The sequence below is a fragment of the Mongoliitalea lutea genome, assembly GCF_014652135.1.
In the GTDB taxonomy this organism is placed as follows: Bacteria; Bacteroidota; Bacteroidia; order Cytophagales; family Cyclobacteriaceae; genus Mongoliitalea; species Mongoliitalea lutea.
The window spans coordinates 115,344-172,764 of sequence record NZ_BMYF01000010.1 but is presented as its reverse complement, the minus strand read 5'-3'; the positions used below and the strand labels follow the sequence as shown (position 1 = coordinate 172,764).

The 57,421-nt window shown below is 40.5% G+C and carries 44 protein-coding genes and 1 other RNA gene (1 of these 45 running past the window's edge); 20 read left to right on the top strand and 25 right to left on the bottom strand.

Annotated features, from left to right (window positions below):
* Nucleotides 1-450: 450 nt before the first annotated feature.
* From IE080_RS09940 to IE080_RS09930, 3 genes are read right to left on the bottom strand one after another with little or no spacing between them, the layout of a single operon-like run.
* Nucleotides 451-684: a (2Fe-2S) ferredoxin domain-containing protein gene (locus IE080_RS09940; protein ID WP_189581503.1), complete on the bottom strand. Its 234-nt coding sequence runs from the start codon at nucleotides 682-684 to the stop codon at nucleotides 451-453.
* Nucleotides 685-695: 11 nt separating this feature from the next.
* A complete protein-coding gene (locus IE080_RS09935) occupies nucleotides 696-3,086 on the bottom strand; it encodes an endonuclease MutS2 (protein ID WP_189581521.1) in 2,391 nt (796 codons plus the stop codon).
* Nucleotides 3,087-3,092: 6 nt separating this feature from the next.
* A complete protein-coding gene (locus tag IE080_RS09930) occupies nucleotides 3,093-3,428 on the bottom strand; it encodes a DUF4296 domain-containing protein (RefSeq protein WP_189581500.1) in 336 nt (111 codons plus the stop codon).
* A gap of 150 nt (nucleotides 3,429-3,578) precedes the next feature.
* Between IE080_RS09930 and ssrA the strand changes: the two genes are divergently transcribed.
* Nucleotides 3,579-3,981: a transfer-messenger RNA gene (ssrA, locus tag IE080_RS09925) on the top strand.
* Between the two features lie 57 nt (nucleotides 3,982-4,038).
* Here the strand turns inward: ssrA and IE080_RS09920 are convergent.
* Nucleotides 4,039-5,763 carry an alpha/beta hydrolase-fold protein gene (locus IE080_RS09920; protein ID WP_189581497.1) on the bottom strand — a complete coding sequence of 575 codons (1,725 nt, stop codon included), beginning with the start codon at nucleotides 5,761-5,763 and terminating at the stop codon, nucleotides 4,039-4,041.
* A 224-nt stretch (nucleotides 5,764-5,987) separates the two neighbouring features.
* Between IE080_RS09920 and IE080_RS09915 the strand changes: the two genes are divergently transcribed.
* Nucleotides 5,988-6,380, top strand: a complete 393-nt coding sequence (locus tag IE080_RS09915) for a DUF302 domain-containing protein (RefSeq protein WP_189581494.1) — start codon at nucleotides 5,988-5,990, stop codon at nucleotides 6,378-6,380.
* A gap of 701 nt (nucleotides 6,381-7,081) precedes the next feature.
* Here the strand turns inward: IE080_RS09915 and IE080_RS09910 are convergent.
* Nucleotides 7,082-8,281 carry an acetate/propionate family kinase gene (locus IE080_RS09910; RefSeq protein ID WP_189581491.1) on the bottom strand — a complete coding sequence of 400 codons (1,200 nt, stop codon included), beginning with the start codon at nucleotides 8,279-8,281 and terminating at the stop codon, nucleotides 7,082-7,084.
* 5 nt (nucleotides 8,282-8,286) lie between these two features.
* Complete coding sequence (gene pta, locus IE080_RS09905) at nucleotides 8,287-10,383, bottom strand: phosphate acetyltransferase (RefSeq protein ID WP_189581488.1); 2,097 nt, start codon at nucleotides 10,381-10,383, stop codon at nucleotides 8,287-8,289.
* Nucleotides 10,384-10,734: 351 nt separating this feature from the next.
* Between pta and IE080_RS09900 the strand changes: the two genes are divergently transcribed.
* Nucleotides 10,735-11,829 carry a glycoside hydrolase family 43 protein gene (locus IE080_RS09900; protein WP_189581484.1) on the top strand — a complete coding sequence of 365 codons (1,095 nt, stop codon included), beginning with the start codon at nucleotides 10,735-10,737 and terminating at the stop codon, nucleotides 11,827-11,829.
* A gap of 201 nt (nucleotides 11,830-12,030) precedes the next feature.
* On the opposite strand, the gene xylA is transcribed toward IE080_RS09900, so the two are convergent.
* The 4 genes from xylA to uxuA are packed head-to-tail and all read right to left on the bottom strand — an operon-like array spanning nucleotide 12,031 to nucleotide 17,758.
* On the bottom strand, nucleotides 12,031-13,344 hold the full coding sequence (gene xylA, locus IE080_RS09895) for a xylose isomerase (RefSeq protein ID WP_189581481.1): 1,314 nt from the start codon (nucleotides 13,342-13,344) through the stop codon (nucleotides 12,031-12,033).
* Between the two features lie 37 nt (nucleotides 13,345-13,381).
* Nucleotides 13,382-14,875, bottom strand: a complete 1,494-nt coding sequence (locus IE080_RS09890) for a xylulokinase (RefSeq protein WP_189581478.1) — start codon at nucleotides 14,873-14,875, stop codon at nucleotides 13,382-13,384.
* Between the two features lie 10 nt (nucleotides 14,876-14,885).
* The gene (locus IE080_RS09885; RefSeq protein WP_189581474.1) at nucleotides 14,886-16,529 is read right to left on the bottom strand and encodes a sodium/sugar symporter; all 1,644 of its coding nucleotides are present in this window, start codon (nucleotides 16,527-16,529) and stop codon (nucleotides 14,886-14,888) included.
* Between the two features lie 44 nt (nucleotides 16,530-16,573).
* Nucleotides 16,574-17,758, bottom strand: a complete 1,185-nt coding sequence (gene uxuA / locus IE080_RS09880) for a mannonate dehydratase (RefSeq protein ID WP_189581471.1) — start codon at nucleotides 17,756-17,758, stop codon at nucleotides 16,574-16,576.
* A gap of 506 nt (nucleotides 17,759-18,264) precedes the next feature.
* On the opposite strand from uxuA, the gene IE080_RS09875 reads away from it, so the two are divergent.
* Complete coding sequence (locus tag IE080_RS09875; RefSeq protein ID WP_189581468.1) at nucleotides 18,265-19,293, top strand: LacI family DNA-binding transcriptional regulator; 1,029 nt, start codon at nucleotides 18,265-18,267, stop codon at nucleotides 19,291-19,293.
* A gap of 73 nt (nucleotides 19,294-19,366) precedes the next feature.
* Nucleotides 19,367-20,032 carry a heme exporter protein CcmB gene (locus IE080_RS09870; RefSeq protein ID WP_189581465.1) on the top strand — a complete coding sequence of 222 codons (666 nt, stop codon included), beginning with the start codon at nucleotides 19,367-19,369 and terminating at the stop codon, nucleotides 20,030-20,032.
* Nucleotides 20,033-20,036: 4 nt separating this feature from the next.
* On the opposite strand, the gene IE080_RS09865 is transcribed toward IE080_RS09870, so the two are convergent.
* Nucleotides 20,037-20,909 carry a geranylgeranylglycerol-phosphate geranylgeranyltransferase gene (locus IE080_RS09865; RefSeq protein ID WP_189581462.1) on the bottom strand — a complete coding sequence of 291 codons (873 nt, stop codon included), beginning with the start codon at nucleotides 20,907-20,909 and terminating at the stop codon, nucleotides 20,037-20,039.
* 149 nt (nucleotides 20,910-21,058) lie between these two features.
* On the opposite strand from IE080_RS09865, the gene IE080_RS09860 reads away from it, so the two are divergent.
* Nucleotides 21,059-22,321 (top strand): replication-associated recombination protein A, encoded by a 1,263-nt coding sequence (locus IE080_RS09860; protein ID WP_189581459.1) that lies wholly within the window; start codon nucleotides 21,059-21,061, stop codon nucleotides 22,319-22,321.
* A gap of 261 nt (nucleotides 22,322-22,582) precedes the next feature.
* Here IE080_RS09860 and IE080_RS09855 read toward each other — a convergent pair whose 3' ends face one another.
* Both IE080_RS09855 and IE080_RS09850 read right to left on the bottom strand, forming a co-directional pair.
* On the bottom strand, nucleotides 22,583-22,993 hold the full coding sequence (locus IE080_RS09855) for a nucleotidyltransferase substrate binding protein (RefSeq protein ID WP_189581456.1): 411 nt from the start codon (nucleotides 22,991-22,993) through the stop codon (nucleotides 22,583-22,585).
* 29 nt (nucleotides 22,994-23,022) lie between these two features.
* The gene (locus tag IE080_RS09850) at nucleotides 23,023-24,462 is read right to left on the bottom strand and encodes a trypsin-like peptidase domain-containing protein (protein ID WP_189581453.1); all 1,440 of its coding nucleotides are present in this window, start codon (nucleotides 24,460-24,462) and stop codon (nucleotides 23,023-23,025) included.
* A 186-nt stretch (nucleotides 24,463-24,648) separates the two neighbouring features.
* On the opposite strand from IE080_RS09850, the gene IE080_RS09845 reads away from it, so the two are divergent.
* The 5 genes from IE080_RS09845 (at nucleotide 24,649) to IE080_RS09825 (ending at nucleotide 31,939) form a co-directional block, all read left to right on the top strand.
* Nucleotides 24,649-25,815, top strand: coding sequence for a 1-deoxy-D-xylulose-5-phosphate reductoisomerase (locus IE080_RS09845; RefSeq protein WP_189581518.1), 1,167 nt, complete (start codon nucleotides 24,649-24,651; stop codon nucleotides 25,813-25,815).
* The gene (gene rseP, locus IE080_RS09840) at nucleotides 25,815-27,128 is read left to right on the top strand and encodes an RIP metalloprotease RseP (protein ID WP_189581450.1); all 1,314 of its coding nucleotides are present in this window, start codon (nucleotides 25,815-25,817) and stop codon (nucleotides 27,126-27,128) included. Before IE080_RS09845 ends, rseP begins: the two co-directional genes overlap by 1 nt.
* Before the next feature lie 175 nt (nucleotides 27,129-27,303).
* Entirely contained in the window at nucleotides 27,304-29,787 is a 2,484-nt protein-coding gene (lon, locus tag IE080_RS09835) for an endopeptidase La (protein WP_189581447.1), read from the top strand.
* 12 nt (nucleotides 29,788-29,799) lie between these two features.
* Nucleotides 29,800-31,203 (top strand): ATP-dependent protease ATPase subunit HslU, encoded by a 1,404-nt coding sequence (hslU, locus tag IE080_RS09830; protein ID WP_189581444.1) that lies wholly within the window; start codon nucleotides 29,800-29,802, stop codon nucleotides 31,201-31,203.
* Between the two features lie 7 nt (nucleotides 31,204-31,210).
* Nucleotides 31,211-31,939 carry an SDR family NAD(P)-dependent oxidoreductase gene (locus tag IE080_RS09825; RefSeq protein WP_189581441.1) on the top strand — a complete coding sequence of 243 codons (729 nt, stop codon included), beginning with the start codon at nucleotides 31,211-31,213 and terminating at the stop codon, nucleotides 31,937-31,939.
* Nucleotides 31,940-32,084: 145 nt separating this feature from the next.
* On the opposite strand, the gene IE080_RS09820 is transcribed toward IE080_RS09825, so the two are convergent.
* The gene (locus tag IE080_RS09820) at nucleotides 32,085-32,573 is read right to left on the bottom strand and encodes a SixA phosphatase family protein (RefSeq protein ID WP_189581438.1); all 489 of its coding nucleotides are present in this window, start codon (nucleotides 32,571-32,573) and stop codon (nucleotides 32,085-32,087) included.
* Between the two features lie 89 nt (nucleotides 32,574-32,662).
* Here IE080_RS09820 and IE080_RS09815 point away from each other — a divergent pair, with 89 nt between their 5' ends.
* The 6 genes from IE080_RS09815 to IE080_RS09790 all read left to right on the top strand — a co-directional run bounded on the left by IE080_RS09815 (nucleotide 32,663) and on the right by IE080_RS09790 (nucleotide 39,961).
* Nucleotides 32,663-32,854, top strand: a complete 192-nt coding sequence (locus IE080_RS09815) for a cold-shock protein (RefSeq protein WP_189581436.1) — start codon at nucleotides 32,663-32,665, stop codon at nucleotides 32,852-32,854.
* A 104-nt stretch (nucleotides 32,855-32,958) separates the two neighbouring features.
* Complete coding sequence (locus tag IE080_RS09810; RefSeq protein WP_189581433.1) at nucleotides 32,959-34,416, top strand: DUF294 nucleotidyltransferase-like domain-containing protein; 1,458 nt, start codon at nucleotides 32,959-32,961, stop codon at nucleotides 34,414-34,416.
* Between the two features lie 113 nt (nucleotides 34,417-34,529).
* On the top strand, nucleotides 34,530-36,857 hold the full coding sequence (locus tag IE080_RS09805) for a PIG-L family deacetylase (RefSeq protein ID WP_189581431.1): 2,328 nt from the start codon (nucleotides 34,530-34,532) through the stop codon (nucleotides 36,855-36,857).
* A 72-nt stretch (nucleotides 36,858-36,929) separates the two neighbouring features.
* Entirely contained in the window at nucleotides 36,930-37,811 is an 882-nt protein-coding gene (locus IE080_RS09800; RefSeq protein ID WP_189581429.1) for an ROK family protein, read from the top strand.
* A gap of 86 nt (nucleotides 37,812-37,897) precedes the next feature.
* Nucleotides 37,898-39,265 carry a pyridoxal-phosphate dependent enzyme gene (locus tag IE080_RS09795; RefSeq protein WP_189581427.1) on the top strand — a complete coding sequence of 456 codons (1,368 nt, stop codon included), beginning with the start codon at nucleotides 37,898-37,900 and terminating at the stop codon, nucleotides 39,263-39,265.
* Between the two features lie 30 nt (nucleotides 39,266-39,295).
* Nucleotides 39,296-39,961 (top strand): hypothetical protein, encoded by a 666-nt coding sequence (locus tag IE080_RS09790; RefSeq protein WP_229800576.1) that lies wholly within the window; start codon nucleotides 39,296-39,298, stop codon nucleotides 39,959-39,961.
* Between the two features lie 4 nt (nucleotides 39,962-39,965).
* Here IE080_RS09790 and IE080_RS09785 read toward each other — a convergent pair whose 3' ends face one another.
* Entirely contained in the window at nucleotides 39,966-40,562 is a 597-nt protein-coding gene (locus IE080_RS09785) for a hypothetical protein (protein WP_189581425.1), read from the bottom strand.
* 111 nt (nucleotides 40,563-40,673) lie between these two features.
* Between IE080_RS09785 and IE080_RS09780 the strand changes: the two genes are divergently transcribed.
* From IE080_RS09780 to hemN, 3 genes are all read left to right on the top strand, one after another.
* A complete protein-coding gene (locus tag IE080_RS09780) occupies nucleotides 40,674-41,390 on the top strand; it encodes an ABC transporter ATP-binding protein (protein WP_189581422.1) in 717 nt (238 codons plus the stop codon).
* Nucleotides 41,383-43,014 carry a putative ABC exporter domain-containing protein gene (locus IE080_RS09775; protein ID WP_189581419.1) on the top strand — a complete coding sequence of 544 codons (1,632 nt, stop codon included), beginning with the start codon at nucleotides 41,383-41,385 and terminating at the stop codon, nucleotides 43,012-43,014. The genes IE080_RS09780 and IE080_RS09775 overlap by 8 nt, the downstream gene beginning before the upstream one ends.
* 107 nt (nucleotides 43,015-43,121) lie before the next feature.
* Complete coding sequence (hemN, locus tag IE080_RS09770; protein WP_189581417.1) at nucleotides 43,122-44,483, top strand: oxygen-independent coproporphyrinogen III oxidase; 1,362 nt, start codon at nucleotides 43,122-43,124, stop codon at nucleotides 44,481-44,483.
* A gap of 52 nt (nucleotides 44,484-44,535) precedes the next feature.
* Here hemN and IE080_RS09765 read toward each other — a convergent pair whose 3' ends face one another.
* The 10 genes from IE080_RS09765 to IE080_RS09720 all read right to left on the bottom strand — a co-directional run.
* Nucleotides 44,536-45,243, bottom strand: a complete 708-nt coding sequence (locus IE080_RS09765; RefSeq protein ID WP_189581415.1) for a sulfite exporter TauE/SafE family protein — start codon at nucleotides 45,241-45,243, stop codon at nucleotides 44,536-44,538.
* The gene (locus IE080_RS09760) at nucleotides 45,243-45,668 is read right to left on the bottom strand and encodes a FixH family protein (RefSeq protein ID WP_189581413.1); all 426 of its coding nucleotides are present in this window, start codon (nucleotides 45,666-45,668) and stop codon (nucleotides 45,243-45,245) included. The genes IE080_RS09765 and IE080_RS09760 overlap by 1 nt, the downstream gene beginning before the upstream one ends.
* Nucleotides 45,669-46,236: 568 nt before the next feature.
* Complete coding sequence (ccoG, locus tag IE080_RS09755; RefSeq protein WP_189581411.1) at nucleotides 46,237-47,649, bottom strand: cytochrome c oxidase accessory protein CcoG; 1,413 nt, start codon at nucleotides 47,647-47,649, stop codon at nucleotides 46,237-46,239.
* Nucleotides 47,636-48,283 (bottom strand): cbb3-type cytochrome c oxidase N-terminal domain-containing protein, encoded by a 648-nt coding sequence (locus tag IE080_RS09750; protein ID WP_444543302.1) that lies wholly within the window; start codon nucleotides 48,281-48,283, stop codon nucleotides 47,636-47,638. The genes ccoG and IE080_RS09750 overlap by 14 nt, the downstream gene beginning before the upstream one ends.
* Nucleotides 48,284-48,596: 313 nt before the next feature.
* A complete protein-coding gene (locus tag IE080_RS09745) occupies nucleotides 48,597-48,788 on the bottom strand; it encodes a cbb3-type cytochrome c oxidase subunit 3 (RefSeq protein WP_189581407.1) in 192 nt (63 codons plus the stop codon).
* An 11-nt stretch (nucleotides 48,789-48,799) separates the two neighbouring features.
* Complete coding sequence (gene ccoN / locus IE080_RS09740) at nucleotides 48,800-50,932, bottom strand: cytochrome-c oxidase, cbb3-type subunit I (protein WP_189581404.1); 2,133 nt, start codon at nucleotides 50,930-50,932, stop codon at nucleotides 48,800-48,802.
* Between the two features lie 3 nt (nucleotides 50,933-50,935).
* On the bottom strand, nucleotides 50,936-51,118 hold the full coding sequence (gene ccoS, locus IE080_RS09735) for a cbb3-type cytochrome oxidase assembly protein CcoS (protein ID WP_189581401.1): 183 nt from the start codon (nucleotides 51,116-51,118) through the stop codon (nucleotides 50,936-50,938).
* Nucleotides 51,119-51,120: 2 nt separating this feature from the next.
* A complete protein-coding gene (locus IE080_RS09730; RefSeq protein ID WP_189581398.1) occupies nucleotides 51,121-53,559 on the bottom strand; it encodes a heavy metal translocating P-type ATPase in 2,439 nt (812 codons plus the stop codon).
* 56 nt (nucleotides 53,560-53,615) lie between these two features.
* A complete protein-coding gene (locus IE080_RS09725) occupies nucleotides 53,616-54,251 on the bottom strand; it encodes a hypothetical protein (RefSeq protein ID WP_189581364.1) in 636 nt (211 codons plus the stop codon).
* Between the two features lie 158 nt (nucleotides 54,252-54,409).
* On the bottom strand, nucleotides 54,410-57,421 hold the 3' portion of the coding sequence (locus IE080_RS09720) for a DUF8818 domain-containing protein (RefSeq protein ID WP_189581362.1). 459 nt of this gene lie beyond the right edge of the window; 3,012 of the gene's 3,471 nt are visible here — the last part of the coding sequence; the start codon falls outside the window, past its right edge; the stop codon is at nucleotides 54,410-54,412.

The following is a 57,421-nucleotide window of genomic DNA, read 5'->3' as shown; positions in this document are numbered from 1 at the left end:
GAGGAATTTAGAATGAGATGAAAACCTACTTTGCGGGCATAGCGCTCAACCGTGGCGCTCGTGGCGAGAAAAAAAATATCGAATGATGAACGTCCAACTCCGAATCCCCATCACCCGAGCCATGCGAGGAAATTAAATGATCAGGCCTGCAATTTTTCTAAACTATCCCCCAAGTTTCTCCCAACACCTTAATCTGTGCAAATCTGTGACATCTGTGGACTTTTTATTTAAGATTTTAGAGGGTAGATTTTAGATTTGTACGTGCAGAAAGGAGCCTTCGTGTAATTCGTGCCATTCGTGGACTTTTTTATTTAAGATTTTAGAGGGTAGAGTTTAGATTTGGGCTTGATCAAGCATTTTTGCGCCTTTGCGCCTTTTGCGTGAAACCTTTGCGTGAAACCTCTGCGTGAAAGCCAATGCGCCTTCATACCATTCGTGGACTCTTTTCACTCAAAGCTTTTCCTTCAACAGCTCCACACTGCCTCTCTTGAGCACCTCGTTATTGAGGACAATCACAGGAGCGGACTTGCAAAAATCCATACATTTGGTTTTAATAATCTTAAACTTCCCTTTGTAGTCTTCTGATCGGATTAACTCTTTAATGTCTTTTTGGAGCTTCTTACAGCCTCCCTTTTTACAATCGGAACCATTGCAAACAAAAATAAATCTTCGATAAGTAGCCATTGAGAATGGGGTTAGACTTTTAAGGTTACTAAAGTGACCCCGGCCCCTCCTCTATCTGCATGTTCGTCCTCTAGTCTACCCACATACGGCATTGTCCGGAGTAAGTTTCGGGTAATTTCTCTCAAGATACCATCCCCTTTCCCATGAACAATCCGCAAATCTTTTACTCCTAACATGTAGCCATCATCCACAAAATTTTGAACCAAAGGCAGTACTTCTTCTCCCCTTTTTCCTCGTAAATCCAGGTTAGGAGAAAATTCCATCATCTTGGTATTCGTATCAAAACCTGTTCTTTTGGCAAAGGATTTTTTCTCCTTTTTCATCTCAGCATTAGAGATTCTCTCAAGGCGGTTGATTTTGACAGTGGACTTTAATTCACCAATCAGAATATCTACCTCCTTCTTTTTAAGAGCCAACACCTCAGCAACCGCACCATTATCTTTTAAACGCACAAAATCACCCACAGCAATTTCCCCTCCGATGACTTTAATTTGCTTTTCTACTACAGGAACTTCTGCCACAGGTTTTACCTCTTGCTTCAGGACTTCCAATTCTTTTCGGATCGTTTTTACAGCTTCTTTCTCCGCCTGGGTTTCTTTAATTGTACGGATGGACTGCTCAATCTTTTGATTTACCTGATCCAATAAGGCTTTAGCTTCCGCTTTGGCCTGTTGGATGTATTGCTTTTTATTGGTGTCAATTGTTTCTTTCAATTGATTGTATTCCTTCATCCGCTGTTCCAATAAGCGTTCCCGCTTTTGGTTGTCGTGGACCAATTGCTCCAATTTGGTTTTTTCGTTTTCCAACTTGGTCAACATGCGGTCGTATTTCACACGGGTTTCTCCTATATGCTCTTTGGCATATGCGATGATATCTTTGGAAATACCAATCTTTGAAGCAATCTCCAAAGCAAACGAACTACCTGGTTTTCCGATTTCCAATTGATACAAGGGTTCCAGCTTATCTACATCGTAGCGCATTGCCCCATTGACTAGGCCTTGGTTTTTGGAAGCCACCTCTTTGAGGTTGCCATAGTGTGTAGTAATGACCCCATAAGCCCCTGACTTATTTAAGGCCAACAAGATGCCCTCCGCTATTGCTCCACCAAAAATAGGCTCCGTACCTGTACCAAATTCATCAATAAACACGATGGTTTTTTTGGTAGCCATTTGGGTGAAGTACTTCATGCTCATCAAATGAGAACTATAGGTACTCAGGTCATTTTCAATATTTTGCTCATCCCCAATATCTATGAAAAAATTATCAAAAATACACATGGTAGAATGCTCGTCCATGGGGACTAATAAACCACATTGAAGCATATACTGCACCATGGCCACCGTTTTCAATGTAACCGATTTCCCCCCGGCATTTGGCCCGGAGATCACCAGCAATCTCCTATTATGATCCAACTCCAACCTCAAAGGGACAATTTTTTTCCCTTGCTGCTTCAAGGCAAATTCCAATAGTGGGTGACGTGCATTGAACCAATCCAGTATTTTGGCTTTTTCGATGGTGGGTTTACATGAGCCTGTTTTGACGGCAAATTTAGCTTTGGCCCGAATAAAGTCTATCAGGCCCAAAAAAGTCAAGCCTTTACGCAAATCAGGAATCGTTGGACGGAGCTGATCGGTCAGTTTGGTGAGGATTTTTTGGATTTCCCTACGCTCCATATACTCTAGATCCTTCAATTCATTATTGATATCCAGCACTTCAGCGGGCTCCAAATAGACTGTTTGGCCTGTGGCAGATTCATCGTGAATAAAACCACTGATTTTTCGCTTGTATTCTGCCAAAACAGGGATTACCATTCTCCCTCCTCTGATAGTGATGGAGGAATCCTCCGGGGTCAATCCCTTGGATCTAGCATCTCGAAAGATTCTTTCCAATACTTTTCGAAGCCTATTTTCCTCATACAAAATCTGCGAGCGAATCATGGAAAGTTCCTTCGAAGCATTGCTACGGATTTTTCCCTTTTCATCAATTACGCGCTCGATCGCTTTGAGCAGGTCTGAGTTCATATGCACCAAACCCAAAAGCTCAAACAGTTGCGGATATTGCTCAGATCGATCTAAAATAAATGAAACACAAGAAAATAATGTTTGTAGGGAGAGTTTCAGTTCATGGAATTCTTCTTCATACAAAAAAGTCCCTTCGATTTTAGCCTTATCCAAAAATGGGTGGATATTGGTAAAGTTTGAAGCTGGAAAAAAATCTCCCGACTCTAAGATTTGCTTAAATTCAGCCGTTTGTTCCAATAATCGGGTAAGCAGTTTGGGGTCCTTGGTAAAGGACATCTTATCTACAAACTCAATTCCAAGTGGTCCTGCACACTCTTCTTTGAGCAATTCCCGGATTTTGGTAAAATTTATTTTTTCCTCCAGATTTTTGGGGTAAATCATCATCAGTTATTGGTCTCCTACTTTTTCTTTGATGCTTAATGAGTCGATGATACGTGCGTAGATTTTATCCATATGCTTGGCATCCCGCATGTAAAACTCCAGACTGCTTTTAAAAACTGAATCCTCCACCTGATGTTTAGCAAAAACCTCTTTTTCTAATAGGGGGTACAGCATGCGTGAGGAATCGTAGTGAATCGGGAAAGTAGTAACATAGCCCTCTGCCAAATGTATATCAATCAATACATTGATCAATTGATCTTCGGAGAGTAGGCCGGCAGGAGGAGAATTTCTCCCACAACTGCAGAAGAAAACAAAAACTAGAATAACAAATAGGTGTTTCACGCTGTAAAATTAACCGAAAATGCGGGTTGATGGAATTTTTAATGGGATAAGTTGACAGGGAACCTTCATAGCAAAGGAAGATTTATGTCAAATAGGAACTTATTTCTAGAAGGGAACGGTTTTTGAGCTATATTTGCCATCCCAAAACATGGGGCTGACCGGTTTTGACAGTAGGTGTAAGGACTGGGCTCGCATGCAGGCTGGAGTATGTACGGCCTTGAATCATTCATACGAACATAATTGGCGAAACTCGTTACGCCATGGCTGCCTAATCTAACCCTCAGGGGATAGATACTGCTTAAAGGGTTGAGTCTCGATAGAGATTCCCCAGCCACATCCCGCCTTCTGTTGTTTTGTCCAGGAGGATTTGGGGTGTCGATCAGACAGAGCTGCTTTCCGTGAGGCTACTAAGCGGAATTAAGACTAGTGGCTAAGCTGTTGTCCGGTGTGTCACCCAGCAAACAACAGTCGAAAACCCAATAGGTGACTAAGCATGTAGACGGTACGGTGTTTCCCTATCTGGACGCGAGTTCGAATCTCGCCAGCTCCACTTTAAACAATCCCACTCTCCCAAAACTCATAGGGTTTTATCCAAGAGTGGGATTTTTTATTAGTATCTCCAACTGCTTAAATCTGCCCCTTGAGGAGCATCTCTTTTTATAATTTCAAGGATTTTTGGCAAATAGAAAGTATTGTATCGCAACCTTGAAATGTAAATGGGGTTATCATGGTCTCCATTCCAACAATGTTCTGCACGGTCACCGTAATCGACTTCACCTGCATAGTATGGATTGGTAGTGCTCTCCAAAAACTCTTCCACCAAGTACACAGCATTGTTAAGATAATAGTTGTCCATGTCGCCGCAATAAATATGAATTTTGCCCTTGAGTTTTTCACCCAAGCCTTTTTCCCAATCTCTTCTCAAAATATGGCCTAGATCATAATTTTCCTTCCAAAAAGCGGCAACTTCTGGATTAATCTCACCAGTAACCTTATCCCAAAGCCTGGCAGGATAACCATCAGGTCCAACAGGAGAATAGGTCGCTTCCCAGATATCCCATTGCTGACCGCTTCTTCCTTTGGTACCCAAAACCAATTCCCTGTGATTCATTTCCTCCAAGGTAGCACTGACATGCCCTAAGTAATCCCTTTTACCGGGACGCGGAGTTTTCTTCCATGGACTATCCAGAAAATAAGCGTTTTTATCTTTGTAGATATCTACCACGGTGTAGGCTTGAAAATCGATTGGATCAGGACAAGCTGCAAAACAGGCACCGTACTCATCAGGATACTTGATCATTACGGCTAAAGACTCCCAGCCGCCAGTGGATCCACCATAAAGGAATCGGCTCCACCCCTCTCCTATTCCTCGAAACATTTCCTCAATGTATGGGATCAACTCATAGGTTATCGCATCCCCATAAGGACCTTGGTTAGCAGAGTTGACAGCATAGCTATCATCATAATAAGGTGTGGGATGCTGGATTTCAATTACCAAGTATCGTGGGAAATTAGGACTAACCCACTGTTTGTATTGATCATAGGCTTCTTGCTGCTGAAGAATATTGTATCCACTAATCCCAAAGCGGGCAGCATAATCCGGCTCTAAATCTGGATCTGGCGGTGTCTCTCTCCAACCTCCAAAGGTATATGGGAAATGCCCATGAAAAATCATCAAAGGATAGCGTGCTTCTGGATGTTCATCAAATCCATGCGGCAAAAGTACATTTGCCCCTAAATAGACATCACTCCCCCACCAGTCACTCAGCATCTCACTTTTCATTTTCACATGCTTGATGTATTTGGTATCCTCTGGAGCCGGTATTGGAGGTATTTCCTGGTCTAAAACAATCGCTACTTTCCCTGACTTTTCAAGATCCACAGTTATAGGCAGGTTATAAAAGTTACCTGGTTTGCGATTCCATTGCTGACCTTCTCCTTTGTCAGGTGGTAATTTAAGGATTCTACCATCTTTTAAGTTGAAGGTTTCATAGCGATTAAGCAATGCCTGCACTTGATAAGTCCCCTTCGGAATATCTTTCAAACTTCTTATCGGGTAACCAAATGCATCAGAATCTATTACCATTGGTTTACCCGGCTCCCAATCTTCCACATCTATCCCAAAAGCAAGTTGTGACTCTGGTCCATCAGAAATCTGAAACCGAGGTTCTGAACCTTCTTTTGTAGACAGCATCAAGATCAATCTACCGTCTTGAGCTTGCTCAATCAAAGATTCCGCAATGGTAATTTCAAATACAGGTCCTTCGCCTTCCTTGGATTGACAGGAACATAAAATAAGAACTGATAAAATAATCGAATTAAGTGCTTGCTTCATAGCGTCTATATTGGGTGATTACGTTTATGGACTATTTCTATTTTTTACTTTATGCAAACTATTAATAATCAAACAGAACCATAAGTTGAGCAAAAAGAATGATAAGTAAAAACCAAAGTCATATTTATTATCTATCTTTAGAGTTGGCTCCCTTGGTATCGTAAGTCACAAAACTGGGAGAATAAAACTCCTATTTTAGTGGTTGTTAAACTAAGCTCTTTTCTATGAAATACTTTATTTCCAAAACCATCCCAACCAACGATTTTGAAACAACTAAAACAAAAGTGGAAGCTGCACTGACATCAGAAGGCTTTGGAGTGCTTACCGAAATCGATATTCAGGCAACCATGAAAAAGAAACTAGACAAGGACTATCGCCCTTTTTTGATACTAGGCGCATGCAATCCTGTCTATGCTGATAAGGTGCTGAGTTTAGATCCTCGTATGAGTGTGATGCTTCCCTGCAATGTAGTCCTCAGATCGATTGATGAGCAAACCATAGAAGTTGCTGCCATTGACCCCTTAGCAGCCATGGGCGGACTCGGAAATTCCGATATTGAGCCACTTGCCGCTGATGTGAAAGAAAAACTAGCCCGGGTGATTGAGAAGATTTTTTAACACAGATAAATAGCAGATCAACACGGATTTCCACAGATTTTTTACTGTAGAAAAATTGGTTTTAACACCCCTCAACCATTATTTGAATTTATTTCCACAATATTTCAACCTTATTTCATCTCTCTACCTCAAAAAATCTCTCCACCCCAAATATCTAAATATCCAGTATCCACCAATATCCTTCCTGTCCACAGATGACTCAAATTCGCACAGATTTTCTGCTGTAGAAAAATTGTTTTCAGCACCTCTCAACCATTATTTCCACCATATTTCAACCTTGTTTCCTCTCTCTATCCCAAAAAATCTCTCCACCCAAAATATCCCAATATCCAGTATCCACCAATATCCTTCCTGTCCACAGATGACTCAGATTCGCACAGATTTTCTGCTGTAGAAAAATTGTTTTCAGCACCCCTCAACAATTATTTCCACTTTATTTCTACCATATTTCAACCTTATTTCCTCTCTCTATCCCAAAAAATCTCTCCAACCCAAATATCCCAATATCCAGTATCCACTAATATCCTTCCGGTCCACAGATGCCTCAGATTTCCACAGATTTTTTGTTGTAGAAAAATTGCTTTTAGCACCCCTGAACCATTATTTCAATTTATTTCCACCATATTTCAACCTTATTTCCTCTTACTACACCAATAAATCTCTCCACCCCAAATATCCCAATATCCAGTATCTACCAATATCTATGTATTCACCAACTCATAAGTTTGCTGCCCAATCTCCAACTCTTCATTGGTAGGAATAACCAATATTTTCACGGGGCTATCGGCTGCTTGCACCTCTCGAATGGCATTGCTACGAAGCTTATTTTTATCACTATCCAATGTAATTCCCAGGTAAGACAAATCCTTACAGGCTGCTTCGCGCATCTCTGCATCATTTTCACCAATGCCTGCCGTAAAAATTAAGGCATCCAGGCCATTTAAGACAGCAACATAACTGCCTATATACTTTTTGATACGGTAAGCATAGATCTCGTATGCTAAGGTTGCGTCGCTATCGCCACTTTCTATAGCTTGCTTGACATCTCGCATATCACTGTAGCCGCATAAGCCTAATAATCCACTTTTTTTATTTAGCAGGTCATTGACTTCTTTGGCTGAATATCCCCGTTCATTGATCAAATGAAAAATAATTGATGGATCAATATCCCCAGCACGTGTACCCATCACCAAACCACCCATAGGGCCCAAGCCCATACTGTGGTCTATAGATTTCCCATCTTTGATCGCCGTAATGCTACTGCCATTACCAAGGTGAACAACGATTAATTTAGATGACTTTTCTTTTAAATACTCCGAAGCTTTTTTGCTTACATATTGATGGCTACTGCCATGAAATCCATAAGCCCGGACACCTTTTTCTTCGTATAATTCCTTAGGTATCGCATAGCGATAGGCCACAGGAGGCATGGATTGGTGAAATGCTGTATCAAAAACAGCTACTTGGGTGGCATTTGGAAAAACTTTCTCCGCCACCTCAATCCCTGTATAGTTTGGCGGATTGTGCAAGGGCGCCAATGCAAATAGCTCCTTGATTTTATCTTTGACCTGTGCATCGATAACGGTGGTGGAAGCAAACTCTTCACCTCCATGGACCACTCGATGACCGATTGCTTTTACTTCATCCAAAGTTTCCAAAACGCCTTTCTCCACATCTACTAAAAGTGAGGTAACTTGTTGCAGTCCCACCTCATGGTCAGGAATCGGCATTTGGATGGAGAATGTTTGTTGCGCTCCATCTTTGAAAACTTTGTGCGAAACACTGCCTGTATCTAAACCAATTCTATCCACCAAACCCGTACAAATTGGATTTTCATTAGGCATATCAAATACTTGATACTTTAAGGAACTGCTTCCCGAGTTAATAACTAATATTTTCATAAAAACTACTCTTGTGCTTGTATGGATGTGATTACTACGGTATTGAAGATATCATCTACCGTGCAGCCTCGACTCAAATCATTCACAGGTTTATTCAACCCCTGAAGCATAGGACCAATGGCCATAGCACCTGTTTCTCGCTGAACAGCCTTATAGGTATTATTACCAGTATTCAAGTCAGGGAAAATTAAAACCGTCGCTTTACCCGCTACCGGTGAGCCTGGCATTTTTTGTTGGCCCGTTTGTGGATCTACTGCGGCATCGTACTGAATGGGCCCTTCCACCAAAATATCGGGTCTTTTTTCTTTTACCAACTCGGTTGCTTTCCTAACTTTTTCCACATCCTCCCCTGTACCCGATGCTCCAGATGAATACGAAAGCATAGCTACTTTCGGTTCGATTCCGAAACTTTTGGCAGTATCTGCGGAAGAAATGGCAATCTCAGCCAACTCTTCTGAATTCGGGTTGATGTTAATCGCGCAATCCCCAAAAACCAATACACGCTCCGGTAAACTCATAAAGAAAATGGAGGATACTAAGGATATTCCAGGCTTGGTTTTGACAAATTGTAAAGCAGGCCGGATTGTATGTGCTGTAGTATGTGCAGCACCTGAGACCATTCCATCAGCATGTCCTTTGTACACCATCATCGTACCGTAATAGGCCACATCGGACATTAAGTCTCTTGCTACACCCAAAGGCATATTCTTCCCTTTTCTCAACTCAAACAGAGTATTGGCATAATCATCAAAGTAAATAGACTCAACGGGGTTGATTAATTGGCAGTTTTCCTCACTCAAATTCAAACCTAAACGGTTGATCGCTGCCTTCATTTCTTTCACCTCACCTAGAATACTGACTTTCACAATATCTTGCTTCACTAACCTGTCAGCAGCCAATAAAATACGATCGTCTTTTCCCTCCGGGAGAACAATATGTTTTTTTGTACTTCTGGCCTTGCTTACCAATTGGTATTGAAACATACGCGGAGTCATGCCTACATGGACAAAATTTGCCATGGCAGTCTCCAAACTTTCTACATCAATATACTTTCTAAATATATTCACTGCTGACTCAATCTTCGCCTGATTGTCAGGCGATATTTTAGAATGAATCCCAGCCACTTTGGTTGCCGCATAAAAAGAAGGTTCTTTGACGGACAGTATGGGCAAATTCACCTCAGAACCTTCAATGAGTTTGATCACCGACTCGGCGAGTTCAAAGCCACCTGTAAGCACAATCCCAGCTATCTTTGGATAGTTTTGAGACAAGCTAGCCTGCAAAGAAGCCAAAACGATATCAGCTCGATCCCCTGGGGCTACTATGAGCACATTTTTCTTGATATGATTCAAGAAATTTGAAATCTGCATGGCTCCAAAAATGAAATGATCAACCCTGTTATGGAGAAATTGCCCCCCAAACAAGACCTCTGCATCCAAGTATTTTTTCACCTCGTTCATGGTAGGGCTTTTGAGCTCTACAATCTGCGGGATTATTGTAATTTTTATAGCAGCCTGAATATGGTTTCCAATTGCCTTGGTTAATTCCTCTACATCTTCTTCTTTTACTTTATTGACTACCAAAGCCAATACATCCACTTTTCTCGAAGTAAAGTTCTGCACGGTCACCGCTGCTGAATTAAGAATCTGAGCAACCGTCTTATTTTCACCCGAAACAACTGCAATCACAGGAGTTCCGAGATTTTTAGCTATGGTGATATTCGCATCAAACTCAAAGGCTGTACCCTCCCCTAAAAAATCACTGCCTTCAATGATGGTGAAGTCATAGTCAGATTCCAGATTTTTATATTTATCGATAATAGTATCTATGATTTCTCCCTGCATACCATTTTCAATGAGCGTATTTGCCTGCTCTCTTGTAAATGCGTAACATTTAGCATAATCTAAGGGGAGTTTGAAATACTCCATTAAAGTTTCTATATGTGCATCCTTTTTCACTTCAGGACTATTATTGATAATAGGTTTGAAGTAACCTATCTTTTGGCCTTTGGCCAACAACATATCTACGAGGCCCAAAGCAATGATTGATTTTCCACTGAAGGGCTGGGCTGTAGCGATAAAAACACTCTTATTATATCTCATGAATTAATCATTTAATAGGTCAAAATTAGGAAGTCATAACTTAGGAATGTTTGATCAAAAACCGTCCAAAACATGACATTTGTCATAGTAAATTCAAAATAGATTTGATAAGAAGCAAGAAATCACTTTAATTTAACCGCTAACGACGAATGAAAAGACAAATTCATAAGAGGAAATTTGATTCTTTTGAGATAAAAAACCCACCTGATCTGATATCTTCCAAACGAATTAGAAATGAACTGCCGATCAGAAATTATGAATCTGACAAATTTTAGTGTAAAAATTACATTTTATAATTTTGAAACCGATTTCATTTCTTCTATTTTTGATAGCAACAAAATTCAATGACCTATGAACCTAAAATATGCTAGAGGGATAGCCTTCCTCTTAACAGCTCCATTGATGGTGTTTTCATGCAATCAAAGCAGTACTACGGAAGACACTGAAACTGCTGCTGACACACAATTTCTAAGTGCTCCATTAATTTCACACATGTACACTGCAGATCCTTCTGCACATGTATTTGATGGTAAAATTTACATTTACCCATCTCATGATGTCATGTCAGAGGTAGAGGAGGATGATTCAGGAGCACACTTTAACATGCGAGATTATCATGTTTTCAGCATGGATGATATCAATTCAGTTCCTGTAGATCATGGAAGAGTATTGGATGTAGATGACATTCCTTGGGCAAAGAGACAACTATGGGCTCCTGATGCAGCACATAAAGATGGAAAATATTACCTCTATTTCCCTGCTAAGGACTATGACAATATCTTCCGTTTGGGAGTCGCTGTAAGTGATAGCCCAACTGGACCATTTACTCCACAGCCTGAACCGATGAAAGGTTCTTACAGCATTGATCCAGCTGTTTTCCAAGATGGTAATGACTATTACATTTATTGGGGTGGAATCTGGGGAGGTCAGTTACAAAAGTGGAGAACAGGAGAGTATCTTTCTACAGGAGATTCTCCATACGATGACGAACCTGCGGATGACGAACCGGCTATTAGTCCTATGGTAGCAAAGTTAAGTGCCGATATGTTAGAGTTTGGAGAAAACCCACGACCTATTTTGATCAAAGATAAAAATGGTGATCCTATCAAGGCTGGAGACCATGAAAGAAGGTTTTTTGAAGCAGCTTGGGTTCATAAATACAATAACACCTACTATTTTTCTTACTCTACGGGGGACACTCATAAAATCGTCTATGCCACAGGAGACTCTCCTTATGGTCCATTTACCTATCAAGGCGTAATTTTAAATCCGGTACAAGGATGGACCAATCATCATTCAATTGTAGAAGTTGATGGCAAGTGGTATATCTTCTATCATGACACGGAGCTTTCAGGTCAAACCTATTTAAGAAATGTGAAAATGACCGAATTAACCCATAATCCTGATGGCACGATTCAAACAATTGACCCCATCCTTTCGAACTAGTACCGATGATTAATTGATTTCAAAAAGTTGCGATTTCACCCAAATCAAAATCGATTACCATCATCCCTGTAAGCTCCTTACAGGGATTTTTTTATCCAATTATCCCTAAGTTAAGAAGTGTAAATCATGTAAGGGGCATAAAAAAAAGCCGCCCCAATTAAATGAGACGGCCTTAAAATAGAAAAAACCAAGATTTTTACATTAAATAAACTGATTTAATATATTCTCATACAACTCCTGCTTACCGCTGGTTTTCTTTGGCTCACCAACTGTTAAAGCATGGGCTCTCAAATCTTCCAAAGTCAATTTACCTTCTTCAAATTCTTTCCCTTTACCAGTATCAAAAGATGCATAACGCTCTTTCCTCATATTTTTATAAGCGGATTTTTGAAGAATCTCATCGGCAATGATTAAAGACCTCGCAAATGCATCCATACTTCCTATATGTGCGTGAAACAGATCATCCATATCTGTGGAGTTACGTCTGATTTTTGCATCAAAGTTAACTCCTCCTCCATCTATTCCTCCACCTTCTAAAATGACAAGCATTGACTCTGTTAATTCCTGTAGATTAATCGCAAACTGATCTGTATCCCAACCATTTTGATAATCTCCTCTATTGGCATCGATACTCCCCAACATTCCTGCATCAACAGCCATTTGTAATTCATGCTGGAACGTATGCCCTGCAAGAGTAGCGTGGTTTACCTCCAAGTTTAATTTAAAATCTTTATCCAATCCATGATGTCTCAAGAAGCCAACAACCGTAGCAGCATCATAATCATATTGATGCTTAGTAGGCTCCATTGGCTTCGGTTCGATCAAGAAATTACCTTTAAATCCTTTGGAGCGGGCATAATCTCTTGCCATCGTAAGGAATTTTGCCAGGTGGTTTATTTCACGATTCATGTCGGTATTCAACAAAGACATGTACCCTTCACGACCACCCCAAAACACATAATTCTCACCACCCAATTTGATAGTAGCATCAATTGAGTTTTTCACTTGAGTACCAGCCCAAGCCACCACATCAAAATCAGGATTGGTGGAAGCACCGTTCATATAACGGGGATTAGAGAAGACATTGGCAGTTCCCCACAATAGTTTTACACCTGTCTCCTGCTGTTTTTGTAAAGCGTAGTCAGTAATGATTCGCATACGCTCCTCATACTCCTCAATGGAAGCCCCCTCATCTACTAAGTCTATATCATGAAAGCAATAGTATGGAGCTCCAATTTTTACAAAAAACTCGAATGCAGCATCCATTTTATCTTTGGCACGTTGCACTGCATCTTCGCTTGAATCCCAAGGATGAGTCATCGTTCCAGGTCCGAATGGATCAGCACCAGTCGCACAGAAAGTATGCCAATAGGCAATGGCAAACTTAAAGTGCTCTTTCATAGTTTTTCCGGCTATAACCCGGTTTTCATCATAAAATTTAAAAGCCAAAGGGTTTTGTGAGTCCCTTCCTTCAAATTTAATTTTTTCGATCGTAGGAAAATAGGTTTTCGACATATGCGTAATAGATTTATTTTATTTTAATTATTCAATTTCAAACTGTTAACTGAGCTAGACGGGATTTCCAGACTTCATATGCCTCAGCATAAGCTTCTATCAAGATCTGTTTTGGCTCAAGAGAAGCAATTTTCTCCAAACTTTCAAATGCCTCATCAGTCGAAGCATACAAGCCGAGTCCGATTCCTGCACCTCTTGCAGCCCCCTGAGAGCCATCTGTATCATAAAGCTCTAAAGACACCTCATTCATATTCACAAAAGCCTCCCGGAACAATGGACTTAAAAACATATTGGCATGTCCTGCTTTTACCGTATTCAGATTAAGCCCCATCCCCTTCATGATATTAAACCCATAAGTCAAGGCTGATACAATCCCTTCCTGTGTTGCTCGCAAAACATGTGCACGCTCATGCTTGAGTAAATTTAGCCCCACCAAACTTGCCCCAACAGGCTTATTTTCCATGATTCTCTCCACACCATTACCAAATGGAATAAAACTCAATCCATCAGAACCAATTGCTGCCTTTGCTGCCAATTCATTAATTTCTGGATAAGAAAGAGAATCTCCTCCAAGTAAGCGTCTTGTCCATGAATTCAGAATACCTGTCCCGTTGACGCACAGAAGAACACCATAGCTAGGATTTTTTTCTTGGTGATTGACGTGAATAAAGGTATTTACCCTAGATTTTGGATCAAATAACGGCTGTGTCGTCACTCCATAGACAGTTCCAGAGGTCCCTGCGGTAGTAGCTAACTCCCCTTCTTTCAATACATTCAATGAAAAAGCATTATTTGGCTGATCTCCTGCCCTATAGCAAATAGGAATTCCTGCCTCGATTCCTAAAAGAGCAGAAGCATCAGCAGAAACTTTTCCTTGATGTGCAAATGATGCAGTATAGTCAGGTACTAATGCCTTATCGATACCATACACATCTAATAACCTTTGAGAGACTTTACCCTCCTGATAATCCCAGAAAATACCTTCTGACAAGCCAGTTTCGGTAGTCAATATCTCTCCAGTCAGCTTCATGGCAATAAAATCCCCAGGAAGCATGAATTTATGGATTTGCTCATAAATGGACGGCTCATTATCCTTGACCCACTTAAGTTTAGATGCTGTAAAGTTCCCTGGAGAATTGAGCAAATGCGGAAGGCAATAGGCAGGCCCCAATTTTTCAAATGCTTGATTGCCAAGCTCCACTGCACGACTATCGCACCAAATAATAGCAGGCCTTAATACCTCTTGATTTTTATCAACCAAAACCAGTCCGTGCATCTGATATGAAATACCAATCGCTTTCAGTTCTCCCTTCTGTATAGTAGCTTGGGAAACCAAGGCTTTGGTACAACCTACCACATATTCCCACCACATGGAAGGATCTTGTTCTGCCCAGTCAGTTTGCGGAGAATGAATAGGCATCTCCACTTTTGGCAAAGTTTCGGAAGCGACCAATTTGCCAGTATCGGCATCCAACAAACTTGCCTTTACCGAAGAACTCCCCAAATCGTATCCTAGAAGTAAATTTCTCATATCGCTATAATTACCAGAATAAAATATAGAGCGCTGTCGTAATTAATATTATGAATAGTGCTCCAATCTTAAAACCTGGACTTGTTGTAAATAAACTCTTGTCAATTTGTATGCTTTTTGGATGATCTTTGCCTTTTCCTTCGATTAAGCTTACAACTACCATTAACGCAACCAACGTAAGGAACACAACTCCCATTCTATCCAAAAAAGGTAAATCAGGCCAATAAACTTTTAACACCACAGAAAGTGGAATACTCAAAGCAGCACCCGTTAGAGCAGCATTTGATGTGGTTTTTTTCCAAAACACACCCAACAAGAAAATCGCAAAAACCCCTGGACTTATAAAACCTGTGTATTCTTGAATAAACTGGAAAGCCTGGTCTAATTGTCCTAAAGCTGGCGCAACGATAGCTGCAATAATAAAGGCTACTGCTGCGGTAACTCTACCAATCAATACTTGCTTAGATTCAGCTGCATTTTTATTAATGTACTTATTGTAGATATCCATGGTGAATATCGTGGATGTACTATTGGCCATGGAGGCTAAGGAGGAAACGATAGCAGCCGTCAATGCCGCAAATGCTAGGCCTTTAAGTCCCGTTGGTAATAATTGAAGTAAGGTTGGATATGCTCTATCTGATTTTATCAGTCCAGAAACAGGATCTTTCATCGACTCAACAAAAGATGCGTCTATTCCATTGTTGACAATTACCAAAGCAGCTATGCCAGGAATAACCACTATCAAAGGCATCAAAAGTTTCAAAAATCCAGCAAAAATCATCCCTTTTTGTGCTTCATCCAAACTCTTTGCTGCTAGCGCACGCTGGGTAATATATTGATTAAATCCCCAATAATTGAGGTTTACAATCCACATACCTCCCACCAAGACACTCAATCCAGGGAGATCCAAATAGGCATCTTTCAATCCACCTTTTCCATCTGAAATCATCATTTCTCCTTTGGAAAGAATCATAGAAAAATGCCCAGGCACTTCTTTTCTTAGTAAACCAAGGCCTTCCCAAGCACTTCCCTCACCAACCATGGTCAAAGCAATGTAGGTGGTTGCTAGACCACCAGCTGCTAAGAAGAAGACTTGGACTACATCTGTCCAAGCGACTGCTTTCAAGCCGCCATAAATAGAGTAAATCATCGCAAAAAGTGCCAACCCAACAATCCCATAAGTCATCGGTACATTCATGATGGTATTCAAACTCAATGCTCCTAAATAGAGCACAGAAGTAAGGTTTACAAAAACATACAATGCCAACCAGAAAATAGCCATGGTCGTACGTACCCTTGCATCATACCTGTCAAAAAGAAACCCGGGCATGGTATAAATCCCCTTTTTCATAAATACAGGTAGAAAGAAAATAGCCACCACTAAAAGTGTAATTGCGGCCATCCATTCATACGTGGATATCGCAAGCCCCAGTGCAAAGCCAGAACCTGACATCCCAATAAATTGTTCTGCAGAAATATTGGATGCGATCAAAGAAGCTCCAACAGCCCACCATGGCAATGCTTTGGATGCTAAGAAATAATCTTTGGAATCCTTGACATGACCTTTTTTCTCCCTCGAGACAAAAAGACCCATGCCCACTATCAGACAACAATATCCGATAAAAACAATAAGATCAATAGGTTCTAATAACATGTATGTGTTTGGTTTAATAGGTTTATTTCTAGGTTTGGATTATACTATTCATCAGACAGCACAGAAAACATTCTGGCTATCCCTAACTCTAAGCCGCGTAATTCTGCAAGGCCTTTTAATCTACCAATAGCAGAGTATCCAGGATTGGTTGTTTTTTGAAGATCATCAAGCATTTGATGTCCGTGGTCTGGCCGAAATGGGATAGGTTTTTCTCTTAAATTATTTAATTGTACCAACTCTTTCATCACTTCAAACATATCTACATCTCCATCCAAATGATCTGATTCAAAGAAGTTTCCAAATTGATCTCTCTTAACGTTTCTTAAATGCACAAAATGAATTCGATCCCCAAAAGACTGAACCATTTTGGGAATATCATTGAATGGACCTGCCCCTAATGAGCCTGTACAGAAACAGAGTCCATTAAATTTTTTGGGTTGATTGGAGAAAATCCATTCTAAATCTTCGCTACATGATGCGATTCTGGGAAGACCTAAAATAGGGTACGGTGGATCATCGGGATGAAGAGTCATTTGAATACCAAAAGACTCACATGTATCAGCAATAGCATCTAAAAAAAGCTTTAAATTTTGTCTTAATCCATCCTTACCAATGGATGTGTATATTTCTAGACTCGATCTCAATTCAGGAATACTGATCGCAGCCTCTGTTGGAACCCCCATACAAATGATTTCCTCCAATGCTTTGAGCTTTTCTACTGTATAATCATTGAATCTACTTTGGAGCATTGATAAGACAGCCTTTGAATAACTCTTTTCGGCTCCTTCCCTCTTCAAAACAAAACAGTCAAAATATGCCAAATCTGTCCAATCAAAGTATAAAGCTTTGGATCCAGTAGTTAAGGTAAACGAAAGATCGGTTCGGGTCCAATCTAATACTGGCATAAAATTATAACACACAGTCGTCAAGCCTGCCTTAGCCAAGTTTTTTAAACTTTCAATATAATTTGATAGGTAAAAAGTTGCGTTGACATCATTCGTCTTGATAGATTCATGTACCGGTAAAGACTCTACAACTTCCCAGCTTAACCCAAACTTAGCAATCTCTTGCTTTCTTTGAATGATATCTTCATATTTCCAGACTTCTCCATGGGGAATATGATGTAATGCAGAAACTATACCCGTTACACCTGCTTGTTTGATCTCACTAAGGCTTACAGGATCATTGGGACCAAACCACCTCCAAGACTGAATTAGGTTATTTTTCATTACTCACATTTTTGGGTTTATCTTACCGTAAGTTAACCTTGTTTCTAAAACGACACTCTGATTTCATATCTCTGATCGCGAAAGAAAACAACTACTTATTTTCACAATTTTATAGTTGAAAATTGAAAAATTGAGGAACTTATAAATCATGCATGTAGCCGATAATCAAACACCTGATCTCTCATTTTCGACCTAAACTTGGAGATTTTTTTAGAAAAATGCAACCGATTTCATTTTATTTCAAAATATTGATCATTTTTTATTGGCGAAGACCAAGTTTGGATTAAAAAAAATGACAAATGAACTCGTCTAAATTTACAATATTTTTATAAAAATTAGTGTATTTGACTTCGCGCAAGGATAAATTACAAGAAATCGATTTCATCTTTAAAAGTTTGATGAGAGAAAAAAAACAAATACATTTGATTAGGTCTTTAAATTTTTTTGAAAAAAAAACCTTAATTAGTACCTAATACGATATCTACGTTTTCTCATCAGTTTTAATTATGGATAAAGAAGTTACAATCTATGATATAGCTAAAAATATTGGTGTCTCACCTACCACCGTAAGTAGGGCTCTAAATAACCATCCAGCAGTTAAAGAAAAAACTAAAAAGAAAATTTTTCAAGCTGCTGCGGAAATGGGTTATCAATCAAATGTTTTTGCCGCCAATCTCAGAAGCAAAAAAACTAATAATATTGGAGTTATTGTACCAAGTCTTAACAGCAGTTTCCAAGCTTCTGTATTAGCAGGTATGGAAAAAGTAGCTAATGAGGCCGGATACAATCTTGTCATTACACAATCACTTGAATCAAGCGAAAAAGAAATTGCCAATACTAGATCTATGTTTAAAAGTAGAGTGGATGGACTGATTGTATCCTTAGCAAGTGAAGCCGAGCAACTAGAGCATTTTGAGCCCTTTCATAAAAAAGGGATTCCAGTACTCTTCTATGATAGAATCGCCAATAGCAGAGATAGTGTAGGAGTAACTATTGATAATATCCAATCTGCGCAATTAGCAACTAACCACTTAATTGATCAAGGTTGTAAGAAAATAGTACATGTATTGGGAAGCACTAAAATAAGTGTCTATGCGGAAAGATTAAAAGGATTTAAATACGCCTTGATTGATAAAGGAATAGAATTTAATGAAGATCAAATCATTGTTCTTAATGAAATTAATGAGAATGCAGCGGAATTTGTTATTGATAAAGTACTTCAAATGAACCCATTACCTGATGGGCTTTTTGTCTCAAACGATGCTTGTGCAGCAAGCTGCATGAACCAGCTTATACAAAAGGGGATACGTGTGCCTGAGGACATCGCCATTGTAGGGTTCAATAATGAGGTGATTTCAAGACTTGTGCAGCCAAAAATTACAACTATCAACTATCCTGGTTTTGAAATGGGTGAAGTTGCCATGAAAAATTTAATCAATTATTTAGACGAATCAGAAACTACGCTTCTTCAGAACACAAACAAAATTACCCTCCGGTCAGATTTAATTATTAGAGAATCTTCCATTAGACGGTAATAAAAATAATTGCTCAATTTAATTACAGCTATGGATAAATGCAACAAATTAATTTAAGACCTATCTTTGCCCCATGTTGCAACAGATCCAAACGCTTATCATCAAAGAATTCACACTTGAGTGGAGACAGAAATATGCCCTTAATGGTATTTTGCTTTACGTAGTGTCGGCTGTCTTTATTGTATATCTGAGTGTTGGGGCAAAGCAAGGAAATATCGGCGTACCCACTTGGAATGCACTTTACTGGATCATTATACTTTTTTCCGCAGTGAATGCTGTTGCCAAGAGTTTCATACAGGAACATCAAGGCCGGCAATTATACTATTACATGATTGCCTCACCTGAAGCCATCATTATTTCAAAAATGCTGTATAATACCCTGCTAACATTGGTTTTGGCCTTGCTAGGGTACTTGGTTTTCAGTGTCATATTAGGAAATCCAGTTGAAGATCAAGGCTTATTTGTACTCAACCTATTCTTGGGGTCTATAGGCTTTTCTGCATGTTTGACCATGGTTTCGGGCATTGCTTCCAAGGCAAGTAATAACGCAACCTTGATGGCTATTTTGAGTTTCCCCGTGATTATCCCCATTCTCTTAATGGCCATCAGGGTATCCAAAAATGCAATCGACGGTTTGGATTTTTCTGTGAGCGTAGACAAATTGATCACGCTTGCCGCCATCAATGCCATCATTGCAGCAGCTGCTTATATTTTGTTCCCTTATTTGTGGAGAAGTTGACAGTTTAGATGAGTCCCATGCTCAGTATCCCCGCCAACATCAAAAGCTTGGATAGCAAACTCAGTTGTGTAAAATGAGCTTTGCGATCGGCCTGGTAGATTTTGTACATAAACAAAAAGAACAAGAAACTCAGCCCTCCAAAGTAGTAGAAGAGTGATAACTTGTTGATTTTAAAAGTTACCACCAAAATGGCAATCACAAACACAAAGGCAATCAAAAATATAATATACTTGGTGTTGCGGAAGCCAAAGACTATTGGCAGGGTCTGACATCCGTGTTTTCTATCCCCATGTCGGTCTTCTATATCCTTAAGGATCTCTCTGATCAAATTTAGGAAAAAAGCAAAAATAGCATAAGTAAGCACTAACAATTCTGCATTTTGATAATAATAACCAATGATCCAAATCGATGCTCCCGTCAATAGAGCTACTGTCAGATTGCCTACAAATGGCAAACGTTTTAATGCATTGCTATACCACCAAAGTAAAAAAGCTGCAAAGAAATTAATTACCGCTACCCGAGGACTCACGAGATAACCAATTCCAATCCCAGAAAAATTGAGTATGGTATGCAAAAAAATCACTACCCTGCGCTTCATGCCTTTGCCAATGATCACCTCTGCAGGTTTATTGACATAATCAATCTTCACATCGTAATAATCATTGATCATATATCCAGCAGCGGCAATGATAACTGTGGATAAAATGATCAAATACAAATTGATATCCTGCAACACAGGCACTCCCTGACGGGTGGTCTCCACCAAAAAATGCGCAGTCATCAGCTGTGCAAATACCACAATCAGCAAATTGGAAGGTCTACTAATTTTCAGCAGGCCTTTAATCGTAAATGTGGGAGTGGCTGTCATGGAATTCATCGTACAAAATTAAACAAAAAACCTTGCCTAATAAGCGAATTTAACGGGCTGAAAAATTTAATGTTGGCAGCTCATCAATACTTACCAAAAATATACCCTAGAAAACCTTGAGCTTTTTTATCTTTGAGATTCCTTCAAGCAAAAAACCAATGAACCCCACTCCTCTAGCCGAACGCATGCGACCCATTCGCTTGCAAGAATTGATTGGACAGGAACACTTGAGCGCACCTAACACCTTCCTATATAGAGCTATTCAATCTGGGAATGTCCCTTCTTTGATTCTGTGGGGACCTCCAGGGGTGGGGAAAACAACGATTGCCAATATCATCGCCAACGAAATCAAAGTTCCTTTTTACACGCTTTCCGCCATCAGCAGTGGGGTCAAAGACATCCGGGAAGTCATCGAAAAAGCTAAATTTCAACAAGGAGTTGTTTTATTCATTGATGAAATTCATCGCTTCAACAAGTCCCAACAGGATGCCTTACTGGCTGCCGTAGAAAAAGGGACCATCCGACTCATCGGCGCTACTACTGAAAACCCTTCTTTTGAAATCAATGCTGCACTACTTTCCAGATGTCAGGTGTTTACTCTCAATGCTTTGGGCAAAGAGGAATTACTTGCTATGCTGAAGCAGGCTATGGAAAAAGATCTTGATTTGAAAAAAAGAACTATTGACCTCCAAGAAACGGAAGCTTTACTGCGATTATCGGGAGGGGATGGACGCAAACTCCTCAACTTATTTGAAATCGTCGTTAATGCCATTGAGGAAAACCCATGTGTGATCACCGATGCCCAAGTGAGTACGATTGCCCAACAAAAAGTGGCTTTATATGATAAAAGCGGTGAGCAGCATTACGATATCATCTCAGCCTTTATCAAATCTATCCGAGGCTCTGACCCCAATGCAGCTGTATATTGGTTAGCCCGAATGATTGAAGGTGGAGAAGATGTAAAATTTATTGCGAGAAGGTTGGTCATTTTGGCATCAGAGGATATCGGCAATGCCAACCCAAATGCCTTACTGTTGGCAACCAACTGTTTTGAAGCGGTAAAAATCATCGGTTATCCAGAAGCAAGAATTATTCTCTCCCAATGTGTCACCTACCTTGCCAGCTGCCCCAAAAGCAATGCTGCTTATATGGCTATAAATGAAGCACAGCAAGCCGTCCGCCAAACGGGTGATTTACCCGTTCCCTTCCACCTTCGTAATGCCCCAACCAAACTGATGAAGGACTTGAACTATGGCAAAAACTATCACTACGCCCATGATTATGAGGGCAATTTTATCAACCAAGAATACCTTCCCGACGAACTCAAAAACACTCCCTTCTACCGACCCGGCAACAATGCCCGAGAACAAGAACTCAAACGTTATCTAAAAGATAAGTGGAAAGGAAAGTATGGGTATTAGGAGTAAACAGTGGGCAGTGAACAGTGAGCAGTTAGTTGATTAAGTGATTAGTCACGTGAGATCAACTGTCCACTGTCGACAGTCCACGGTTTCGTTAGTGGTAGACTTACTTTTCATTTTTTTTCCTAAATCCCTACTTGGTTCGTGGTATCCCGAGGGTCGGGACAGGCTGCTGTACTTCGTATGTTTACACTTACTGTTGGCTAAGCGAAGTCGAAGCCAACGAACTGTTGGCTGTTAGTAGGGAGCTGTAAACAGTATTCAAATCTTAGTAAACTTCCGGTCAAAATTATCCATCAGCTTGATGTATTGCTGAATGATTTTTTCAGCGAGCTCTGCATCATGATCTTCGGGATAGACAGGGTTGAATTTGATCCGATCGATTACCATGTCTAACCAACCCTTTCCATCATCAATCAAGTCTGCGTGAAAAGCCTCCACTGTTAGATCTCTGGAACCTGAAAAAGGCCCTTTCCCCTGTTTACGGAAAAATTCCTCCATGGTAAGCAAAGCTTGTTCATGAGTGATTTCAAACAAACGAATAACCTGTTTGCGATACTTTTTGACATCGCTCTTTTTGGCTTCGGATGTGCGAACGTATTCATTCAGTTCAGCCAATGCTTCCTGAAATTTTGCATGGGGCGTATATGTAGTGGAGCTAGTTAATTTCATGATACTCTTATATTGGGTTTATGGATTCATTAGCGAACATTATAGGATTGCATAAATGGCTGACCATTGGCAGTGAATCCTTCCAATCGTAGGCGACCACTGAATTTCTCCAAGAATTGACCAGTTTGCTCAGGGTTTTTTACAGGCTCCCCATTGATTTGTGTGATGATAAAACCATTATTCAAGCCTAAATCCCTCAAATAGCCACGGGTCAATCCTGTTATTTTTATTCCGTAAGCAATATTAAAGCGATCTTTCTCCAAAGTATTGATAGTCTCTAGTCTGGCACCTAAGATATTGGAAGTAAAGAACTCTCGACGTAAAACACCGGTACCACCTTCCAGATTTTGAAGCGTCAATTGGGCTGTACGGGAATCTTTTCCTCTTCTGTAGTGAACGGTGATTTTATCTCCAGGATAATAGTAGGAAAGCACCTCTTCAAAACTCCCTTTACCTGTTACTTCAAACCCTTCAATTCTGGTGATCACATCATTTCGTTGTAAACCGGCCTTTTCTGCTGCCCCATTACGAATCACATGAGTAACAATCACTCCATCCAGTGAATTCAAAGCCATTTCTTCCGCTAGTTCTGGCGTTACCTCCACGACATCTACCCCTGGGATTGCTTTTTGTACTTCCCCAAACTTAATCAGGTCATTGGCAATTTTCACCGCAATGTCCACAGGTACTGCAAAACCATAACCTGTGTAGGAACCTGTGCGTGATAGAATAGCGGTATTGATTCCCACCAATTCCCCCTTCACATTTACCAAAGCACCACCGGAATTCCCTGGGTTAATTGGGGCATCTGTTTGAATAAAAGACTCCAAAGGAAATTCCCCACCAAGTATATTGATTTGACGCTCCTTGGCTGATACAATTCCCGCAGTCACCGTAGATGTAAGATTGAAAGGATTACCGACAGCAATCACCCATTCCCCAATTCTCAAATCTCTGCTACTCCCCTGTTTGATCGCAGGAAGATTCGCCGCCTCTACTTTAAGCACAGCTATATCAGTATTTTTATCTGTCCCAATCAATCGGGCAGGATAGGTTCTTTTTTGATGGACTACTTCGATCGTCTCCGCTCGTTCTATTACATGGTTATTGGTAATGATGTAACCGTCAGAACTAATAATCACACCCGATCCCGTGCTTACGCGCTGAGTAGGACCTGTGCCAAAGAAATAATCAAAAATACTGTATCTGCGCTGGTCTGTCCCTGAGAAGTTTTTGATAAATACAACAGAGGGAGTACTTCTTTCGGATGCCTCCACAAAAGACATTGGAGCATTGACTGACACAGGGGCACTGTCTTCCCTATCAAAACTTACTTGAAAAGGTGCTTGCATCGAAACAGCTTCTTCTGAGGTGGAAAATTGTTCAGAAACAAACAGCTGCTGATAGGTCCAAGCTCCCGCTAAACCAGCGAGAAAAGCCAATGCTATAAATTTTAGGTTCTTTGCCATAAACTTGTTAACGAAAATGCGATTCACACAGTTATTAATATGTCAATTTACAAATACTTTTCCCATTTACATGCCAAATCCTGTATTCGGCAAAAACAAAAGAAATAATAGCAGGAAAAGTAAGATAACCTTGTAATTTTGTCAGATTATTTAAGTAACCCAAATAATTTCTTCAGGGATTCGTTGATGTCAGAAAAAAAACACGTCGCCATCTTAGGGTCGACAGGAAGCATAGGAACACAGACTTTGGATGTCATACAGGCACATCTTGACAAGTTTGTAGTAGAAGTTTTGACTGCCCAAAACAATGCAGATTTATTGATTTCCCAGGCCAAGCAATTTCAACCCAATGCGGTGGTCATTGTCAATGAGGAGCTTTACATGCATGTAAAAGAAGCTTTGGACCCGCTGGATATAAAAGTCTATGCAGGAGAAAAAGCTTTGGCGCAAGTGGTAGAAATGGAGAGCATTGATATTGTTTTGACAGCTTTGGTTGGATATTCCGGACTCTTGCCAACCATCCACGCAATCAATGCAGGGAAACACATCGCTTTGGCCAATAAAGAAACATTGGTGGTAGCTGGAGAAATGATCACTGAATTGGCGAAAAACAAAGGAGTCAATATTTACCCTGTTGATTCCGAGCACTCAGCAATCTTCCAATGCCTCGTAGGAGAATTCCATAACCCAATTGAAAAACTGATTCTAACAGCCTCCGGAGGCCCATTCAGAGGAAAAGATAGGGCCTTTTTGGCAAATGTAACCAAGGAACAAGCCTTGAAACATCCTAATTGGGATATGGGAGCCAAAATCACCATTGACTCGGCTTCCTTGATGAATAAAGGGTTGGAGGTAATAGAAGCAAAATGGCTTTTTGGTGTTACGAGAGAGCAAATAGAAGTCATCGTGCACCCTCAGAGCATCATTCACTCATTGGTTCAATTTGAAGATGGAAGCATCAAAGCACAACTCGGGTTACCGGATATGCGTATCCCTATTCAATTTGCTTTGAGTTACCCTGATAGATTTCCATCAGATTTTCCTAGATTTGACTTTATTAATTACCCAAACCTGACCTTCGAGCAACCTGACACAAAGACATTCCGAAATCTCCAATTGGCATATGATGCCTTGGAAAAAGGCGGAAATACAGCCTGTATTCTCAATGCAGCGAACGAAATTGTTGTGGCAGCATTCTTGCAGGATAAAGTAGGCTTCTTGGAGATGTCAGACATCATCGAAGAAACCTTAGTAAAAATGAATTATATTCAACACCCAAGCTTAGAAGATTACGTAGAAACAGATAAGCTTTCGCGGTTGATGGCAACAGAACTAATAACGAGTAAAATATAATGGATACTTTGATTATGATAGCCCAGCTTTTGCTTGGGTTGTCAATCTTGGTGGGCTTGCATGAACTTGGCCACCTCCTTACCGCCAAAATGTTTGGCATGCGTGTAGAAAAATTCTCTATCGGTTTTCCACCTAAGATTATTGGATTTCAGTGGGGAGAGACAGAATATTCCATTGGAGCGATCCCTTTGGGAGGATTTGTGAAAATCTCCGGAATGGTAGACGAGTCCTTGGATACGGAGCAAATGTCTTCAGAACCTCAACCTTGGGAATTTAGAGCCAAACCAGCCTGGCAACGCTTGATTGTTATGCTTGGAGGTATCATAGTCAACGTGGTAACAGGTATTATCATTTTTGTGGTTTTGGTATATCAAAATGGTGAAACCTTCTTTTCACGAGATCAAGTATTGGAGCACGGAATCGTAGCCTATGAAATCGGTCAACAAATCGGTTTCCAAGATGGAGATAGAATACTGGACATCAATGGAGAGACCTACACTAGTTTTGCAGAGCTGAGCAGCGGTGAGGCATTATTGAGCAGTGGATACTACACAGTCAATAGAAATGGAGAAATCATCCAAATCCAAATCCCGAGAGGTTTTATCAATTCGTTCAGTAATGAACAGGCTATGGCAAGCTTTATCAATATCCGCTTCCCATTTGAAATACGGGATGTTGCTGCAGGATCTGTGGCCGAACAGATTGGCCTGCAAGCGGACGATAAAATTGTAGCTGTGAACGGTCAACCGATTATTTATTTTGATGAGTTGCAAAAAGCACTCGCAGAAGTAAAAGAACAAGAAGTTGACCTGTCCGTGCAGCGTAATGGTACAACAATTGAAAAAACAGCTACGGTAAGTGCAGAGGGCACCATTGGCATTGCGGTCAACTCTCTCCTTGAACCTGTCGTAAGAAAATATGGTATTGCTGAATCCATAACCAAAGGAACCGAACGTGCATTTGGGGTGGTCATTATCAATGCAAAAGCGCTTGGCCGAATGTTTACAGGAGAGGTTTCTGCTAAAAATGTAAGCGGTCCAATCGGAATGGCCAAAATATATGGTAATCAATGGGATTGGGTGAAATTTTGGAGTATCACAGGCTTGATCTCAATGATTCTAGCTTTTATGAACTTACTTCCGATTCCGGCTTTGGATGGAGGTCACGTAATGTTCCTATTATATGAAATGATATCAGGGCAAGCACCTTCAGATAAGTTCTTGGAAAATGCCCAAAAAGTCGGAATGGTGGTTTTATTGGCATTGATGGTATTTGCCATTGGTAATGATATTCTTAAATTATTTACCAGTTAATTATAAATACCTGTAAATAGTAACAGGCAACGGTTTCCGTTGCTTTTTTTTCTGCCAAAATGTACTTTGATAAACATTGGCATATTCATTGAAATATTTAAAAGAACCTTCTTAACTTGAAGGTTCTTTCTATTTATACGATTAACATGGCAGTAAACCTGTCATCTTGTCCTTTATGAACAAACACAACGACAATCCATATCAATCATTATTCTTGGGAGATTTTGCGGGAGAAGGAGACTTGATCCATTTGATTACAGAGGAAGAAGGTGAAACTTCCAATCAGATTGATTCCTATCCAGATGCTATTCCCATTTTATCGGTCAGAAATACAGTTCTTTTTCCTGGAGTCGTCATACCAATTACAGTAGGTCGACAGCGCAGCATCAAATTGGTGAAAAAAGCCCAAAAGGGTGATAAACTCATCGGTGTTTGTGCGCAGGTAAACCCAAATAATGATGACCCCTCTTGGGATGATATCTACCATGTGGGTACGATTGCCAAGATCATCAAAATGATTGTCCTACCGGATGGCAATACCACTATCATTATTCAAGGAAAAAAACGATTTAAAATAAGCGAGCCTATTTCAGAAGACCCTTATTTCACGGCAAGAGTTGAGTTTTTGGAGGAAAATTTCCCCAAAAACAGTAAGAAAATTCAAGCCTTGGAAGAGTCTATCAAAGAAGCCGCCGCTAAAATCCTTCACTTAAATCCTGAGATTCCAAGGGAGGCACAAGTAGCTCTGGATAATATTGACAATACTGCTTTTCTTACACATTTTCTTTCGTCCAATATCAATGCTCCTGTCGAAGCCAAACAAAAGCTATTAGAAATCAACGATGGCCTGGAGCGAGCGACGCTGCTGCTAGAATTGATGATGAAGGATATTCAGATGTTGGAACTCAAGAGTGAAATTCACAGAAAAGTTCACACCGACATCGACCAACAGCAACGAGATTACTTTTTGCGGCAGCAAATGAAAGTACTTCAAACTGAGTTGGGTGAAGAGGGACCTGAAAAAGAGGTCGAAGAATTACGTGCCAAAGCAGCTAAGAAAAAATGGCCTAAAACCGTCGCCGAGCACTTCGAAAAAGAAGTTAATAAAATTCTGCGTATCAATCCATCAGCGGCAGAGTATCCTATTGCGCTAAATTATGCGGAGACCATGGTTGAGTTACCTTGGAATGAATTCACAGAGGATAACTTTGATCTTAAAAATGCCAAAGCCATTTTGGACAAAGATCATACTGGTCTAGAGAAAGTCAAAGAGCGGATCATTGAATACTTGGCAGTATTGAAGCTGAAAAATGATCTGAAAGGCCCAATATTATGCTTGTATGGCCCTCCGGGAGTAGGTAAAACCTCCTTAGGTAAATCCATTGCAGCTGCTTTAGGTAGAAAATACATTCGAATGTCTTTGGGTGGTGTTCATGATGAAGCTGAAATCCGCGGTCATAGAAAAACCTATGTAGGAGCTATGCCAGGAAAGATCATCCAAAATATGAAAAAGGTCAAAACTTCCAATCCTGTGTATGTATTGGATGAAATTGATAAGTTAAAAGCCGATTTCAGAGGAGATCCTTCTTCAGCTTTCTTGGAAGTATTAGATCCTGAGCAAAACAGCACCTTTGTAGACAACTACTTGGAAGTGGAGTACGACTTATCAAAAGTCCTATTTATTGCTACAGCCAACTCCTTGGACAGCATTCAGCCTGCTTTGCGCGATCGAATGGAAATCATCGAAGTGACAGGCTATACCATGGAGGAAAAAGTTGAAATCGCCAAAAATCACTTGATCCCTAAGCAACGTAAGGAGCACGGGCTGAAGAGTAAAGATATCACGTTTGATAAGACTGCCATCGTAAAAGTCATTGAAGACTACACGAGAGAATCGGGCGTAAGGAGTTTGGAGAGAGCAATTGGAAAAATTATCCGTAACGTTGCCAAATCCATAGCTATGGAGGAGGAATACAATAAAAAAATCACGCCTGCTGCCGTAAGGAAAATTCTTGGTGGTGAGATTTTTGATAAAGAATCTTATCAAGACAATTCCGTTGCAGGAGTAGTTACTGGTCTTGCTTGGACGTCTTTTGGTGGGGAAATTTTACATATTGAAACTTCCCTAAGCAGAGGAAAAGGCAAACTTACATTATCCGGCCAATTAGGAGATGTCATGAAAGAATCTGCCATGACAGCCCTCTCCTACTTGAAATCCAAAGCAGATAAGCTAGGAATAGATTATCGGATTTTTGACACTTATGACCTGCATATACACGTACCAGCTGGAGCAGTGCCTAAAGATGGTCCTTCTGCAGGTATTACCATGCTTACGGCTATGGCATCCATTTTCACCCAACGTAAGGTTAAAGCTAAAATTGCCATGACAGGTGAAATCACCTTGAGAGGTAAAGTTATGCCTGTAGGGGGTATCAAAGAAAAAATTCTTGCCGCTAGAAGAGCTGGTCTAAAAGAAATCATTCTTTGTCAGAAGAATGCACGCGATATTGAGGAGATCGATGAAGAATACTTAAAGGGAATTCAATTCCACTTCGTCGATAAGGTTGAGGAAGTATTAAACATTGCTCTGCTCAAAACTAAAGTGGAAGACCCAATGCATTTTGTTTTCCCGGCAGAGTCAACTAAAAAGGAGGGGTAAGCCCACAAACGTATGAGACAAGATTTTCAAGACTTAACTCCTAAACAGATTGTTGCGGAGTTGGACAAATACATTATTGGGCAGCACGATGCCAAAAGAAACGTTGCAATAGCCTTGCGGAACAGAATCCGTAGAATGCATGTCAAGGGAGATATCCAGAAGGATATTGTCCCAAACAACATCCTAATGATCGGTTCCACAGGTGTGGGTAAAACTGAAATTGCTAGGAGACTTGCCAAAATCGCCAATGCACCATTTACCAAAGTAGAAGCATCCAAATTTACGGAGGTTGGATATGTGGGTCGTGATGTGGAGAGCATGGTCCGCGACCTAGTGGAGCAATCTGTGCACCTGGTTCGTGAAAAAAAGAATGAGGAAGTGAAGGAAAAAGCAGCACTTGCCGTAGAAGAACAATTGCTGGATATTCTCATTCCACCGGTAAAAAGCCCCGGATTTGTACGAACAGGTTATGCTCAGGAAAATGATTTTGACCCTGCACAAGCCGGAGACGATGAACTGAACGAACGTACAAGAGAGCGTTTCAGAGAAAAGTTAAAAAATGGTGAGCTAGAAGATCGAAAAATTGAGATCCAAGTAAAGCAATCTCCTCCGGTAGGCATTGGCATGATCGGTAACGGCATGATGGATGATGCCAGCATGCAGGGATTGCAGGACATGATCTCTGGAATGATGCCTAAGAAAACCAAGAAACGCAAGGTTAGCATTGCAGAAGCGCGGAAGACCTTATTGGAAGATGAAACTTCCAAATTGATTGACTTTGATGAATTGAAAGAAGAGGCTTTGCGATTGGCAGAAAATAACGGAATCATCTTTATCGATGAAATCGATAAAATTGCTTCCAAAAGCAGCAAAGGTGGAGGTGGCCCTGATGTCAGCCGCGAAGGAGTTCAAAGAGACTTACTTCCAATAGTAGAAGGCTCAGCAGTGAATACCAAGTATGGGGTGATCAATACAGACCACGTATTATTTATAGCAGCAGGAGCATTCCATGTTGCAAAACCATCAGATTTGATTCCGGAATTGCAAGGAAGGTTCCCTATCCGCGTAGAACTTCAAAGTTTGACCGAAAAAGATTTCTACAAAATCCTGAAGGAACCTAAAAATGCCCTTACCAAGCAGTATCAGGCATTGTTTGAATCAGAAGAGGTGTATTTGGACTTCAATGATGAATCCATAGAAGAAATTGCTCACTTGGCTTTCAAAATCAATGAAGAAGTGGAAAACATCGGAGCGAGAAGACTTCATACGGTCATGAGCCATTTGCTAAACGACTTCTTATTTGATGTACCGGATAGCATTGAGCCAAATTCTAAGATTATGATCACTCGGGATATGGTTCAAGAACGTTTGAGTTCATTAGTGAAAAATCGCGATTTATCGCAATACATTTTATAATTCCAGCATGGATTCTCTTTTCATCATTACCGGCAGTAGCAAGGGAATAGGTCTTGCATTGGTGAAGCAATTGTTAGAGCATCCATCTAATCACATCATTGGTATCGCTCGTTCGGAGAGCCCTTTGGCACACGAGCGATACCAACATTTTCAATCAGACTTATCTGATATCCAATTCCTTATAAAGCAAGTTGAGGACTTTTTCCCTTCTAATTCATTTGAAAGAATTGTGCTCGTCAACAATGCAGGCTGGATTGGCGAAATTGCGCATGTAGGACATCTCCAACCTGAAAACATCCTTAGCCTTTATAACCTAAACGTTATTGCACCTGCCATCCTAAGCAACGCCTTTGCAAAAGCTTATGAACAGGTTAATGCTATAAAAATTGTCATCAATATCAGCTCAGGAGCTGCCAAAAAAGGCTTAGATGGTTGGTCTGGCTATTCTTCATCCAAGGCAGCCATTAACTTATTCACTGAAGCTGCTCAAAACGAATCAAACCTAAATAAAAATGGTATTCGATATTTTGCTGTGGCACCTGGGGTAGTTGATACCGCCATGCAAACGGATATACGCTCAGCCAAATCGGAGTCATTTTCATCCTTGGCCAAATTCCAAGGGCTGTATCAAAATAATCAGCTCAGTAGTCCCTCTCACGCTGCTCAGAAAATCATTTATCTGATTGAACACTTCAGGGAGTTTGAAGGAGTCTTGCAGGATGTTAGGGAATTTTAATTTTAGATTTTAGAAGGCAGATTTTTGATTTAGTTGCTTCATCTCTTCCTAACAATAAAGCCTTTTTTGATAGGCATCTTTTAGCACCCAAAGATTGGAAAAAGCGTCTTCTCGGATAGGGCTTCTTTCACATAAATTAATTAAATCACCCCTTCTTCGGATAATCCTCAAACCAAAACGCTGCATTCCTTTCATTAAAATCCTTCCAGTCAGCAATAGCCGCTTTCACTGCGAAAATCCCTGTGGTAGGTAAATTGTCCAAAGTGCCGTTTAGTTTCCACATCAGATCGTTCATCCCCGGGTTATGCCCAAATAAAAATACGGTATTTATTTCTTGGTCTACCTGTCTAATTACGGCTAACATTTCATCTGCTGATGCATGATACAATGCTCTTGTCAAAACCACTGTTTGTTTGGGATAATTCAAGACCTTGCTAATCAAAAAAGCAGTTTCCTTCGCTCGCGTTGCATCTGAAGAAATCACTAAATCAGGGCGGATATTTTTATCTTTCAATCGCAAGCCCATAAGGGGAGCATCTCTTAATCCACGGGATGCTAATGGTCTTGCATGGTCACTTAAGAAGGGATTTTCCCATGAGGATTTGGCATGTCTGATTAGCAGAAGTTTTTTCATTTCACTAATTTAGCGAAATAATTGTTTGAATTATAAATTTCTCTTTTTACATTTATAATGCATTTAACCACATATTTATCCAATTTATCATGCTTACCGGTATAGTAAAATTCTACAATGAAGCAAAAGGATTCGGATTCATTGTAGATGATGAATCACAATCCGATGTATTTGTCCATGCCACAGGCTTAGTTGACAAAGTAGCGCAAAACGACAAAGTAACCTACGATGTGAAAGATGGCAAAAAAGGCCCCAATGCAATAAACGTTAAAAAAGTTTAGAAGTAAGTTACCCAGCCTAGAAGAGAGTAAAGAGACCAAATATGTATTTGGTCTCTTTATTTTTAAGCAAATTTGAGACCAACGAGAACAATTAACGGGGTTTTATGACGACACTCAACGCTTCCTTTTCCGAACAATTTTTCTCCCGCAGATTGAGTGATCTGCATTACCATGGACTGACCATAATTGACAGTCATAGAAGTATACAATCCGCTGCTTCTCTTATGAGGACTGAAAAGATCTCCATTCTTTTTGTCTCAGATACCTCACAAAACCTAATTGGTTACCTCACAGATATCACGCTTCGAGATAAAGTCTTGGCACAAGGCGTTCCTTATGATCAACCCGTATCCTTGATAATGGAAGAAAACATTATCTCCATCAATCAAGATGATTTTCTTTATGAAGCATTGTTACTCATGTTCCAAACCAAAACCAGATACCTCTTGGTGAAAAAAAAGGAAGCTTACATTGGTTGGATCAGCAGAACAAAGATATTGATGGAGCAATCAAATAGCCCTTTTATTTTTATACAATCAGTAAGACAGGCATTGGACACCTTTGAACTCGCTAAAAAATGGAGACAGGTACCGGACTTGGTCAACCGTCTGATTCAACAGGGACTCAAAGCCTCCATCATCAATCAGATCATTACGAGTATTGCTGACACCATTACCCTTCGAGTAATTGAAAATGTCATGCATGTGCTTGGTCCTGCCCCCGCAGCGTTTGTCTTCTTTGTACTAGGCTCTGAGGGACGAGAGGAACAAACACTTAAAACCGATCAAGACAATGCCATCATCTATGAGGACAAAGCCAACGAACACCGAGAAGAAGTGCGTGCTTACTTTTTGGAATTTGCTGACAAGGTATCTACACAATTAGATACTATTGGTATAGACTTTTGTAAAGGCGGATTTATGGCTAAAAACCCTAAATGGACCCATTCACTGAGCCACTGGAAGCGAAACTATCTCACATGGATCCAAGAATCTTCGGAAGACACCATCATGAAGTATGCTACATTTTTTGATTGCAGAGCGATTTATGGAGATTTCGCACTATTAGAAGAACTCAAGACATACACCGACGAACAATTGATGCATACCACTGAGCGCTTTTGGGTCCACATGGGTGAAAATGCATTAAAATATGAACCCCCTTTAACCATCTTTAAAGGCATCAAATCAGTAAAAATTGATGGAGATAAAAAAATCAACAGTAAAGAAATGATGAACCCTATTGTTGATTTAGTTCGGGTTTTTGCCTTGAAAAATGGTATTCATCCAACCAATACAGGTAAAAGGATTGCACAACTTAGGGCAAATGGTATATTCTCAGAGAAAGAAGCACAAGAATTGGATCATGCTTACTACTACCTCATGTCCCTAAGACTTGAAAAACAAGCTGTTCAATTAATGAAAAACGGCACCATAGTCGATAATTTCATAAGTCTTCAAGAATTGACCAAAGTGCAGCTAGTCACCTTGGTTGAAATTTTTAAAGTGATCAAAAGCTTTCAACTTAAGGTAAAAATCAACTTCACAAACACTATATTTTAGCAAATAGGAAAATATCTTTTTTAATTTTTTTATTAAAGTTTGTGTTTTTAAAGAAAAGTTTTTTTATTTTGTGGAAGAATCAACGCTCACTAACACCAATAATCACATAGTTTATGCTAGGCAACTATCCACTCTCTGCAGTAGAAAAAGCATTTCAAAAAGAATCAGGCATTGAAAAAATCAGTACTAAAATACCATATTTAGTAGTAGACAACTTTCCAAAATTAGGATTGATCACCGCTTGTAGATTCCTTGAATGGGTTTCTTCCAATCCATCTGGAGTAATCAGCCTACCAACGGGTAAAACCCCTGAGTACTTTATCAAATGGACGAAATACCTGCTTGAACACTGGGATAGCCACAAAGGAAAAGAAATCAGGAAGCAGTATGGACTGGAAAAAACCTCAAAGCCTGAATTGAAAGATCTCACCTTCGTGCAAATCGATGAGTTTTACCCCATTTCTTCCAAGCAAAAAAACAGTTTTTTTGATTATGTGAATAAGTTTTATCTAGAAGGATTTGGATTAAGTAAAGAGAAAGCAATCCTTATCAATTCAGATGAAATCCCTTTGGCTGAAGGGAAGCACTTTAAAGAAGTTTTCCCTGACTTAAAAGTAGACCTTTCTTTGCGATTTAGGGAAGCACAGACCCCTCTGGAAAAGCTTCAGCAGGATTCAATTTACCTAATTGATAAGTGGTGCGGAGATTACGAGCAACGCATTCGGGACAAAGGAGGAATTGGGTTCTTTCTAGGGGGAATTGGTCCTGATGGTCATATTGCTTTTAATACCCGAGGCTCCCATCTTTTTTCTACAACCAGACTGACCGAAACGAACTTTGAAACCCAAGCAGTAGCTGCGGGAGACCTAGGAGGTATAGAAGTATCTGCCAATAGACTAGTAATCACTATCGGCTTGGATACAATAGTGTATAATAAAGATGCAGTGGGAATCATCATCGCAGCGGGGGAAGCAAAAGCTCAAATCGTGAAAGATTCTTTAGAGCAGGAAATGACTAATATCTATCCTGCTACTGTGTTACAAAAACTAAAAAATGGTCGCTTTTATCTGACCAAAGGAGCGGCTGTTCGCTTATCTGACTCAGTGGATTCCTATTTTTTCAATGGAGAATGGACTTGGGAAAAAACCGAACGTGCTGTCATCGAGCTATGTAAAAAATTAAAGAAATACGGCCAACGACTAAAGTTAGAAGATTTGAAGAATGATCGCTATGCGTCTAAAATTCCAGACTTATCCGAAGATACCGTGTCTCAAGTCATGGAAAGCATGATTGCAAAAATCAATCGTGGCATTAGCAAAGAGAAAAATGAGGTACTTCTTCACACAGGACCGCATCACGATGACATCTCTTTAGGAATACTTCCTCATATCACCAATCAACTCAATGAAAACAGCAATGAGGCACATTTTTCAGTCTTAACCTCAGGATTCACCGCTGTGACCAACACATTTGTCATAGAAACGCTCTTACATACCAAAAAACTTCTGGATAATGGAGAAATTCAAATGGTCCATTATGAGGACTTTTTCCGTATAGGATATAAGCTAAAGACAGATAAGGATGTTTACCACTACCTAACAAAAGTGGCTGCAGAAGATAGCTTGGGAAGGGCTCGTGGACTGAGTCACCGAGTGGTAAGAGCCTTGGTGGATATATTTGAAGTAAAAAACAAACAACAACTGAGAGAAACCATCAATGATGTCATCAGCATTCTCAGAAATAGCTATGATGGAGAAAAAAATCCCGCTAAAATCCAAAAATTAAAAGGAATGATCCGTGAGTTTGAGGAAGAATTGGTATGGGCACATTTTGGAGTTCAGGTAAAAAATGTACATCACTTGCGACTAGGCTTCTATACAGGAGACATCTTTACGGAGCAGCCTGACAAAAAGCGAGATGTGGAGCCCATTGTCAATTTATTCAGGCAAGTCAATCCTACCAAAATAAGTCTAACCTTAGACCCAGAAGGTTCTGGACCAGACACACATTATAAAGTATTACAAGCGACAGCTGAAGCTGTCAGACAATGGGGGGAAGAAAAAGATTTAAGCGATCTAAGAATTATAGGATACAGAAATGTTTGGTTTAAGTTTGAGCCGCATGAGGCCAATGTCATCGTTCCAGTATCACTTGGGGACATGTCTGTAATGGAGGATTCATTCGCTAACTGCTACCTCTCTCAGGTCAATGCTTCTTTTCCAAGTTATTCTCACAATGGAAAATTTTCCACGGTTGCCAAAAAAGTGTGGGTAAATCAATTAAGTGATATCCAGCTACTATTGGGAAAAAACTACTTCTATTTACATGAAACTGCAAAAGTTCGATCTAGTCATGGCTTAATCTTCTTTAAGGACATGAATGTGGAAGAATTTTTAGCCCATGCAAGGGAACTAGAAAAGTCAATTGAGGGTATGTTATAATAATCATCCTCAAACCTATACAAAAAGACGGATATTGATTCCGTCTTTTATAAATTTTGTTAAAATCGCTTTATGTTCAAAACTGAAAGACCTATATTAGGAATTGATATTGGAGGTACAAACATCAAGACAGGAGTTTTGGTAGGTAGCCAGCTAATTGATATCCGTAGTATTCCTACACCTTCCATGGAGACTCAGGAGTTTATCTTGGAAACCATTTCGGATGTCATTCAATCCTATATCCATCATGATTTTTTCGCCATAGGTATTGGGATACCAGGATTAATCAATGCAGAAGATGGCATAGTTTTGAATCTTTCCAATATTCCCTCTTTCCGAAAAGTCCATTTAAGGGACTTTATTCAAGCACGCTTCAACAGACCTGTGTTTATCAACAACGACGCTAATTGTTTTGTCCTTGGAGAATACAAATTTGGAAAAGCTCGAATATTCAAAAATGTAGTAGGCGTCACTCTCGGGACAGGTCTAGGTGCAGGTATCATTGCCAATGGCCATTTGTACTGCGGTTTCAACTATGCAGCAGGAGAATGGTGCTCCGTTCCTTACTTAGATAAAGACTTTGAACATTATTGCAGCAGCAAGTTTTTTATTTCAGAATATGGCATAAAAGCCAAGTCTATGGCAAAAAAAGCGTTAGAAGGTGATAGACATGCTATTAAAGCATACCAAGAATACGGCCATCATTTAGGGGAATTGATTAAATATATTCTTTACACCTTGGCTCCTCAGGCAATTATTCTAGGAGGATCTATACGCAAAGCATATCCACTTTTCAAAGACAGTATGGTAAATTCTATCGCCTCATTCCGATACCCTTCTGTAAGTCAAAATTTAAAAATTCTTATTTCTGATTTAGATGAAACAGGCATCCATGGAGCAGTGGCCTTGATAGATGAATTTGCTATCCCAATGAAAGCAATCTCCGAAAGATAAACCAAATATTCTTCGGATTTACAACATCCTATAAACTAAGGCATGGAAATAATTTGTAACTTGCAGGCTTATAAACTCAACTTGTTATGATTTATAACTCCATCATTGAGACCATTGGCAATACACCATTAATCAGACTCAATAAATTAAATAAGGGGATAAAAGGCGAAATTCTCGTCAAAGTAGAATATTTCAACCCAGGTAACTCTATGAAAGATCGAATGGCGATCAAAATGGTAGAGGATGCCGAAAAGGCCGGAATTTTAAAACCAGGAGGAACCATCATCGAGGGAACAAGCGGTAATACCGGTATGGGACTGGCGCTTGCTGCTATCGCCAAAGGCTACAAGAGTATTTTCACAATGGCCGATAAGCAGTCTAAAGAAAAAATTGATATTTTAAGAGCAGTTGGTGCCGAAGTGGTGGTATGCCCGACTAATGTGGCTCCAGAAGATCCTCGCTCCTATTATTCTGTGGCTAGAAAACTCAATCAGGATATTCCCAATTCCTTTTATCCTAATCAATACGATAACTTGTCCAATGCCTTGGCTCACTATGAGACCACTGGCCCTGAAATCTGGAAAGATACAGAAGGAAAAATTACGCATTATGCTGCAGGGGTGGGTACAGGAGGTTCCATGTGTGGAACTGCAAAATACCTGAAAGAGCAAAACCCTTCCATCGTAACAGTTGGGATCGATACCTATGGCTCTGTATTCAAGAAATACAAAGAGACTGGAATTTTTGATGAAAACGAAATCTATCCTTACCTAACAGAAGGTATTGGGGAGGATATTCTTCCAAAGAATGTAGACTTCGACATGATCGATCATTTCATCAAAGTAACAGACAAAGATGCCGCTGTGATGACCAGAAGACTTTCCAGAGAAGAAGGGCTATTTGTTGGTTGGTCTTGCGGTTCAGCAGTTCATGGAGCATTGGAATACGCCAAGGAAAACCTAAAAGAAGGCGATGTAATGGTCATCATCTTACCGGATCATGGCACGCGTTACCTAGGTAAAATCTATAATGACGACTGGATGCGTAACCATGGCTTTATGGAAAATAAAACCTTCGGTACAGCCAGAGAAATTATTGCAGCAAGAAATGGAAGCTATCAATTGGTTACTGCTCAAAAAGGCGATTCTGTCAAAAATGCGATCAACCTCATGAACACAAAATCCGTATCTCAAATTCCAGTTATGGAAAACGGCCATGTGATTGGTAGCATCACAGACAGCAAACTCCTCAATAAAATTATAGAAAACCCTTCATTGAAAGATGCTGATGTATCAGAAGTGATGGAAGGTTCTATGAAATTTGTAGCCTTGGACAGTACCTTGGATGTATTATCTTCTATGTTGGAGAAAGAAAAAGCTGTACTCGTGCGAGATGAGCATCATGGCATACAAATTGTCACCAAGCATGACATCTTGGAAGCAATGACCAAATAATTCACTGAAAAAAGCTTAAAGAATGAGGCAGTGAATAGTATCACTGCCTCTCTTTGTTTAATTGGTATGTATCAGGAAAAATTAGCAAACATTCGGGAAAGAGGCTACGACTTTGATGTAGTAAACATCTTGGGTCGTGCTTGGGTCATGTATAAAAAGCAGGCGATCAATAGTGCAGCATTTACCATGCTCATTATCTCGCTCGCACTATTGACCAAGCAGTACCTCCCACAAGCACAATTAGCTGTTTCCGTATTGCTTTTACCCGCTTTATTTACCGGGTTTTACATCGTTGCCAATAAATTAAACAATGATCAGCCTGTACACTATGGACATTTCTATGGTGGGTTTTCCTTTTATATCCACGTAGTCGCCATTTGGATGATTGGACAATTACTCACCGGTATAGGCTTATTACTTTTGGTTGTACCAGGTGTTTACCTAATGGTGAGTTACAACTTTTCTGTCCTGATGAGTATTTTCGGAGGAATGAACTTTTGGCAAGCCTTGGAAGAAAGCCGCAAACTGATTACCGTCCGATGGTTTAAGTTCTTTATCTTAACACTGGTATTTATCGGCATCAACATTTTGGGAGCGCTTTTGTATTTCCTAGGCTTGATGATTACCATTCCGATTACCTTCTATGCAACCTACATCTTATTTGAGGATATTACCAAAGATGCATTTGAAGGGTAATCATTTACCATTTACCTCCCCCAACGTAGAATCCAAGCGTAAAACCTAAATAGGAATTCGCAACTACTCCCACTTGCTGATTTTGTAAATTAACCAAGGCTGAACTTGGCAGAATATTATAATCTAAGGACAGCCTAAATTTACGGAACTCAAAACCTCCACGAATCATGGGAGCAATAGCCATTGTTGTATCTAGGATGGTATCATCAGCTATAACACTAGAATCAACTTCGATATTTGCAAAACCATAATAACCTATTCCACCTCCGACAAATGGCACAAACTTGCTTCCCGTCAAAAAGTAATAATCAAAGGTTAGCCCCAAAGTACCTGTCCCCCCTACCTCCGCTCGAACATCAGAAGAAGATTGATTTAATTCAATATTTCGAAAAGTTGCCGCACCTCCATAGCGAATTCCAATATTCATCCGATCATTTAGGTTAAACTTGGGTTCTAAATAAAACCCAAACCCCAGGCCCCCACCTTGTGGAATAGCAGGTCCAAGATCAAGGCCCACTCTAAACTTTCCAGCTTCTTGGGCCAATAATGCGCCTGAGCTCATCATAAAAGCTACAAAGGCAAAAACAAAGATTTTCTTCATAAAAGGATTTGAATAAATTATTTGATAAAAGTAAGAAAATAGTTGAACCATTGATGCTTTTATGTGGTAAAAGATTAATATTGAAGAATGAAATTTTAAACTCCTGTATACATGCTTCAAGTTACAGCATTGGTAAAAAAATACGGCAAGCAAAATGCCGTCAACAATATTACTTTTTCCTTGGAAGGTGGCGAAGTGGTCGGCCTTTTGGGCCCCAATGGTGCGGGTAAAAGTACCACCATGAAATGTATTGTCGGACTCCTTCGGAAAACAGCCGGTGAAATAACGATTGGGGGCCATGACCATTTATCTGTGGAAGCCAAGAAATTATTTTCATATATCCCAGAGACTCCACACGTCTATGATTTGTTGACCACCTGGGAACACTTACAATTTATTGCGCAAGCATACAACGTCCCCAACTGGAAAGAAAAAGCCGAACATTGGATGGAGGTGTATGAATTGACTGATAAAAAAGACAAATTGGGCAGGGACCTTTCTAAAGGGATGAGGCAAAAGGTATCTATCTGTTGTGCATTACTTCCAGAGCCACAAGTGCTGTTCTTTGATGAACCTATGATCGGATTGGACCCTAAGGCTATCAAAAACACCAAAAGAATCTTTAAAGAATTAAAAGAAAGTGGAAAGACAATTCTTGTCAGTACCCACTTGATCGACTCAGTTGAGACTATTGCTGATCGGATTATGATAATGAAAGATGGGAATATCATTGGCAACGATACCTTGGCAAACTTAAAGGCTACCTTTAGTCAAGCAGAAGATTCCAGCTTAGAAGACTTATTTTTAGAACTGACCAAAGATGAATGAGATAAAATTACTTCTTCGGAAGGACTGGTTTATTGTCATCAACAATATCAAGTTGATTTTAAAAAATCCAGTTCGTTTACTCCCCTATGCATTGATCTTAGGGTACTTCAGCTTTTTTTACCTCAATCGGGGAAGTAGAAAAGCTTCTATGAACTCCAACGATCTGGATCAAGTAACTGATCAACTTTCTGAAGTAAACTATGAACTACTGAACATCAAAGGAGGTGTAACGCTGATTGCCTTGCTTTTCTTAATGTTCCAATTGTACAATGCAACTAAAAAGAACATCAGCTTTTTCAGTATGGCAGATGTCAATCTTTTATTTACCGGCCCGGTTGTACCTTCTAATATTCTTTTGTATTACATGGTCAGGTCAATCATTCCTGCCCTTGGTGGATCCATCTTTTTTGTCATCTACAGTACTGCACAGGCCAATGAATTCTTTGACCTGACTGTGGGAAATATTCTGATTACGGCTTCAGGGTTTACTTTATTTTTCTTCATGCTATCCCCCATTAAGTTTCTAATATACACCCTGAATACCAAGTACCATATTCTCCCTGCTATCAAAGGCGTGATTTTTAGCTTGGGATTAATTTTGGCTCTGATGATCGTAATTCCAGGATTGATGGCAGAGAAATTTTGGCAAGGAATGTTTATGTGGATCGGTTCTCCCTGGTTTGATTTCTTCCCCTTAGTAGGATGGAGCAGAGCTATCTCCACATACATAGGACATGAGAATTTATGGATTGTAGGAGGATTTGTGTCGGCGTATATCCTGCTTTTCTTGTTAATTGTCCAACAAGTAATTTATCACTCAGGCTACTATTACGAGGACGTTTTAGAATCCACCAAATCCAACGAGCAAGTAAAAGAGCAGGCACAAAAACAGCAAGCTTCGGAGTCTGCCATGAGTTTGAACGCTAAGAAGAAACTGGATCTTAAAAATTTTGGAACAGGATCAACGGCCTTGTACTGGAGAAATTATGTACATGCCAGCAGACAGGATTTTCATCCTTTATTTGGCCTTTATGCGTTGATTTTTGCTGGAATCGGATCAATTATGGCTATTCTATCCCATTTTGACTGGTTCTCACATAAGGTGATCTACGGCTATATGTTTTTGATGATCGTCATGTATTTCTTTTCTGGTATGGGGAGAACCAATATCGGTGATTTGAAAAAGCCTTACTTCATTTTGATTCCTGCCTCTTGGACTTCCAAGTTTTGGAATATGATCCGACTGGATTTGATCCAAACACTTTTGTTTGCTCTAGGGCTAATTATTCCAACTGTACTCATTGCTCAGCTGAGTTGGGGCTTGGTTATCATCTTCCCACTATTACTAGGCATGTATTACATCACGGGATTTTCCATTGCGCTTGTGACGCATGTAGGTTTTGATGAAGGTTGGGACCGGAAACTTGTCCGCCCCTTGATCATTGGTGGAGTCGTTCTTTTTGGCGTACTACCATCGGTTGGGGTAGGCTTTTTCACTTACTTAATCAGCCAACAGACGGTTTATGGCATGTTAGGAATGGCCATTGGGATGAGCTTGGTCACCGGAATTATGATTCACTTAACCTATGATATCATCTCCAAGGTGGAATTTAAAGAAGCATAAATCGATGAATTGTATGAAAAACTGATTTTTATCAGTTTCTACCGGGATTTTCATCAGGTAATTCATGCTTAATTTCCTTCAAATTTGTAGGAAATACTGATGAACCTATGGCTAGTCCTTCCATTGATTTAATTCAAAAATACAACGTTCCTGCACCTCGCTACACATCCTACCCTACTGTCCCTTTATGGTCAGATGATCTGAACCCCAAAAGTTGGAAGGGATTTGTTCAAAAGGCATACGATAGTTTTGGTGAAGAAGACGGCATTACCTTATACATTCACCTGCCCTACTGCGAAAGTTTATGTACTTACTGTGGTTGTAACAAGCGCATCACCAAAAATCATGCGGTAGAAACTCCATACATCACCTCCATCATGAATGAGTGGGATGCATACCTTCATTTGCTTGGGGAGCAGCCCAAACTGAAAGGAATCCATTTGGGCGGAGGCACACCGACTTTTTTCTCGCCTGAGTCCCTTCAGGAAATGCTTAGCTTTATCATCAATAGCAGCATTCCGATGGAGGATGCGGAATTCAGCTTTGAAGGGCATCCTAACAATACCACACGGGAACACTTGCAGGTATTGTTTGATCTAGGGTTTAGAAGGGTAAGTTATGGTATTCAGGACTTCAATGAGGAAGTTCAAAAAGCAATTCACCGAATCCAACCCTTCGAACGCGTAAAAGAGGCCACAGAGGTAGCGCGGGAAATCGGCTATACCTCAGTCAATTTTGATTTGATTTATGGCTTACCCCATCAGACCGCAGAGACCATCGCTGCTACTTTTGAAAAGGTAGCCGAATTGATGCCTGATAGAATCGCATTTTATAGCTATGCCCACCTTCCAAACTCATTCCCTGCGCAAAAGAGCTTTGAGCAATTCCTACCAAAGGAATCCGAAAAGCGAAGCTTGTACGAAAAAGGAAAAGAAATTTTGGCAGGTATGGGATATGTGGAAATCGGCATGGACCATTTTGCCTTGCCACAAGACCCACTCTATATCGCCAAATTAACCAAAACCTTGCATAGGAACTTTATGGGCTACACCACTTCACCGTCTCGAATTTTGATCGGTTTGGGAAATAGCTCCATCTCCGATGTATACTATGCCTATGCACAGAATGTCAAGGAAATCGATTTATACAAAGAACAAATTGCTTCCGGTCATTTTGCCATCAGCAAAGGACACTGCATGAGCTCGGAAGACATAGAAAACAGAAATTTGATCTTACAACTGATATGCAATCAGCAGGCCACTTGGAATTTTTGCTATTACTCCCTCTTAGGAAAGAGAAATTGGGAAAAGCTAAAAACATTCAAGGAGGAAGGGCTGATTGAGTTTGATGCCACAGGTATCGAGGTACTACCAGCAGGTTTGCCCTTCTTGCGCAATATCTGCATGGTGTTTGATTTACGTATGCAAGCAAGAAACCAAGAACAATTCAGCTTTAGTAGAGCAATTTGACAGTTCAACCCAGCCTAACCAATGAAAAAGCCCTGAAGAAACGGGGCTTTTTTTAATCCCCATGACAAACCGTCATCTCCGTAACTGTTCCATCAACCTCCACTACAGGCGGTTTAGGGCTCCATTGATTACCAACCCCTAGACCTCGAACAATAAACAAAATACCGATAAACATGGCAAAATAGGGGACACTGCGCACAAAACGTTCCCGCCACACTAAGGGGAGAATCTTACCGGACAGCATGACCGCAAGCAACATGGGGATCGTACCTATCCCAAAAAATAACATGTACAAAGCACCTTCCCAAGGACTCTGCAATGCCAAAGAGGCAATCAGTGCGATATACACCATGCCACAAGGCAGTAATCCATTAAGAAGACCTGAGGCAAAAAAAGCTTGGCTTCCTCCCCTTTTCAGGAAAAACCCAAGTTTGGACTTCAATTGATTGACCAAACCAAACAACCCAGATTGGGTAATATACCGCTCGGATCGTTTGTAAAAAAAAGCCATCAACAGAATGAGAACTCCCATACCTATGGATATCCATTGTTGGATGCCTGCCAAAGCGAGGGAGAAGCCCACCAAACCTATCACTGCACCTAAGGCAGCATAGGTCAGCGTTCTGCCGAGATTATAGATGATTTTATTGGCTATAAACCGGGAATTATCCTTGGCAGATACAGCCAAAGCAATGGGCCCACACATACCTAAGCAGTGGAAAGACCCAAAAAATCCCAGTAAAAAAGCCGTCCAGATCATCAGATATTTATTTTCTTCTCGATGTAGTAGGAAGTCTCATCCTCCACCCAGGTCATTTTGATCTTCCAGTAGCCCGGCTTCAACTCACTTAAATTGATCGCATTGGCTTCCAAATCCTGAATTTCGAAATCCAATTTCTGATCCAGGCGCGCATCCGAAGGTCTGAACAGATGAAGCGTACCTTTGGCACCTTTGGGCAAATTCAGCTCTATCAGGCGACGTTGGGCATCAAAAGCCAACGCTTCATAGTTCAGCATACTTGCATTGACCATTTTGTCAATCTGATCCTGATACTTGATCTCTTCCTCGTAATAGTTTTGTGTAACTAAGTGTATATCATCCTGACGTACACAAATCACCACCATGCTGATAATTATCCCAGCAAAAGCAGTTAAAGTTAATATGATTCCTTTTCCCCAGTCCATGTGTTTAGTTAGTGATTGGTTGATTAGTGATTAGTTTATTAAAGGTCCACGGTCTACTGTCGACAGTTAACGGTTTCGGTGTGTTTGAAATACGATTATTCTTTTTTATTTTCTAAATTATAAGTTAGCGTTAGCCAAAAGTTCATCATTCGACGTTTGACATTCATCATTCGACATTTTATTCTTCCTTAATTCTTCAATTCCCCTAGAGGATTACAAATCCTCATTATCTCTTGTCCGAGATTACAAATCTCGAACAGCGCTATACGGCAAGGTCTATCGTCCATCTGATACACGAATCGAGTCTTATGTCTAGCATCTTGTATCTTATGTCTCTTACACAAATCCCTACTTGGTACTTGGTACTTCGTACTTGGTACATCATAGTGATTAGTGAGTTAGTGATTGGTTTATTAAAGGTCCACAGTCCACTGTCGACAGTCAACGGTTGCAGTGGTTGTTCAAATACGATTATTCTTTTTTATTTCCTACCCCCTACTTGGTACTTGGTACTTCGTACTTAGTACAACCTCTAGCTTTCATCCTTCATCCCTCCTCCTTCATCCTTTCATCTAACCGGCGCCACAAAGCTCGTTTTAATCTTATCAATTACTTCTCCATTTTGAAGTAAAAGTAAAACTACATCTTCCTGATTTTTGGAGATCAGTTGTTGATCTTTGACTAGGAAGAACCTGCCTTCAAACTTTGCCTGACCATCTAAATGCCAGTTTTGATCTCCGATGACTTCAACTTGGAAGCCTTCGTTTTCGGTTTTGAAGGATACATCTTGTCCTTTAAATGTCTTATTAATGAATGTAACTTCGTACAAATTACTTACTTGGCCACCTTCTCTTTCCTGATAGGTCATTCCCCTAAACCGGGTTACCGTCGCATCTAAATCAGCTCGGGTAGCCAATAAGGTTACAAATGCGGCAACAAGTACCACAAGCACCCCGCTATAAGCCATAACCCTTGGGGTAAGCAGTTTTTGTGTTTTCTCGATGACACTATTATCAGATGCATAGCGAATCAGGCCTGTAGGTCTTTCTACTTTCACCATAACTTCATCGCAAACGTCTATACAAGCCGTGCAATTCACGCATTCCATCTGAACACCGTTACGGATATCTATTCCCGTAGGGCAAACCTGCACACAAAGCCCACAATCTATACAGTCTCCTTTGGGTTTTTCCTCCACAGCATTCTTTCTGATCATGCCTCTAGGCTCTCCTCTTACATGGTCATAGGTCACATTGATGGAATTAGCATCCAATAATACACCCTGCAAGCGTCCATAAGGACAGACCACAATACAGGCCTGCTCTCTAAACCATGAAAAGACGAATAAGAAAACACCGGTAAAGGCCATCAAACCGATAAATCCTGCCATGTGCTCCGTTGGAGGTTGGGATACGATTTCTTTTACTTGATCAATACCAATCAAATAAGCCATTACTGTATGGGAAATCAATAAGGATATCAGTGTGAAAATGGTCATCTTCAACCCTTTCTTCCGAATCTTTTCCCCATTCCAAGGCATAGCATCCAATTTTCGCTGCTGATTGGCATCTCCTTCGATCCAGTATTCGATTTTACGGAAGACCATCTCCAAAAAGAGTGTCTGCGGACAGGCCCATCCACAAAAGACTCGCCCGAAAACAGCCGTAAAAAGAATGACAAATACAAAGAAAATCAACAGCAGGAAAATCAAGATATGCGTATCCTGAGGCCAAAAGGCAGCTCCAAAAATGATGAATTTCCGCTCAAATATATTGAACAGCATGTATGGCCGTCCATCTACTGTAATAAATGGTCCCACAAAGAGAATAGCAAGCAATACCCAAGAAAGGTAAGTTCTCCAACGGTAAAATTTACCGCTGACTTTTTTGGGGTAGATCCAATTACGTTTCCCCTCAGCACTTATAGTACCTAGAGAATCCCGAAATTTCTCAGGATCTAGATTGGGATTAATTTTGCTCATGATAAACGTGGTGTTTAAATTGTCTCAGTTGTGGTGCGATGGGACAATTATATCCCGATGGCCCATAAGACCATCGGGAATTAACTGNTTCCGGTACATATTTTTCACCTTGTGGCTCCTTCGGATTTGCCGGTGTCGTACCCACCAAGGTTTTGATATAACTGGAAACTTGCTGCATTTCCTCAGGACTCAACTGATCGTCCCATGGAATCATACCCTTAGCAGGGACACCGTATTTCACAATTCGGAAAATATCATTGATACTTCCACCGTGAATCCAATACTCATCTGTAAAGTTAGGACCTACTCCCCCTCCACCATCAGAAGCATGGCAGGCAGCACAGTTCATATCATAGATACTTTTACCCGCTGCCAAAGCTGATGCACTTTGATCAAACTCTACATTGAATTCATCTATCAAATTCAACAAAGTAGCCTGGTATGCTTCAATTTTGATGGCTGCTATCCGCTGCTCTTCAGCATATTCCTCCAATTGGGTTTTACCTAAACCTAGTACAGAATAGTAGACAAAGTAGCCTATACCAAAAGCTATGGTGATGTAAAATACATTCGCCAACCAAGGAGGCATGTGATTATCCAATTCGACGATACCATCATACGAGTGGTCCAACATCAATTCTTTCTCCTCTTTACTTCCTACCGGCTTCATTCTGCCGACGATATAGTTCAATTTGAACTCATCCCACCAGCTTGGCTGCGCCGCTAATTCAGGATTTTCCTTCTTGAATACAGCTACCATAAAGCTCATCAAGTAAATCATCAGCACAAGCAATAGGATAATCACGAAGAGTACTACTCCTAGAATGATTAAGATACTTAGCTGACTGCTATCGAGGTCTTGAAGACCACTTACCCAACCGATATCACTGGTTTGGGCAGATCCTGGCAGGGCCATAAACATCCCCGTCAGTAGTAATAATAAGACTTTAAACTTTTTCATAGCCGCTGTTCTTTTCTGGTTTATCACTGAAAGGCATATCTTTCATGTAATTGATATATTTTTTATCAGTCGTAATCACCCAGATAAACATCCCTACGAAGAAGATCACAAAGATCAATAAGGAAATGATTGGGTAGATTTCTATATGCTCGATGGAATTTAAAATATCTTTTTTCATAGCTCAGAAGATTAAGGGTTAGAAGCTGTTGTCTTTTTGATATCCGTACCCAAGCGCTGTAGATATGCGATCAATGCTACCATTTCAGACTCCGGCATAACTGAAATCCCTGATTCCTTCAGGTTCTTAACAATACCGTCTGCCTGAACCATCAAATCTGCATTTGCTTGCTCTTCATACCCGTCAGGATAAGGAACACCCAATTTTCTAAGTGTATTGATTTTGGCAGGAACTACAGAGTGATCCATCAGATTATCTGCCATCCAAGGATATGGAGGCATCAAGGAACCTGGGGACATACTTGTAGGGTCTACCATGTGGTTGTAATGCCAGCTATCAGGATACTTACCACCCACTCTATGCAAATCCGGACCTGTTCGCTTAGAACCCCACAAGAATGGCCTATCATAGACAAATTCACCTGCTTTAGAGTACTCTCCGTAACGCTCTGTTTCAGAACGGAACGGACGGATCATTTGTGAGTGACAGCCCACGCATCCATGAGAGATGTATAAGTCTCTACCTTGCAATTCTAATGGCGTATAAGGCTCCACAGTAGCGATGGTCGGTACATTGGATTTCACCAAAATGGTTGGGATAATCTCGACAGCACCACCAATCAGGATGGCAACAGTAGCTAATACAGTGAAGAAAACTGGTTTTCTCTCCCATGCTCTATGCCAAAACTCTCCATCATGTGCCACATGTGGCTTCAATGCAGGTGCTTCATCAGCCTCCTCAGCCATAAATGTTCCTTGCTTGGCTGTCTTCACCATGTTATACACCATCAAGAATGCACCTGATAAGTATAGTAGTCCACCAAAAGCTCTCAACATATACATAGGTACAATCTGAATGACTGTCTGAAGGAAGTTAGGATAAGCCAAACGGCCTGCCTCTGTAAATTCTTTCCACATCAAAGACTGAGTCAAAGCAGCTACATACATGGGAAGTGCGTAGAAGATGATACCCAAGGTACCTAGCCAGAAGTGTGTAGTGGCCAATTTGGTTGAGTACAAATTTGTCTTCCACATCTTAGGCCATAACCAGTACAACATTGCGAAGGTGAAGAATCCATTCCAACCCAAGCCTCCAATGTGCACGTGCGCTACGATCCAGTCAGTGTAGTGGGCAATAGCGTTGACGTTTTTCAAAGAAAGCATTGGTCCTTCAAAGGTTGCCATACCGTAAGCAGTCACAGCTACCACCATAAATTTCAACACAGGATCTACACGTACTTTATCCCATGCACCTCTAAGCGTAAGCAAACCGTTCACCATACCACCCCAAGATGGAGCGATCAACATCACAGAGAACACCACTCCCAAAACTTGCGCCCACTCTGGAAGTGAGGTGTACAATAAGTGGTGAGGACCCGCCCAGATGTATAAGAAAATCAGAGACCAAAAGTGAACAATGGACAACTTATAAGAATAAACTGGTCTATTAGCCGCTTTTGGTAGGTAATAGTACATCAATCCCAAGAAAGGAGTAGTCAAGAAGAATGCTACCGCATTGTGACCATACCACCACTGTACCAAGGCATCCTGAACCCCTGCATAAGCAGAGTAACTTTTGAAGAAGCTAACTGGTAATGCAAGGGAATTGAAAATATGAAGTACCGCAACAGTTACAAATGAGGCTAGGTAAAACCAAATAGCCACGTACATGTGTTTTTCTCTTCTCTTAATCAGTGTACCAATCATGTTGGCACCGAAGGCTACCCATACTACTGCAATCAAAATATCAATTGGCCACTCCAATTCTGCATACTCTTTAGAGGATGTGATTCCAAGAGGAAGGGTGATTGCCGCCAATAAGATAATTAATTGCCAGCCCCAAAAGTGAAACCAGCTCAAAGCTTTATTCCACATAGGAGCCTTTAATAATCTAGGCATAGAATAATAGATCCCTGCAAAAATTGCATTACCCACAAAGGCAAAGATCACCGCATTGGTGTGCAATGGTCTGATCCTACCAAATGTAGTGTAGGGATTTCCTAGGTTAGCCTCGGGTAAAAATAGCTGGGTGGCAGCTAATACCCCGACCAACATCCCGACGATACCCCAAGCGATGGTGGCTACGCCGAAGTACTTAACAATCTTGTTATCGTACTTAAACTGTTCTAGAGTTGTTCCTGACATACGTTACTTCTTTTTTGTTGATGGTACTTTTTTATCATTTTTGTTTGGTTGATTCTCGAAGAGTATCCGAATTGCAGGGGTATGACTATCGTCAAACTGCCCCCCCTTCATCGCTTTGAAAAAGAGAAAAAGGAAAGTTCCTGCCAGAATAAGACTGATGGCTATGAGTACAAAGATTACTTCCATACTTACCAGATTTGAGGTTTAAGGCCACGCTTGTAGGCCAGATAATTGGTCGTCACAGTGGTAAACACCACCACTGAAATACTGGAGATGGGCATCAAAATCGCACAGAACACAGGGCTGACCAAGCCTTGCACAGCGAAGAATACTCCAAATGCGTTATATGTAAAGCTCAGTCCAAAACTGGCTTTGATGATATTTCTACTGGTTTTCGCAAACTGCAAGAAGCGAGGTAACTTCTGTACCATGGCGGCATCCATGATAGCATCAGAAGCAGGAGAAAAATTAGTAATACGATCCGTTAAGGCTATACCCACTTGACTTTCTTTCAAGGCACCTGCATCGTTTAACCCATCACCTACCATCAAGGTCTGAACACCAGACTGATTGAGGTCTTTGATATAAGCTAGCTTGTCTTTAGGACTTTGATTGAAATTCATCAATACATCCTGACCAAAAGTTAGTTGGAGGTTTTCCCGCTCATGATCTTGATCACCCGAAAGCAAATGCACAGAAGCTTGTCCTTGAATCTCCTCCACTACCTCAGCAATTCCTTCCCGCAATCCGGAAAGAATGAAAAAGTATCCAAGCACCTGCTCTTCAATTGCTACAAATACTAGGTTTCCACCGGAAGGAAGGTTCTCCATTGAAGCGCCAACGAATGTCGCCGACCCTAATCTGATGCTTTGTCCTTTATAAGTGGCTTCCAATCCTTTTCCAGGGATTTCCAAAACCTGTGAGATGGACAGCCCTTGCACTCCTTCCAACCACGAGTTGATACGGTTACTCAACGCATGGGTAGACTGAGCAACCATTCCTTTGATCAAAGACTTGGTTTCTTCTGATAAAGCCTCTCCCGTATAAGTAACCGATGCTCTTGCAGGATCGGTAAGTGTACCTGTTTTATCAAAAACAACCGTATCCACTCTTGCCAAGCGTTCGATAACTTGTGCATTTTTTAAGTAAAACTTCCCTTGTCCAAAAACCCGAAGTGTATTCCCCAAGGTAAATGGCGTGGACATGGCCAAAGCACATGGGCAGGTGATAATCAATACAGAGGTAAAAGCCAGCACAGCAGTCGAAACCTGACCGGCATAGGCCCAATAGGCAAAAGCAAGGATTGCTATAAAAATGACGGTAAATGTAAACTTCCCTGATATACGATTGGCCAAGGAAGCCAAATCCTGCATTTTATCTTTTTCGAAGCTTTCATTATTCCACAGGTCTGTCAGATATCCCTGGGAAGGAGACTTCTGTACAGTCAATGTCAAGGCATTCCCTTTTTGTCTACCTCCAGCATAGATTAGCTCACCTTTTTGCTTAGCAACAGGCACTTCCTCGCCCGTCACAAAACTGTAATCAATATAAGCTTCCCCTTCCAACAAAATACTGTCTGCAGGAATCAATTCCTCATTGCGAACCTTGATGATATCTCCCACTTGAAGCTTAATCAATGGAATGACTTCTTCTCGATCACGCACCACTTTAGTGACAGCAATTGGAAAGTATGATTTATAATCTCTATCAAACGAAAGTGTATCGTAGGTCTTTTGCTGATAGTACTTACCTATCAATAAGAAAAACAAGAGGCCTCCCAAGGTATCCATGTACCCTTCATTGCCCAATGCGAAAATATCAAAGAGGCTATAGCCAAATAGCGTAATAATACCGATGGCAATAGGCACATCCATATTAACTGCTTGATTGCGGATAGAAAGCCATGCAGAGCGATAGTAATCCGTAGCAGCATAGAAAAAAACCGGCAAGGCCAAAAACACATTCAAATAATTGAAGGTCTTTTTGAAACCATCACCAAGTAATTCAGCCTCCGCAAAATACTCGGGAAGTGAAAACAACATCATGTTCCCGAAGCAGAAACCTGCAACGGCTAATTTTTTGATCAGATTTTTATCCGAAATCTCTGGCTTCTTTTTATCCGAATCAGCCAGGTTGATGGAAGGCTCATAGCCTATTCTGGACAGCAACTGCACCAATTCTTTCAAACTGATGTGTTGCTGATGATATTTTACCTGAACTTTTTTCTTGATAAAATCTACCCGACCAGATACGATTCCAGCATGTAACTTATGTAAGTTTTCAAGTAGCCAAATACAGGAGGCGCAATGAATAAGCGGAATAAAAAACGTAATATGGATTTCATCTTCATTTTTGAAATCCACCAATTTATTGATGATGTCCTGATCGTCTAAATAATCAAACCGATTATCTTTTCCTTGCTTGGTTTTTTGGCTGATTCCTGGATTTTCGGCAATATCATAGTAACTGCATAACTCATTTTCAGAAAGTACCTCATATACCAATTTACAGCCCGAACAGCAAAATTCCTTCCCATCGAAATGGAGTATTTCTTCTTTGCACGCTTCGCCGCAATGATAACAGGCTTGGTATTCGGTAATCGACTTCACTGGTACTGGGTTACTCATTTCTCCTAATTTACAATTTATTCTTTTGAAAATATAACATTTGTCATATATTTTAATCAGAACGAGAGGTAAAACGCCAAACGATCATACCACATCCCTCCTTTATAAAAGTGGAATAGCACCTTAGCTAAATCAGCTTGGTAATTTTTAGTTGTGACCAATAAGGTACACTGATGCTTCACTGCATAAGACCAAAAATCGCCAATCCTAGAGAAGTTAAATTTGATAAAAGAAGTCTCTTCCGTTGCCGCAGTCACCAATTGTACAATCTCCTGCTCTTCTCTCAATTTAGATTTTGGAATAAAGGAAGGAGAAATGATCGTGGCTTTGCTATGCTGAATATTGTTTTCAAATAAGGAGATAAAGTTGCGGATCAATTTGGCTGATGCAGGAGTACCGTCGTAATGAAAAAGTAACCTATCCATAGACAAATGCTTATCGAAAAGCAATACGGGAATATGACATGGTTCATCTTCCAATGCCTTAGGATGGTCATGCTGATGCAGCCAATCCAACACCTCCGGTAAGTGTACTGTAAATAAGGTAGGGTCTTGATGCGGGCTACAAGCCAAGGACTCCCCATCTGCTAACAGATGTTCTGAAAAACCCGAGGGCAATTTTTCACAGTAGTGCGTAGAGACAATATCCTCTGGCACTACAAATCTTAACTTATGATCCACTTTTCCCTGCATAACCAAAATATTTCTTACAAATCTAAAGGCTATGCTTCTGAGAGAAGGTGACATTAAGAAGGTCAAAACATGATTAATATCATGTTTTGAATTCAAATAAAAATGCTAGTAAAAATTAATTGCTGCTCGAGTGAACGGGATTAATAACAAATTCCTTCCTAGAACAATGCCGTCACTTGCATTCGTCCAATATGAACCAATCGGTTGAGTCCTTGGGAGTTTCGACCCTCATACACTACATTCATTTGGAGCCCCTCTCCAATTTTTTGCAACCAATTGAAGGTCCAAGTGACATTATTTCCAGGAGTTAAGGCCTGTAACATCTCATATCCCGTTGGTGTATTGGGCTGACCATTATAGTCAATATACACATATTTCACATGGGCATTGATGGTGGTTTTGATAGCTTTTGCGTAACGTAAGTCGAGTGATACTTCATTCAATTTGGACCGCTCATTGATTTCCACATTGGCCAGATTTTCCTTGAAGGTATACTGGTACATCATGGTGGTCCGAAAAAAGGTATTGGGCTGCCATGCAAACTCTGGCCCAATTGCACGTTGGGCAATATTGAAACTTCGGTTTTCCAAAAAATCCGAATCTGCAATCCTCGACCCGCTTAAGAGTAGCATCCGTGCATTAAACTGCTGCCCAAAGCTTGTACGGGTATTTAATCGTAAATCCTGCTGCTTCAAATCGTCAAAACCTCCAGCCAATAACTGCTTATTCTGACTATCGAAGATCGAAAAATCAAAACCATACTTTGCAGAAGCTCTATTGAAGAAAAAACTGGAACGGATCACCTGCCTTACAGAAATCAGATCTTCCGGCGCAAAAGCGCCTACAAAGGGATTGATGCGATCCCAAAAACCATCCGATGTGATCTTTTTTTCAATGCTTACACTGGTAGTATTAGAAAACTTTTGAGCAAACTTTCTTATCCCCTGCTCTTTTCTCCAAGCATCAGGAAATTTGGCATTGACCCGATAGTTAAATATGGTCGTGTAGGCTTGGACAAATTCAGTCGTGGGGACAAATAGTTTGATAAAATTCTTTTCCTCCGGGTTGATGGCTATAAAAAACTCATTCAACTGCTGTATACCATCTCCATTATCATCTCTCCAAGTATGCGTACCGTCCCCCGTGGGAACTGGTAGAAAAATAAATTCTCTACGAAACTCCCGTCCATTTCCCAGAGCATAGCTTAATTCATTTCGAATATTTCCCTTCCAGAAATTACCCAAATAATCTACTTTACCCAATACCGTAGTCTCTCGCTCATTATTCAATCGCAGAAACGCCAATTCCCTGTAGGTAAAGGTAGCACTGACATCATGGGTACCGAAGCGTCTTTTCAGCCCAAACATAGTTTGAAATGCTTCCGTATCAGCCTCGAGTACACCTGCTACAGGAAACTTATCTTCCCGCATAGAAGCATTAACAAAAAAAGAATAGGTTAAGGAGTCATTGCTTTTGAGATACACCAAATGCTCACGGAAATTCATCGCTGTACTGATCACAGAGTCCGTTTCTACATTTTTAACTGCATTTTCATCCAGCATAAATCGATAGCCAGGAACAAGCACTTTGGAACGATAGCTGATATCTCCTGTATAGCGCAGCCAACTGGAGTTGAGCTCCCGGATATCTGAGTCCAAGTAAAAGAAGTCATTTTTCATCACCAAGCGAGAACCGATTTCCTGATTCCAGGTCGCTAGGTGTTGGAATCCCGACTGGATTGCTCCCCTATTCCTCCAATTAAGCCGGTACTTCATGCGATTATTGGCATCTTTTACTATTCCAAGCTCGGTATTGAAAATCCGCTCGTGTCCTGCCAAGAGCATGTCTTCGGTAGACAAACTCCAATCCCGATCAAATTCAATGAAACGCAATCGATCAATAAAGCTGAAATGTGCCGAATTGTACTCAAATTCCGTCAGTGAACTGAAGCGATACCCTTTCAGTTTTTCTAGAGGTCTATTTTCTGACAGAAAACCTGATTTGACACCCACTCCTCTGTTTTCCTCATTATCGATGGTGGAAAAAAGATTTCTATCCGAATTGGAAAAAGCGACTTCTGTATATACTTGCTCGTAAGGGCTCAATTTGTAACGGGACCCAACTGTAAACATCTGATTTTTGTTGGGCGCTGGTAAAGGAGAAACGATGGAGAAATTTCCTTGGGGTACCCCATTGATACGTGGGCGAAAGACAAACACCTGTCCATTGGCCAGTTGTTGCTCCCGTACATAATCTCCATTGCCTTGACCTACTTCTGAGAAACTAATAGCAAAGAAAGCCTCTTCCGGATTGGTCGAATACTCAAAAAAAACTACTAGGCTTCCCTGATCGTCTACACTCTGAACTCGTCGATATAAAATCCTGTTGGGGTCAAATGCAACAGAATCTATTCTAGGGACTACGGCATCCTGTACATTATTCCCTACAGAAGCTAAGAGTCTGCGCTCATCTTCCGTGAAATCAAAAAATAAGGGCCTATTTCTATTATCCTGCTCTCTATAGAAATTCATGTATAAGGAGAGCTTATCCGTTTCCTGAATATGATTCACTGCCAAAATAGACCGCTGAAAGTTCCTTTCTGCAAACTCATAATCAATCCGTACCCTGGAATATTTGGTAATCAGAACTTTGGGAGTGAAGGTGATTTCACCCTGATTGTAATCAATCACATAATCGTAATTGAAACCCCGCTGCAACTGCACCCCATCAAGAAACACTCGCTCTGAATTAGCCATAATGATTACAAAGCGCTCATTTCCCGGCCCTTGAATTCTGTAAGGGCCCAGCGTGCCTTCCTGTATCTCCAATTCTATAGAGGCAAATCTCCCCTTGGCCACAGAAGCAGCTGCCTGGGTAGATGCTTTCCACTTATCTCCTACATTGTATTGTGTAGTGATTTGAACCCCCTGCACGTTTTTGTAATAGCGAAGAAATTCAGATTTCCGCTGCTGCAATACCACATCTCCAGCTGCAAGGTTAAACTGATCATTGTATAACTCTACCAAAACATTGTCAAAATCCTGCAATTGTTGTGTATTTCCCTCAGGCTGAAAGGGTACATTTTGATCTGAAATACTCGCCCGGATATTGAGATTTTCCGCCAGTTCTCCGCTCATTTGCAAGTTAAGAGAGGAATTGACAAATAGGTT

What these genes read in the sequence shown, in the direction of transcription:
- ccoG (WP_189581411.1), bottom strand. Translation starts at nt 47,649, where the DNA reads ATGAGCAAAATTAATCCCAATCTAGATCCTGAGAAATTTCGGGATTCT.
- IE080_RS09850 (WP_189581453.1), bottom strand. Translation starts at nt 24,462, where the DNA reads ATGGCAAAGAACCTAAAATTTATAGCATTGGCTTTTCTCGCTGGTTTA.
- IE080_RS09745 (WP_189581407.1), bottom strand. Translation starts at nt 48,788, where the DNA reads ATGAAAAAAGATATTTTAAATTCCATCGAGCATATAGAAATCTACCCA.
- IE080_RS09730 (WP_189581398.1), bottom strand. Translation starts at nt 53,559, where the DNA reads ATGAGTAACCCAGTACCAGTGAAGTCGATTACCGAATACCAAGCCTGT.
- pta (WP_189581488.1), bottom strand. Translation starts at nt 10,383, where the DNA reads ATGAGATATAATAAGAGTGTTTTTATCGCTACAGCCCAGCCCTTCAGT.
- IE080_RS09860 (WP_189581459.1), top strand. Translation starts at nt 21,059, where the DNA reads ATGAACCCCACTCCTCTAGCCGAACGCATGCGACCCATTCGCTTGCAA.
- uxuA (WP_189581471.1), bottom strand. Translation starts at nt 17,758, where the DNA reads ATGAAAAATAACCTAATTCAGTCTTGGAGGTGGTTTGGTCCCAATGAT.
- IE080_RS09760 (WP_189581413.1), bottom strand. Translation starts at nt 45,668, where the DNA reads ATGGACTGGGGAAAAGGAATCATATTAACTTTAACTGCTTTTGCTGGG.
- IE080_RS09810 (WP_189581433.1), top strand. Translation starts at nt 32,959, where the DNA reads ATGACGACACTCAACGCTTCCTTTTCCGAACAATTTTTCTCCCGCAGA.
- IE080_RS09780 (WP_189581422.1), top strand. Translation starts at nt 40,674, where the DNA reads ATGCTTCAAGTTACAGCATTGGTAAAAAAATACGGCAAGCAAAATGCC.
- IE080_RS09865 (WP_189581462.1), bottom strand. Translation starts at nt 20,909, where the DNA reads ATGAATTCCATGACAGCCACTCCCACATTTACGATTAAAGGCCTGCTG.
- IE080_RS09825 (WP_189581441.1), top strand. Translation starts at nt 31,211, where the DNA reads ATGGATTCTCTTTTCATCATTACCGGCAGTAGCAAGGGAATAGGTCTT.
- IE080_RS09885 (WP_189581474.1), bottom strand. Translation starts at nt 16,529, where the DNA reads ATGTTATTAGAACCTATTGATCTTATTGTTTTTATCGGATATTGTTGT.
- IE080_RS09935 (WP_189581521.1), bottom strand. Translation starts at nt 3,086, where the DNA reads ATGATTTACCCCAAAAATCTGGAGGAAAAAATAAATTTTACCAAAATC.
- IE080_RS09875 (WP_189581468.1), top strand. Translation starts at nt 18,265, where the DNA reads ATGGATAAAGAAGTTACAATCTATGATATAGCTAAAAATATTGGTGTC.
- ccoN (WP_189581404.1), bottom strand. Translation starts at nt 50,932, where the DNA reads ATGTCAGGAACAACTCTAGAACAGTTTAAGTACGATAACAAGATTGTT.
- rseP (WP_189581450.1), top strand. Translation starts at nt 25,815, where the DNA reads ATGGATACTTTGATTATGATAGCCCAGCTTTTGCTTGGGTTGTCAATC.
- IE080_RS09815 (WP_189581436.1), top strand. Translation starts at nt 32,663, where the DNA reads ATGCTTACCGGTATAGTAAAATTCTACAATGAAGCAAAAGGATTCGGA.
- IE080_RS09915 (WP_189581494.1), top strand. Translation starts at nt 5,988, where the DNA reads ATGAAATACTTTATTTCCAAAACCATCCCAACCAACGATTTTGAAACA.
- hslU (WP_189581444.1), top strand. Translation starts at nt 29,800, where the DNA reads ATGAGACAAGATTTTCAAGACTTAACTCCTAAACAGATTGTTGCGGAG.
- IE080_RS09845 (WP_189581518.1), top strand. Translation starts at nt 24,649, where the DNA reads ATGTCAGAAAAAAAACACGTCGCCATCTTAGGGTCGACAGGAAGCATA.
- IE080_RS09795 (WP_189581427.1), top strand. Translation starts at nt 37,898, where the DNA reads ATGATTTATAACTCCATCATTGAGACCATTGGCAATACACCATTAATC.
- IE080_RS09775 (WP_189581419.1), top strand. Translation starts at nt 41,383, where the DNA reads ATGAATGAGATAAAATTACTTCTTCGGAAGGACTGGTTTATTGTCATC.
- IE080_RS09890 (WP_189581478.1), bottom strand. Translation starts at nt 14,875, where the DNA reads ATGAGAAATTTACTTCTAGGATACGATTTGGGGAGTTCTTCGGTAAAG.
- IE080_RS09765 (WP_189581415.1), bottom strand. Translation starts at nt 45,243, where the DNA reads ATGATCTGGACGGCTTTTTTACTGGGATTTTTTGGGTCTTTCCACTGC.
- IE080_RS09820 (WP_189581438.1), bottom strand. Translation starts at nt 32,573, where the DNA reads ATGAAAAAACTTCTGCTAATCAGACATGCCAAATCCTCATGGGAAAAT.
- xylA (WP_189581481.1), bottom strand. Translation starts at nt 13,344, where the DNA reads ATGTCGAAAACCTATTTTCCTACGATCGAAAAAATTAAATTTGAAGGA.
- IE080_RS09900 (WP_189581484.1), top strand. Translation starts at nt 10,735, where the DNA reads ATGAACCTAAAATATGCTAGAGGGATAGCCTTCCTCTTAACAGCTCCA.
- IE080_RS09785 (WP_189581425.1), bottom strand. Translation starts at nt 40,562, where the DNA reads ATGAAGAAAATCTTTGTTTTTGCCTTTGTAGCTTTTATGATGAGCTCA.
- hemN (WP_189581417.1), top strand. Translation starts at nt 43,122, where the DNA reads ATGGCTAGTCCTTCCATTGATTTAATTCAAAAATACAACGTTCCTGCA.
- ccoS (WP_189581401.1), bottom strand. Translation starts at nt 51,118, where the DNA reads ATGGAAGTAATCTTTGTACTCATAGCCATCAGTCTTATTCTGGCAGGA.
- IE080_RS09940 (WP_189581503.1), bottom strand. Translation starts at nt 684, where the DNA reads ATGGCTACTTATCGAAGATTTATTTTTGTTTGCAATGGTTCCGATTGT.
- IE080_RS09855 (WP_189581456.1), bottom strand. Translation starts at nt 22,993, where the DNA reads ATGAAATTAACTAGCTCCACTACATATACGCCCCATGCAAAATTTCAG.
- IE080_RS09725 (WP_189581364.1), bottom strand. Translation starts at nt 54,251, where the DNA reads ATGCAGGGAAAAGTGGATCATAAGTTAAGATTTGTAGTGCCAGAGGAT.
- IE080_RS09870 (WP_189581465.1), top strand. Translation starts at nt 19,367, where the DNA reads ATGTTGCAACAGATCCAAACGCTTATCATCAAAGAATTCACACTTGAG.
- IE080_RS09920 (WP_189581497.1), bottom strand. Translation starts at nt 5,763, where the DNA reads ATGAAGCAAGCACTTAATTCGATTATTTTATCAGTTCTTATTTTATGT.
- lon (WP_189581447.1), top strand. Translation starts at nt 27,304, where the DNA reads ATGAACAAACACAACGACAATCCATATCAATCATTATTCTTGGGAGAT.
- IE080_RS09805 (WP_189581431.1), top strand. Translation starts at nt 34,530, where the DNA reads ATGCTAGGCAACTATCCACTCTCTGCAGTAGAAAAAGCATTTCAAAAA.
- IE080_RS09910 (WP_189581491.1), bottom strand. Translation starts at nt 8,281, where the DNA reads ATGAAAATATTAGTTATTAACTCGGGAAGCAGTTCCTTAAAGTATCAA.
- IE080_RS09800 (WP_189581429.1), top strand. Translation starts at nt 36,930, where the DNA reads ATGTTCAAAACTGAAAGACCTATATTAGGAATTGATATTGGAGGTACA.